General features: G+C 45.2%; 56 protein-coding genes and 1 pseudogene (1 of these 57 running past the window's edge). 4 read left to right on the top strand and 53 right to left on the bottom strand.

The genetic code is table 11. The features are described from left to right. The 11 genes from acsV to B5G00_RS05610 all read right to left on the bottom strand — a co-directional run. On the bottom strand, positions 1 to 1700 hold the 5' portion of the coding sequence (gene acsV / locus B5G00_RS05660) for a corrinoid activation/regeneration protein AcsV (protein WP_087269860.1). 235 nt of this gene lie to the left of the window's left edge; 1700 of the gene's 1935 nt are visible here — the first part of the coding sequence; it begins with the start codon at positions 1698 to 1700; its stop codon lies off the left edge, out of view. A gap of 90 nt (positions 1701 to 1790) precedes the next feature. After that, positions 1791 to 2576, bottom strand: coding sequence for a carbon monoxide dehydrogenase/acetyl-CoA synthase methytransferase subunit (gene acsE / locus B5G00_RS05655; protein WP_087269857.1), 786 nt, complete (start codon positions 2574 to 2576; stop codon positions 1791 to 1793). Positions 2577 to 2629: 53 nt separating this feature from the next. Beyond that, complete coding sequence (gene acsC / locus B5G00_RS05650) at positions 2630 to 3976, bottom strand: acetyl-CoA decarbonylase/synthase complex subunit gamma (RefSeq protein WP_087269855.1); 1347 nt, start codon at positions 3974 to 3976, stop codon at positions 2630 to 2632. Positions 3977 to 4000: 24 nt separating this feature from the next. Further along, positions 4001 to 4942 carry an acetyl-CoA decarbonylase/synthase complex subunit delta gene (gene acsD, locus B5G00_RS05645; protein ID WP_087269852.1) on the bottom strand — a complete coding sequence of 314 codons (942 nt, stop codon included), beginning with the start codon at positions 4940 to 4942 and terminating at the stop codon, positions 4001 to 4003. Positions 4943 to 5238: 296 nt separating this feature from the next. Next, complete coding sequence (gene acsB / locus B5G00_RS05640) at positions 5239 to 7365, bottom strand: acetyl-CoA decarbonylase/synthase complex subunit alpha/beta (protein WP_087269849.1); 2127 nt, start codon at positions 7363 to 7365, stop codon at positions 5239 to 5241. Positions 7366 to 7385: 20 nt separating this feature from the next. Then, the gene (locus B5G00_RS05635; RefSeq protein WP_087269846.1) at positions 7386 to 8153 is read right to left on the bottom strand and encodes an ATP-binding protein; all 768 of its coding nucleotides are present in this window, start codon (positions 8151 to 8153) and stop codon (positions 7386 to 7388) included. Between the two features lie 34 nt (positions 8154 to 8187). Then, a complete protein-coding gene (cooS, locus tag B5G00_RS05630) occupies positions 8188 to 10080 on the bottom strand; it encodes an anaerobic carbon-monoxide dehydrogenase catalytic subunit (RefSeq protein ID WP_087269843.1) in 1893 nt (630 codons plus the stop codon). A 28-nt stretch (positions 10081 to 10108) separates the two neighbouring features. Beyond that, complete coding sequence (locus tag B5G00_RS05625) at positions 10109 to 10879, bottom strand: ATP-binding protein (RefSeq protein WP_087269839.1); 771 nt, start codon at positions 10877 to 10879, stop codon at positions 10109 to 10111. Positions 10880 to 10906: 27 nt separating this feature from the next. Continuing rightward, a complete protein-coding gene (locus B5G00_RS05620; RefSeq protein ID WP_087269836.1) occupies positions 10907 to 11839 on the bottom strand; it encodes a methylenetetrahydrofolate reductase in 933 nt (310 codons plus the stop codon). A 58-nt stretch (positions 11840 to 11897) separates the two neighbouring features. Then, positions 11898 to 12080, bottom strand: coding sequence for a CooT family nickel-binding protein (locus tag B5G00_RS05615; protein WP_087269833.1), 183 nt, complete (start codon positions 12078 to 12080; stop codon positions 11898 to 11900). 3 nt (positions 12081 to 12083) lie between these two features. Then, positions 12084 to 12398, bottom strand: coding sequence for a cobalt transporter (locus B5G00_RS05610; RefSeq protein WP_087269830.1), 315 nt, complete (start codon positions 12396 to 12398; stop codon positions 12084 to 12086). Positions 12399 to 12711: 313 nt separating this feature from the next. Between B5G00_RS05610 and B5G00_RS05605 the strand changes: the two genes are divergently transcribed. After that, positions 12712 to 13548 (top strand): aldo/keto reductase, encoded by an 837-nt coding sequence (locus B5G00_RS05605; RefSeq protein ID WP_087269827.1) that lies wholly within the window; start codon positions 12712 to 12714, stop codon positions 13546 to 13548. A 154-nt stretch (positions 13549 to 13702) separates the two neighbouring features. Here the strand turns inward: B5G00_RS05605 and B5G00_RS05600 are convergent, their stop codons facing one another. Genes B5G00_RS05600 through B5G00_RS05585 form a run of 4 tightly spaced genes read right to left on the bottom strand, consistent with a single transcriptional unit; the run spans position 13703 to position 18043 of the window. Next, positions 13703 to 14719: an NAD(P)H-dependent glycerol-3-phosphate dehydrogenase gene (locus B5G00_RS05600; RefSeq protein WP_087269824.1), complete on the bottom strand. Its 1017-nt coding sequence runs from the start codon at positions 14717 to 14719 to the stop codon at positions 13703 to 13705. A gap of 5 nt (positions 14720 to 14724) precedes the next feature. Next, positions 14725 to 15369 (bottom strand): glycerol-3-phosphate 1-O-acyltransferase PlsY, encoded by a 645-nt coding sequence (gene plsY / locus B5G00_RS05595; protein WP_087269821.1) that lies wholly within the window; start codon positions 15367 to 15369, stop codon positions 14725 to 14727. 3 nt (positions 15370 to 15372) lie between these two features. Then, positions 15373 to 16698, bottom strand: coding sequence for a ribosome biogenesis GTPase Der (gene der, locus B5G00_RS05590; RefSeq protein ID WP_087269818.1), 1326 nt, complete (start codon positions 16696 to 16698; stop codon positions 15373 to 15375). Further along, the gene (locus B5G00_RS05585; RefSeq protein WP_087269815.1) at positions 16637 to 18043 is read right to left on the bottom strand and encodes a DUF512 domain-containing protein; all 1407 of its coding nucleotides are present in this window, start codon (positions 18041 to 18043) and stop codon (positions 16637 to 16639) included. Before B5G00_RS05585 ends, der begins: the two co-directional genes overlap by 62 nt. 203 nt (positions 18044 to 18246) lie before the next feature. Here B5G00_RS05585 and B5G00_RS05580 point away from each other — a divergent pair, with 203 nt between their 5' ends. After that, a complete protein-coding gene (locus tag B5G00_RS05580) occupies positions 18247 to 19410 on the top strand; it encodes a ribose-phosphate pyrophosphokinase (protein ID WP_087269812.1) in 1164 nt (387 codons plus the stop codon). A 63-nt stretch (positions 19411 to 19473) separates the two neighbouring features. On the opposite strand, the gene B5G00_RS05575 is transcribed toward B5G00_RS05580, so the two are convergent. From B5G00_RS05575 to larC, 16 genes and pseudogenes are all read right to left on the bottom strand, one after another. Beyond that, complete coding sequence (locus tag B5G00_RS05575; protein WP_087269809.1) at positions 19474 to 20676, bottom strand: PcsB-like coiled-coil domain-containing protein; 1203 nt, start codon at positions 20674 to 20676, stop codon at positions 19474 to 19476. 124 nt (positions 20677 to 20800) lie between these two features. Further along, positions 20801 to 21664: a peptidoglycan editing factor PgeF gene (gene pgeF / locus B5G00_RS05570; protein ID WP_087269806.1), complete on the bottom strand. Its 864-nt coding sequence runs from the start codon at positions 21662 to 21664 to the stop codon at positions 20801 to 20803. 3 nt (positions 21665 to 21667) lie between these two features. Further along, positions 21668 to 22045: a YraN family protein gene (locus tag B5G00_RS05565; protein WP_087269803.1), complete on the bottom strand. Its 378-nt coding sequence runs from the start codon at positions 22043 to 22045 to the stop codon at positions 21668 to 21670. Continuing rightward, positions 22042 to 22809, bottom strand: a complete 768-nt coding sequence (locus B5G00_RS05560) for a ribonuclease HII (RefSeq protein WP_087269800.1) — start codon at positions 22807 to 22809, stop codon at positions 22042 to 22044. The genes B5G00_RS05565 and B5G00_RS05560 overlap by 4 nt, the downstream gene beginning before the upstream one ends. A 3-nt stretch (positions 22810 to 22812) precedes the next feature. After that, positions 22813 to 23667: a ribosome biogenesis GTPase YlqF gene (ylqF, locus tag B5G00_RS05555; RefSeq protein WP_087269797.1), complete on the bottom strand. Its 855-nt coding sequence runs from the start codon at positions 23665 to 23667 to the stop codon at positions 22813 to 22815. Positions 23668 to 23683: 16 nt separating this feature from the next. Next, complete coding sequence (gene lepB / locus B5G00_RS05550; protein WP_087269794.1) at positions 23684 to 24289, bottom strand: signal peptidase I; 606 nt, start codon at positions 24287 to 24289, stop codon at positions 23684 to 23686. 122 nt (positions 24290 to 24411) lie between these two features. Next, complete coding sequence (rplS, locus tag B5G00_RS05545; RefSeq protein ID WP_087269791.1) at positions 24412 to 24759, bottom strand: 50S ribosomal protein L19; 348 nt, start codon at positions 24757 to 24759, stop codon at positions 24412 to 24414. A gap of 143 nt (positions 24760 to 24902) precedes the next feature. After that, positions 24903 to 25142, bottom strand: coding sequence for a 4Fe-4S binding protein (locus tag B5G00_RS19925; RefSeq protein WP_442856319.1), 240 nt, complete (start codon positions 25140 to 25142; stop codon positions 24903 to 24905). A 522-nt stretch (positions 25143 to 25664) separates the two neighbouring features. Continuing rightward, positions 25665 to 26351, bottom strand: a pseudogene (gene trmD / locus B5G00_RS19920) (tRNA (guanosine(37)-N1)-methyltransferase TrmD); the annotation flags it as partial. A 10-nt stretch (positions 26352 to 26361) separates the two neighbouring features. Next, a complete protein-coding gene (rimM, locus tag B5G00_RS05535) occupies positions 26362 to 26865 on the bottom strand; it encodes a ribosome maturation factor RimM (RefSeq protein WP_087269784.1) in 504 nt (167 codons plus the stop codon). Between the two features lie 83 nt (positions 26866 to 26948). Continuing rightward, positions 26949 to 27179, bottom strand: a complete 231-nt coding sequence (locus B5G00_RS05530; RefSeq protein ID WP_087269781.1) for a KH domain-containing protein — start codon at positions 27177 to 27179, stop codon at positions 26949 to 26951. A gap of 17 nt (positions 27180 to 27196) precedes the next feature. Beyond that, entirely contained in the window at positions 27197 to 27442 is a 246-nt protein-coding gene (gene rpsP / locus B5G00_RS05525) for a 30S ribosomal protein S16 (protein ID WP_087269778.1), read from the bottom strand. Between the two features lie 38 nt (positions 27443 to 27480). Further along, the gene (ffh, locus tag B5G00_RS05520) at positions 27481 to 28827 is read right to left on the bottom strand and encodes a signal recognition particle protein (protein ID WP_087269775.1); all 1347 of its coding nucleotides are present in this window, start codon (positions 28825 to 28827) and stop codon (positions 27481 to 27483) included. 3 nt (positions 28828 to 28830) lie between these two features. Next, positions 28831 to 29175 (bottom strand): YlxM family DNA-binding protein, encoded by a 345-nt coding sequence (gene ylxM / locus B5G00_RS05515; protein WP_087269772.1) that lies wholly within the window; start codon positions 29173 to 29175, stop codon positions 28831 to 28833. Between the two features lie 130 nt (positions 29176 to 29305). Beyond that, complete coding sequence (gene larE / locus B5G00_RS05510; protein ID WP_087269768.1) at positions 29306 to 30118, bottom strand: ATP-dependent sacrificial sulfur transferase LarE; 813 nt, start codon at positions 30116 to 30118, stop codon at positions 29306 to 29308. Continuing rightward, positions 30108 to 31265: a nickel insertion protein gene (larC, locus tag B5G00_RS05505; protein ID WP_242971289.1), complete on the bottom strand. Its 1158-nt coding sequence runs from the start codon at positions 31263 to 31265 to the stop codon at positions 30108 to 30110. Before larC ends, larE begins: the two co-directional genes overlap by 11 nt. A 177-nt stretch (positions 31266 to 31442) precedes the next feature. Here larC and B5G00_RS05500 point away from each other — a divergent pair, with 177 nt between their 5' ends. Further along, entirely contained in the window at positions 31443 to 32567 is a 1125-nt protein-coding gene (locus B5G00_RS05500; RefSeq protein WP_087269765.1) for a DUF362 domain-containing protein, read from the top strand. Between the two features lie 119 nt (positions 32568 to 32686). On the opposite strand, the gene ilvA is transcribed toward B5G00_RS05500, so the two are convergent. The 10 genes from ilvA to B5G00_RS05450 all read right to left on the bottom strand — a co-directional run bounded on the left by ilvA (position 32687) and on the right by B5G00_RS05450 (position 43444). Next, the gene (gene ilvA / locus B5G00_RS05495) at positions 32687 to 33898 is read right to left on the bottom strand and encodes a threonine ammonia-lyase (protein ID WP_087269762.1); all 1212 of its coding nucleotides are present in this window, start codon (positions 33896 to 33898) and stop codon (positions 32687 to 32689) included. Positions 33899 to 33917: 19 nt separating this feature from the next. Next, positions 33918 to 34862, bottom strand: coding sequence for a signal recognition particle-docking protein FtsY (gene ftsY / locus B5G00_RS05490; protein WP_087269760.1), 945 nt, complete (start codon positions 34860 to 34862; stop codon positions 33918 to 33920). Between the two features lie 9 nt (positions 34863 to 34871). Then, complete coding sequence (gene smc / locus B5G00_RS05485; RefSeq protein ID WP_087269757.1) at positions 34872 to 38432, bottom strand: chromosome segregation protein SMC; 3561 nt, start codon at positions 38430 to 38432, stop codon at positions 34872 to 34874. Beyond that, positions 38423 to 39133 carry a ribonuclease III gene (rnc, locus tag B5G00_RS05480; RefSeq protein WP_087269753.1) on the bottom strand — a complete coding sequence of 237 codons (711 nt, stop codon included), beginning with the start codon at positions 39131 to 39133 and terminating at the stop codon, positions 38423 to 38425. The genes smc and rnc overlap by 10 nt, the downstream gene beginning before the upstream one ends. 77 nt (positions 39134 to 39210) lie before the next feature. After that, positions 39211 to 39441, bottom strand: coding sequence for an acyl carrier protein (gene acpP / locus B5G00_RS05475; RefSeq protein ID WP_087269750.1), 231 nt, complete (start codon positions 39439 to 39441; stop codon positions 39211 to 39213). A gap of 12 nt (positions 39442 to 39453) precedes the next feature. Then, a complete protein-coding gene (gene plsX / locus B5G00_RS05470) occupies positions 39454 to 40482 on the bottom strand; it encodes a phosphate acyltransferase PlsX (RefSeq protein WP_087269747.1) in 1029 nt (342 codons plus the stop codon). A 110-nt stretch (positions 40483 to 40592) separates the two neighbouring features. Next, the gene (locus B5G00_RS05465) at positions 40593 to 41183 is read right to left on the bottom strand and encodes a hypothetical protein (protein ID WP_087269744.1); all 591 of its coding nucleotides are present in this window, start codon (positions 41181 to 41183) and stop codon (positions 40593 to 40595) included. Between the two features lie 283 nt (positions 41184 to 41466). Continuing rightward, the gene (rpmF, locus tag B5G00_RS05460) at positions 41467 to 41652 is read right to left on the bottom strand and encodes a 50S ribosomal protein L32 (protein WP_087269741.1); all 186 of its coding nucleotides are present in this window, start codon (positions 41650 to 41652) and stop codon (positions 41467 to 41469) included. A gap of 3 nt (positions 41653 to 41655) precedes the next feature. Then, positions 41656 to 42183: a YceD family protein gene (locus B5G00_RS05455; protein ID WP_087269738.1), complete on the bottom strand. Its 528-nt coding sequence runs from the start codon at positions 42181 to 42183 to the stop codon at positions 41656 to 41658. Between the two features lie 58 nt (positions 42184 to 42241). After that, positions 42242 to 43444: an acetate/propionate family kinase gene (locus B5G00_RS05450; RefSeq protein WP_087269735.1), complete on the bottom strand. Its 1203-nt coding sequence runs from the start codon at positions 43442 to 43444 to the stop codon at positions 42242 to 42244. A gap of 403 nt (positions 43445 to 43847) precedes the next feature. Between B5G00_RS05450 and B5G00_RS05445 the strand changes: the two genes are divergently transcribed. Then, positions 43848 to 45119, top strand: a complete 1272-nt coding sequence (locus tag B5G00_RS05445) for a tRNA(Met) cytidine acetate ligase (RefSeq protein ID WP_087269732.1) — start codon at positions 43848 to 43850, stop codon at positions 45117 to 45119. 83 nt (positions 45120 to 45202) lie between these two features. On the opposite strand, the gene B5G00_RS05440 is transcribed toward B5G00_RS05445, so the two are convergent. The 12 genes from B5G00_RS05440 to B5G00_RS05385 all read right to left on the bottom strand — a co-directional run bounded on the left by B5G00_RS05440 (position 45203) and on the right by B5G00_RS05385 (position 57553). Beyond that, positions 45203 to 45430, bottom strand: a complete 228-nt coding sequence (locus B5G00_RS05440) for a type II toxin-antitoxin system MqsA family antitoxin (RefSeq protein ID WP_087269727.1) — start codon at positions 45428 to 45430, stop codon at positions 45203 to 45205. 2 nt (positions 45431 to 45432) lie between these two features. After that, complete coding sequence (locus B5G00_RS05435; RefSeq protein WP_087269724.1) at positions 45433 to 45747, bottom strand: DUF4258 domain-containing protein; 315 nt, start codon at positions 45745 to 45747, stop codon at positions 45433 to 45435. 200 nt (positions 45748 to 45947) lie between these two features. After that, positions 45948 to 47258: an FtsW/RodA/SpoVE family cell cycle protein gene (locus tag B5G00_RS05430; RefSeq protein ID WP_087269721.1), complete on the bottom strand. Its 1311-nt coding sequence runs from the start codon at positions 47256 to 47258 to the stop codon at positions 45948 to 45950. A gap of 3 nt (positions 47259 to 47261) precedes the next feature. Then, positions 47262 to 47591 carry a PadR family transcriptional regulator gene (locus B5G00_RS05425; RefSeq protein WP_087269717.1) on the bottom strand — a complete coding sequence of 110 codons (330 nt, stop codon included), beginning with the start codon at positions 47589 to 47591 and terminating at the stop codon, positions 47262 to 47264. Between the two features lie 295 nt (positions 47592 to 47886). Beyond that, entirely contained in the window at positions 47887 to 48213 is a 327-nt protein-coding gene (locus B5G00_RS05420) for a hypothetical protein (protein ID WP_087269714.1), read from the bottom strand. A gap of 24 nt (positions 48214 to 48237) precedes the next feature. Beyond that, positions 48238 to 49602, bottom strand: coding sequence for a PFL family protein (locus B5G00_RS05415; RefSeq protein WP_087269711.1), 1365 nt, complete (start codon positions 49600 to 49602; stop codon positions 48238 to 48240). Between the two features lie 33 nt (positions 49603 to 49635). Next, positions 49636 to 49908, bottom strand: a complete 273-nt coding sequence (locus B5G00_RS05410; protein ID WP_087269708.1) for an ACT domain-containing protein — start codon at positions 49906 to 49908, stop codon at positions 49636 to 49638. 15 nt (positions 49909 to 49923) lie between these two features. Continuing rightward, positions 49924 to 50721: an MBL fold metallo-hydrolase gene (locus B5G00_RS05405; RefSeq protein ID WP_087269705.1), complete on the bottom strand. Its 798-nt coding sequence runs from the start codon at positions 50719 to 50721 to the stop codon at positions 49924 to 49926. Beyond that, on the bottom strand, positions 50708 to 51310 hold the full coding sequence (gene coaE / locus B5G00_RS05400) for a dephospho-CoA kinase (protein ID WP_087269703.1): 603 nt from the start codon (positions 51308 to 51310) through the stop codon (positions 50708 to 50710). Before coaE ends, B5G00_RS05405 begins: the two co-directional genes overlap by 14 nt. A 26-nt stretch (positions 51311 to 51336) precedes the next feature. After that, positions 51337 to 53982, bottom strand: coding sequence for a DNA polymerase I (gene polA, locus B5G00_RS05395; protein WP_087269700.1), 2646 nt, complete (start codon positions 53980 to 53982; stop codon positions 51337 to 51339). A 113-nt stretch (positions 53983 to 54095) separates the two neighbouring features. Then, the gene (gene galT / locus B5G00_RS05390; RefSeq protein ID WP_087270151.1) at positions 54096 to 55586 is read right to left on the bottom strand and encodes a UDP-glucose--hexose-1-phosphate uridylyltransferase; all 1491 of its coding nucleotides are present in this window, start codon (positions 55584 to 55586) and stop codon (positions 54096 to 54098) included. A 536-nt stretch (positions 55587 to 56122) separates the two neighbouring features. Further along, positions 56123 to 57553 (bottom strand): IS110 family transposase, encoded by a 1431-nt coding sequence (locus tag B5G00_RS05385; RefSeq protein WP_087269697.1) that lies wholly within the window; start codon positions 57551 to 57553, stop codon positions 56123 to 56125. Between the last annotated feature and the right edge of the window lie 118 nt (positions 57554 to 57671).

Here is a 57671-nt window from a genome sequence, read left to right as displayed (position 1 = left end):
ATCCGCACAGCATTTCTCATATTAATCCCACTTCCAATTCCTCCTGCCACATAGACATCATCAATCATTTCCACGTCGAAATCAAGAGAAGCCAGCATAGTACGGATAGCAGAGAAAATTGCTCCCTTTGCCCGGATAAAATTATCAATATCCACTTCATTGATTTCCACATCTTTTACAGAACCTGCCTCTTCCTCAAAGGCCAGGACATAGCTGCCCATGCCGTACTGGTCATGGCGCACACGTTTTCCCTCCCGGATAAATTTACCCTTAGGGTTGATGATGCCCGTACGGAACAATTCTGCGATCACATCAATGATCCCGGAGCCGCAAAGACCAATAGGCTTCTGACCTTCCTCACCGATGACATGATAAGAAGGCTCCATTGTCTCTTTGTCAATGGTACAGGCCTCGATAGCTCCATCTGTAGCCCGCATGCCGCAGCTGATATCTCCGCCTTCGAAGGCAGGTCCTGCAGAGCATGCACAGCTCATCATAAAATCAGAGTTTCCAAAGACTAATTCACCATTTGTGCCTAAGTCGATGAATAAAGAAAATTCCGGACGATTCCAAAGCATACTTACCAAAGTACCGGCTGTGATATCCCCGCCTACATAACTTCCGATATTGGGGGCCACAATAATATGTGCGTCTCTGTTAATCCGGATACCAATATCAGATGCAAACAGGGAATTGGTTTTGAAAAATGTAGGAATGTAAGGCTCCATGCGGATGGGATCTCCTTCCATTCCAGTCAGCAGATGATTCATAGTAGTATTTCCTGCCACGCACATGCGGTAAATATGGTCAGGATTAAAACCACTGGCTCTGCACATCTGTTCAATCATTGGATTGATAGTTTCTTTGATCACCGCATCCTGAAGCTTCTTGCTTCCTCCCGGTTTCATGGATTCAATGATACGGTTGATCACGTCTGCGCCGTAACGGATCTGTCCATTCCCGGCAGAGGCCTTTCCGATAATCTCTCCGGTTTCCATATTGATCAGAAGGGCGGAAACTGTGGTGGTTCCAATATCCACTGCCAGACCGCCGATAACTACCTCTGCACCTTTTGGATATACGTCATAGACAAAAATATCTTCTTTATCCACAGAGGTACGGATCACACAGCACACCTGAAAATCAGATTCCCGGAAAACCCGGGCGATTTTATTTAACACCTGGAACGGAAGGCGTACTCTTGCAGCTCCTGTTTTTTTCTTAATAGCCCGCATAAGCCGCTCATTATCCGGCATTGTGTCGTCTAAAGTTGGCACATCCATTTCCACATCCAGGACACCCATGCTGTTTGTCAAGGCAATTCCTGCTGCTTCTATATCATTTTTTGCATTCTCGAAAATTTCAATTTCTTTATTCGAGCTTAAATCCGCAACTTTCATTCTACTGCGGTAAGCAGATGCAATATCAGGTACCTGTACCGCAACATCACCTGTCACCTTACTTACACATGCCAGTCTCCATCCTTCGCTGTATTCCTCATCGGAAATATGCCGGGTCTTTGGGGAATCTATATTACCCTCCAGAATTTTTACTTTGCATTTTCCACAGGAAGCATTACCGCCGCAAGGGGCATCGATAGCTACGTTTACCTTTCGGGCTGCTTCCAGCAGATTCTCATTTTCCTGGGCAAAGGTCGTGACATCCTCGCCGCTTCCGAACTTAAAAGTCACTTTAAACATAGGAATTTCTGCCTTTCTTTGTTTTATACAGGAACTGCCGCACGAAAATGTGCAGCAGCTCCTCTCTCATGTTCATCTTTATCTGTAATATTAAAGCTCCAGATAAGAATCTGCATATAATGTATTGTTCTTCAGAACGTCACAGGATTTAATTGTCTCCATAAGTCTCTTGTCGTTAGGATTAACGATAGCAGATGTCAGTCCCTGCATCATAGCCATAGCAACCATAGCAGAGTCCATGATCGGACGGATATGTTTTGGCATACCGTTGGAGTTATTGGAAAGACCACCTGTAGAATTCAGTCCCATATCGCTGAACATCTTGATAGCTTCCAGGATTTCCATCTGTTTTTCCTGCATACCTTTAACAACCAGGAATAAAGGGTCGAACCAGATATCAGCAGCATCCATACCGTGCTCCATACCTCTTTCAAGAAGTGTCTGGCAGTACATCATACGCTCGTCATTATCTTTTGCAAGGCCTTCGCCGTTGCAAAGAGCGATACAGATTGCATCGTTTGCTGCTGCCAGGTCAAGATATTCAATTCTGCCAGCTGCATCTGCGGAGTTTACAATAGGTTTTCCTTTTGCTCTGTTATATACAGAGATACCAGCCTCGATAGCTTTTTTGTTGGAAGTATCCAGTGCCAGAGGAACGTTGTCGAAGTTTGACTGAAGGAGTTCTACTACCCATTTCATTAAATCTTCGCCGTCGTTCTCAGCAGGTCCGATGTTTACATCCAGGTAAACAGCGCCTGCATCCAGCTGCTGTTTTGCTCTTGCCAGAATCGGTTCAGGATCTCTCTCTGTAAAAGCTTTGTTTACTGCAGGTGCAGTTGTGGAAAGTCTCTCACCAATTGTAATAAATTTTGCCATAATGTTTCTCCTTTTATAAAAAATTTTCTTTTAACAAGCTCTTTTTGCAAACATTAAGCAGTTAAATCTTTCAGGAATTTTACTAACTGTACAGCCTCCAGAGGAGCTACAATGATTTCCCATCCAGGAAGTTTGGACTCGATATCGCCCTTCAGTACGGCAACTTTTCCAGGAATAACCAGTTTTCTGCATTTTACTTTGTCTTCTACATTCTCTTTAATGTAAGTTGCAACAGAAGTGGAAGACAGCTTTCCTGCTGCCCATGCTGTCAATACAGAAAGTCCGCCTGCATCGGAAATGATCAGGTTGCATGGAACACCGGAACGCTCCAGCTCGCCGGAAACAACGAAATATGTAAGAGCAAAGTCTACAGTTGTCAGGCACAGAGAATTCTCATCAGCACCATTTAATGCGTAAATGCCTGGCTCAACCTTCATTGGTTTCTGAGGATCTGTAAATACGTTCTGTCTCAGACCAAACAGTGGAAGTGCTTCTGCATAATCCAGAGTTTCCATAACAACGATAGAACCATATTTAACAGTAAACAGAGAAGCCAGAGCCTGCTGCAGGTTTCTGTCGCCACGGGCAATGGCTGCTGTATTTACGATGGTAGGATAGCCGAAAGTTCTGTCCTGATCTTTCAGAGCAGCACGACGGATCTGTACAGCGTTTGCGTATGCTTCTTTTACAGAAGCGCCTGTAGCATCGATTACCAGGTTCTTGTTGCCGGCTTTCTCTAAAGCAGCTACTGTATCATAAATCTCATTTAAGTCAGCGCCGGATACGCCCAAAACAACACCTGCTTCTTTTGCAAGGTCATTCATTGCAGCATAGTTTGCTGCTGTAGCTCCGTTTAATACAGGTTTTCCGTCTTTGCATACTTCCAGAGCAGCTTTTGCTACTTCTGCATCCTTGCAGCCAAGGATCAGAGTCTTTCCTGTTGCTGCTGCTTTCTTAACCATTTCTACATAGCGGTCTTTGTCTGCACCGTCCTGATAGTTCACGTAAACCATTTCTACGTGCATTCTCTCACCGATACGCTCATAATCAACCTTCTGAAGTTCAGCAATCTTCGCATCAACTGCAGCGTCATCCATGTCTGTGCAGATAGCAACTGCATATCTTGTCTTGCTGACAAAAGTTTTTTCATGTCTGAATAAAACAGTTTCTCCGCCTAAGGTGTATTCTCCTTCGCCTGTTCCGACCTTGATAGTTTTCATTGGGGGAGCAGTAGCCTCAGACAGCTCTGCCAGAGCTTCCTCAGACATATGCGGACATTTGGATATTTCCAGAGCGCCCTGAGCAACTTTCATAGCGAAAGCCATACATGTAGGACAGCCGCATTCCTTACAGTTTTTCTTTGGTGTCATTTTAAAGATTTGAATACCTGTTAATGCCATTTTTAATATCCTCCTGTTTTACGATTACATTAATTCTTTAATCATTTTTGAAATAGTTGCAACGGACTGAGGATGTTTCAGGATAACGGCGTCAGAACCGGATGCTAATACAGCAGCTGCTGTCTGAACTTCCATGCTGATTCCTCTTTCTTCCAGAGGACCCCACTCAGGCATATCCTCTTCAGTAGCCATAGCCTCTTTTACACTCCATGCTTCATCAGCAACAGCTGTGATGATAGGCATCTGCAGCATGTTATCATTCTGAGATAAAGCAGCACCTTTAATACGGTCCATAGTAGAAACAACATATTCAAAACCATAACCAACTGCAGCAGAACCAACGTTCATTACGATATCCTGAGCTTTAACTCCCAGCTGAGTCATAACAACGTTTAACTGTTTTGCAAGGTTAATATCAACAGCAGATTCAGCGCCTACTTTCTGGTTGTAAGCAAGACCTGCAGCTGCACCTACAGCTTTATAGTTTTCTTCTCTTGCAGACATTACCAGAGCGTTCTTGCCCTGCAGAACTTCAGCTACCTTTGGAAGCAGTTCTGTGTCTTTTTCAACATTTTTGCATCCTTCTACTACCAGAGGACAGGTAACAGCGTCTGCAACTTCTTTTACAACTTCGATCAGTTCATCAATGGATTTGTCTTCTCCGTTAGGATCTCCGCCCTCTAAGCGCAGGCAGACAAAATCAGCGCCTTCCATTGTTTCGGCTTTTTTTGCAATTTCTCCGATAGTAGAAGCGCCTTCGTAAAACTTCTGGATACCAGGAATATTGGAAGCAATACCCAGATCGGAAACTTCTACACCGATCTTCGGTGCATTTTCCATAGGAGCATCAAATGTATAGAAAGGAAAAGTACATTCTCCTCCTAATTTGATCGCTTTGTCTCCGCATCCAATCTCAACTGTATTAATGCTTGCATTGAACTTCTGTGGTTTCTGATTAAACGGCATTTCTATGAGCCTCCTTCATATTATTCTTTACAACAGGCGGTCCGCCAGAGGTACCCTCCCATTGTATATAAACGGCAAAGAGGAAAATGGCAGCCCTCTATTTTGCCGCCTACATTATACTACATTACACGCAATATTGACAAGTTTCCCCTGTAATATTATACAAAAAACTTTATAAAACTACGGTCTGTTCTGTAACTTATTTGGAGTTTTTTTGTCAATTTACTTTTACACAGGAAACGGGAGGCCTCCTGCGAGGCATCTCCCATTTCCCGATACTGCTTAATTTTAAATTATTACATCATTGGTTCCATGCCCAATGCAGGATGGTTTTTCTCTGTCAGGAAAGCAACCAGTGTTTCCGGATCTGTTGCAATAGTCTCATCTCCGACCATATCTGTAAAGTTGTCGATTCCGTACAGCTCTTTGGCTGTTTTGTTCAGTCTCTCTGCAACGGTATCTTTCAGTTCCTTAGGCATCCATACGATACGCTCGATACCGCCTTCTGCCTTCATGAACTTCTTGGAAGAAATAAAGTGTTTTCCATGTCCCATGAATCCAGGTGTCTGAACGCCGCCGCCTGTCATAGAAGCCAGCTCTGGGAATGTCATACCAAGAGGTGTCATTCCTGCATACTCACGGTTTGTGATAACAACACCGTTAGAGAATGGCTCAATACCGCAGATACACTCAAAGCATCCGCAGGAGGTCATTGGTTTCTCCATGATGGAGTACAGAGATACATCCTGAAGAGCACCCTGAGAGAATTTCTGAACAGCTTCATTTACGTCTTCGTATTCACCGATACGTTCATCGATAGGTCTTTCTTTTGTGATCACCTGGCAAGGTCCATTTGGATCCAGCTGGTTTGTAGCTTTTGCATCCAGCCATGAAACGGCGCCGCAAAGTCCCAGACGTTCCGGAGTTACCACGCATACGTGAGATGGTGAGAATGCCTGGCACAGGATACAGCTGTAGTAAACATCAACAGATTCATCTGTAAGAGTATCCAGACGCTCGTCACGTTTGTCAAAGGTTGGAATAGCAACTTCATGACGTACTCTTGTACATTCAGCAGGATCTGTATAGATAGTTACCTCGCATTTATCAACAACTGCGTCAAATTCGTTTTTAACAGAAACATAAAGTACTTCACCGATATGTTTCAGACGGAAGCCTGCGTTAAAAGCTTCTTTTCCGATACGGATACGGAGCATATCACGCTGTCCTGTATGATATACGCCCTCAATACAGTTGATGTAGTTATGGAACTTACGCTCGATAACCGGCTCAAAGTCAGACTGCATGTTCTTTCCAGCGACTTTTACAACATAGGCGATGGTATTCTTACTTCCCAGTTCCATTTCGTCTACGTCAGGACCTACAATGGTGATCTTGTGATCTTCAATCTCTGTAGCGTCTACAGCCTGTACCAGCTCAGCACAGTCTACACGAGAACCATCAAATTCAACCTGCATATCGCCGCGGCGGATGATCTCACCTTCAAATGCAGAAGCGAAAGCAACAGGAATATCGATATTTGTAATTTTGATCTTAATGTCACGGGCTTCCAGAGATGTTGCGTTGAATTTGCTTACATCTGGCTGGCAGATCAGGCTCTTTGGTACTTCAGCTACGCCTTCCTGGTTTGTGATTACAGGGAATCCTAAAGCAATAGCGCCGGCACCGCATGCTACGATCACATCGTTTAAAGGAGCAAAAGCATTTACAAATGCAGGAACACGTTCCATTGTGTACTTCATCAGATTTCCTGCATCTCCCGGTGTGATGTTACCGAAGATCAGGGCTGCTCTAAGAGCAACAGATACAACATGGATAACAGCTGTTACGTCTTTTCCTAAAGGAATAACACGAAGGTTTGCACCAGTCTTCATACCGGCCTCTGATAACTGATCGATGATATCGCCAACCAGTGTTACCAGAATACCCTGTGCCTGATAGCTCTTAACCAGGGCTACAGCTTCTTCTGTAGTAGGAGCTTTGCCTAAGATAACGGCTACACCTGGGATATCTCCAGTTACAAGGGGTACACCCAGCTCACGGATCACAGCATCTGCCAGATGTCCGTAGCATGGCTCTTCATATGGAGTTGCTCCGTCAATATATTTTAATACTTCGATAAACTCAGCGCAAAGAGCAGTTGCAACACCGGACATGAAAATGTCATGGGTTCTGTTTTCTCTTGTCATAAGAGTTTTTACTACGCCCAGAGCATTTTTTAATTCTCCTAAAGTGCCAACCTTTACACCTGTTACAGCATAGTAGCATGGCAGGCTGTATGCTGTGTTTGGAAAGCTGACAGCTTTGTCAGCACCGTGCTGTTCAATAGCAGCATTAATTGCATTTTCTGTCAATCCATAGACAGCGTCATTTCCGCTGAATACTGTTTCAAATAAAGTCAATGTTTTTTCCTCCTAACATCTCATAATCCCTGATCGATTATGTTTTTAATTTGTGTGATTTCTTCTTTTACTGTATTGCTGAAATCGTAAGGGGATTTTCCCTGACGATCTGCATCCATAACTTCTGTGTTGTAGTGAATGAAGCCCAGGAGATCCTCTGCCGGTATACGGCTTCTGACAAATTCTTCATCCTCTGCATTTCTTACTTTATTGGCAACTACACGTACCTGTTTGACCCCTAGATCATCTGCAAGGCGCTTTACATTTTTATAAGTCTGTACGCTTCTGGCTCCCGGTTCGATCACAACGATAAACTGATCCATGGATTCTGTAGTTCCACGGCCCAGATGCTCCAGACCGGCCTCCATATCCATGATCACAACATCGTCTCTGTGCAGGACCAGGTTATTGATGATCCTTCTGAGCATAACATGCTCCGGACATACACAGCCGCCTCCTCCTGTCTCCACTGTTCCCAGAACAAGAAGCTTTACACCGTTTACCTCTTTCGAGTATGTATCCGGAATATCGCTGACCTTAGGATTCAGTGTATAGAACTGATTATCCTCTCCGGCCCCTGTTCTTTCTTCAATGAGTTTTCTCATTTTAGTAATGGGGACTATAGAATCCAGGGTTTCTTCGTCAAACCCCAGAGCCAATCCAAGATTGGCATCCGGGTCTACATCTGCTGCGAGAACGTTTTTTCCTTCGTCAGCATAAAGCCGGGCAAGAGTTGCGGCAAAAGTGGTCTTTCCAACGCCGCCTTTTCCTGTAACCGCTATTTTCATGTCATTCACCTTTCCTAGTTATGTTTCAGAATTATTAGATGCCCAGGGCAGCTCTCTTTTCTTCGATTCTTGCCATCATGGCATCACCTAATTTATCAATATCTTTTTCTACAGTAAACGCTGCTTCACACCACTGTCTGGTGCCGTTTGTCAGGATTTCAACCATTTCGCTGGAGCCTGATGCATATGGATCTACGCCCAGGAATGTATCAATACCGGAACCGATAACATAGTTTCCGATAGATACTGCCTTCTCAGACATCCATTCTGGAGCACAGCCTACAACCGGCAGCTGTGAAATATGAAGACCTGCATCTTTAGCAAGAGTTGCTGCCAGAACCAGCATACGGGAAATATCTACACAAGATCCCATATGAAGTACCGGAGGAATATCTGCCAGTTCGCATACTCTCTTCAGGCCATCGCCACACACATCTTTTGCTGCCTTATCCATAAGACCTGCCTTAGCAGCAGCCTGTGCAGAACAGCCAGAAGCAATGACGATGATGTCGTTTGCCAGCAGCTTCTTCATCAATTCGATATGAGCCAGGTCAGGACGAACCTTTGGGTTATTACATCCAACCATAGCTACAGCTCCTCTTAATACACCGGAGGTAATACACTGAAGCAGCGGTTTTGTGGTTCCAAGTTCGTCAACCTGTGTATTGGCAACGCCGTCCAGAGCTTTTACGATAGCTTCTGTAGAATATCCAACAGTTGCTTTCTGTTTCATCTGAGGAATGTAAACAAGTTCCGGTTTTCTGTTCTTAAAGTTCTCAATTGCCAGCTTCACGATCTGAGTAGCCTTTTCCAGTGCGGAATGAGCATCAAAGCGAATAAACTCGGAATCCGGCATCTGTGCGATTGGAGATGTTGTAATGAACTTGGTATGGAAACATTTGCTCAGAGGTCCTAATGCAGGGAAGATACACTGCACATCTACAACGATAGCTTCGCAGGCTCCGGTGAGCACTACGTTTTCCTGCTGAAGGAAGTTACCTGCCATTGGGATTCCACGACGCATGGCAACCTCGTTAGAGGTACAGCATACACCGGAAATAGTAATTCCTTTTGCACCCATTTCTTTTGCATATGCAACCATTTCAGGACTGTCAGCCACTTCGCAGATCATTTCGGAAAGACTTGGGTCATGTCCATGAACAACGATATTCACGTTTTCTTCTACCATAACACCCAGGTTCGCTTCTGTCTCAATAGGCTTTGGTGTACCGAAGAGTACGTCAGAAAACTCTGTTCCCATCATGGAACCGCCCCATCCATCAGAAAGTCCTGCACGGATAGACTGTTTTACCAGGGCTTCTGGTTTGGAAGAACATCCCATGTGAGCCATATGTAAGGAGCATGATACTTCACGGTCAATAGCCCGTGGTGCCAGTTCATTTTCTTCCCACAGTTTCTGCTGGGATTCCGGAGCTCTCTTTAAGAATCTCTGAGTTCCGAAAGGTTTTCCGTATTCCATAAGGCCTTCATAAGCCACTTCATGAGCCAGGTCGTAAATGTCTTTTCCTTCTGTCTCAATTCCCCACTCTTTTGCAATGCGGATCAGCTTATCAGGATCTTTTACTTTATAGCATCCATCTGCTGCTGTAGCATAAAGAGTGTGGCAGATCTCACGTCCGTGATCGGAATGGGTAGCAGCTCCGCCTGCTGTAAACTTCAGATAATTACGTCCTACGATACCGTGCACATCACATCCACAGATTCCTCTTGGGGCTTTCTTCGTGATACGGCATGGTCCCATTGTACAGATACGGCAGCAAACGCCTTCTTCACCAAATTTACAATGGGGTGTCTGGTTCTTTACACGAGCCTGCCAGGAATCAGCGCCTACTTTAGCACCTGTCTCTAACAGTCTCGCAGTAGCAGCTTCAAATTCTTCTACTGTAGTTAATCTGAATTCACTCATGTTATCCTCCTTTATGTCGCCTCTTCTCTTAAAATTCTAATTTGTCCACAATTTCCCGAATGGCTTTTTTCACAGGCGAGTCTTCGGGAAGGTCAACGGTTGGCGTCCCGTCACAGTCATACTCATAGACTGTATCATTTTGTGGTACTACTCCCAGTAGATGAAGACCTTGTTTTTCGATCTCTTCTCTGGTTCCTTCATTAAGTTTTCCATCAGGGGCTCTGTTTACAATCAGTCCTACCTGTCTGGGGTGCATATTGCACTCTTTAATCAGCTGGGCGATCCTGCCGGCAGCCTGAACGCCTCTTCTGGAACAGTCGCTGACCAGAATCGCTGTTTCCATGTTCGGAAGCACACCTCTGCTGATATGCTCCATACCAGCTTCATTATCCACAATAATATAGGGGTAATTCTTTTCAAGTCGCTGAATCTGTGCCTGAAGAAGTCCGTTTACAAAGCAGTAACAGCCTTTCCCCTGAGTGCGTCCCATAACCAGCAGATCAAAGTCGTCAGACTCTGCAAGAGCATCGTCAAACTTATACTCCATATAATCTGCCTTTGACACGCCTGAAGGAATCGGGTTTTTAGAAGCCATCTCTGCTCCTGCCACCTCTTCTCTGATTTCTCCCAGAGTAGTCTCTACCTCCACTCCCAACACTTCATTAAGATTGGAGTTTGCATCCGCATCCACTGCAAGGATGGGACCTTTTCCCTTTTCGCCCAGATACTGTATGATCAGTCCCGTTAATGTTGTCTTACCTACGCCGCCTTTTCCTGCGACTGCAATTACATGTGCCATAAATCAGGCGCCTCCTGAATTTAAATTTTAAACAAGTGTACGAAGTCCGGATCTTTCAATAATTTCAGATACGTCTTTCCACTTATTCAACGCATACAGATGGATACCATTAACACCAAGTGCCCGGTACTCATCAATCTGTCTGATGGTATACTCGATACCCTCTTCTTTAAATTCTTTCACCTTTTTATCATAGAACATATCAAAGGGCTTACCCTCTGCGTCCTTAGGATTGAAAGGATTCGGGAACAGCCAGTGTCTGGAGATGAGTCTGGACAATTCACGGTCCATTACACAGCCATTACGGGACAGAGCCATATTAATAGTGGCGGCCTGATCCAGAATCGGCATAATCCCCACATCCACCGGCATGGTCACGCCTGCTTTACGAATAGCGTCCAGCCAGCGTTTGAACTGTTCCATGTCCCAGCAAAGCTGAGTCATGATGTAATCAGCTCCGTTATCCTGCTTCTGCCTCAAAACGGAAATATCCGCTTCCAGGCTGCGGCATGCGATATGTCCTTCCGGAGAGCCTGCTACTGCGATTTCGAATTTGTCGCCATATTGATCTTTTACAAATTTCACAAGATCTGTGGCATAATCAAAATCCCCGCAGGTAGTGGTTTCCCCCAGAGGAAGATCGCCCCGAAGAGCCAGCATATGATCTACGCCTTCCGCCAGATATTGATCCAGCTGCTCTTTGATGCCCTCCTTTGTGTTACGGATAACCGTGAAGTGAGTCACAGGAATAGGGCCAGCTTTTTTGATCATCTGGCAGACTTCCCTGTTTGCTCCTACGTTTCCCCCTCCTGCGCCGTAGGTACAGGAAATATATTCCGGTTTATACTTGCACAGATGCTCAATCGTGCCCGGAAGATTTTCCATGCCTTTCTCGGTCTTCGGGGGGAAAAGCTCAAAGGAAAGGAGCATTTTCTCCTTCATAGCCTCTGCTAGTTTCATTGGTCTTTACCTCCGCATATTGTGTTTTATTTTAAGGGTTTCCCCATAAAACCTTTTGTTATTCACAGTCTAGCTTCACAATGCTGTTGGCCAGATCTACCATTAAAATCCTTCCAACGATGGTTTTCGTTTCTCCCATAATATCTCGGAGAATCACTTTATCCCCATCCACATCGATACGGCTGACCATTTTCAAAATTACGGTATTGTCACTTTCTTTCTGAACAGTTGCAAGACACATGATCTACGCCTCCTTTAAGTGTTCTTTTACCAGTGTCAAAGCCAGTCCAAGGCGCATATTTCCTTTCTGAAAATCTGCCACTCCTTCTTTAATCGTCTTAGCTGCATCTTCCATTCCAAGTTTCTGAAGATTCTCAGCCATCTGATCCAACTCCTGGGCATGATGTTCATTGTGTGACAGCATATAATTCAATAAAGCTACCACTTCCTGAGAACAATTCTCCTGGCAGTTATCGCTGCAGCTTCCGCAATGTTCATGCTGATGAGCCTCCCCTCCATGAGGGATCACATTACCATTTTCATCTTTGATTAAATGCATTTTTCCATCCTTTCCAGGCCCTTTATCATATTTGGGCGCACTGAATGACAATAATTTATCAATTAGCTTCATTATACATGGTTTACTATGTTTTATCAAGCTATTTTATGTATTTTTCTTAGTGCTTTCCCTCCCCTTTTTACCGTCTTCTTCCGAAATTATAATTTATGTAAAAACCTCTTATTTTAAAGCCCGTGACCTTTGTGAATTTTGATTTGTGTTTGAATAAATTGTGAATTTTAATAAATATGACTAACATTCTTCATATTTTCATGGTATACTATCAACGATTGTAAAAAGGAGGTTTGGTGTTATGTCTTTTGGCGAACATGTAATTCATCTAAATGACGGAAGAGAAATGCCGCTGTTAGGCCTTGGCGTTTACAAAGCCACTGACGACGGAGAGCTGAAACAGGCAATATCAGATGCCGTGTCTTCTGGCTACCGCTTGATCGATACAGCTTCTTTCTACAAAAACGAAGAAGGAGTCGGTAAAGGAATACAGGCTCTTGACACACCAAGAGAAGATTTATTTATCACGACGAAGATATGGAATACTGCTCAGAGAATCGGAGATATAGAAGACAGTTTTAACCGGAGCCTGGAGCGTCTGGGGCTGGACTATGTGGACCTCTATCTTATCCACTGGCCTGTGCCTGGATGTTTTGGAAATACCTGGAAAGTAATGGAAAAACTTCGGACAGATGGAAAAGTAAAGTCTATTGGGGTATCGAATTTCAGTATTGCAGACTTGGAACTGCTGAAGACTGTTTCAGATGTAGTTCCCGCAGTAAACCAGGTAGAGTTTCACCCCCTGTTTAACCATCCTGAATTGAAAACTTACTGTGAAGAAAAGGGAATTGTCCTTCAGGCTTACGCTCCTCTGGCAAGAGGTGCCTATATGAACAGTCCTCTGATGATTGAAATAGGAAAGAATCATCAGAAAACCCCCGCCCAGGTAGGATTGCGCTGGCTTGTTCAGCAAGGCATCGGCGTAATTCCCAAATCTGTGCATAAAGAGCGGCTGGAGGAAAACAGTCAGATCTTTGATTTTGTTCTTTCCGAAGAAGAGATGGCTGCTATTACAGCAATGGATGTACAGCAGCGGGTAGCCGGAGTTCCCGAAGACATGGCTCCTTATATATTATAAGTTTTCTTCCATGCCATGGCATTTTGTTGGAAGAACCCAACCGTACATATCCCATACAAAAGAGGCCTTTTCTCACAGAGGGACCGGAATATCTATTTTCCCTCTGTGAGAAAAGGCCTCTTTCTATTTCTCTTTATCTCATCTATCCAGCTGATCACTCTGGTTTCCAGGAAACATCCCAAGACTCTATTTTCCGGTCTCTCAGCATCAAATCCTGAACTGCAAGGTCCGGAGACTTCTTCTCAAAAAGGACCTGGTATACCTGCTGGATAATAGGCATTTCAACCTGGTATTTCTGAGAAAGTTCCCATCCGGCTTTTGCGGAATACACACCTTCTACTACCATTTTTACTTCTTTCATAGCTTCTTCTGCAGTTTTTCCCTGTCCCAGGAGGATTCCCGCTCTCCGATTCCGGCTGTGTCTGCTGGCACAGGTAACGATCAAATCTCCGATACCGGAAAGGCCATAGAAAGTTTCTGCTTTGGCGCCCATGGCAATTCCCAGTCTGGTAATCTCTGAAATCCCCCTGGTAATAAGAGCTGCCTTAGTATTGTCTCCATATCCCAGACCATCTGCTGCTCCTGCTGCCAGAGCAATGACATTTTTCAAAGCTCCCCCCAGCTCAATACCCAGCACATCTGGACTGATGTAAGCCCTGAACACAGGACTCATAAAAATATTCTGTATATATTCTGCAGTCTTCCGCTCTTTTGCACCTGCCACACAGGTGGTAGGAAGCCCTCGGCTCACCTCTTCTGCATGGCTGGGGCCTGAAAGAACACAGGCCACCGACTCAGGTATCTCTTCTTCTATAATGTCAGTAAGGGTCATCAGTGTTCCCTCTTCTATTCCCTTAGACACATTGACGATCAGCTGCCCGTATCGTATATAGGGTTTAATTCTTCTGGCAGTCTGCCGCACAGCTACAGAGGGGACTGCCATGATCAGGATATCTTTTCCCACCAGGGTCTTTTCCAGATCATTGGTAATCTCCAGAGATTCCGGAAGCTGAACACCAGGAAGTTTTTCCCTGTGTTCTCTTGTCCTGGCAAGCTCTTCTGCCTGTTCCAGTCTGTGAGACCAGAGCGTAGTGTTATGTCCGTTATTTACCAGAAGTATTCCCAAAGCCGTTCCCCAGCTGCCAGCGCCAATGATTCCAATATTTGCCATATCCCTTACCTCTTTTTACTGAGAAAAATCTTGTTTTCATTTCCATGGAGCAGACGTCCAATGTTCTGTCTGTGTCTCCAGTATGCCAAAACCATGAGCAGAAACGCTATCACATACATTTCATAAAGCACCGGCTGGCTGCAGGGGTACATACCTGTTTGTCCAAAAGCAAAAAGGAGCACCACAAAGCACAGATATCCTGCCAGAGAGCAAAGGGATACGTAATGGGTGGCAAAAAACAGTGCAAAAAAAACTACTGCGCAGATGAGAAAAATTCTCCAGTCAAAGGCAAGGAGAAGTCCTACTGACGCTGCAATTCCCTTTCCTCCTTTAAATTTCAGATAAAAAGGAAAATTATGTCCCAGGATGCAGCCTGCTCCGGCATAGAGTTCCAGAAGACGGATATTGTCTCCGAAACTATTGCCGAACAAAAGTCTTGCAGCAGCCATGGCAAGTACGCACTTCAGAATATCGCCCAACAGGGTCAGAGCTCCTGCCTTTTTTCCCATAGTCCGGAAGGCATTAGTCGTACCAGCATTCCCGCTGCCGTGCTCCCGGATATCAATTCCCTGTTTTCTTCCGTAAATATAGGATGTCTGGAAAAGCCCTAAAGCATATCCGATAACCAGACATACGATACGTTCCAGCATTTTCTATTCCCCCTCTTTTCTTTCTCTGATAATAAACTTCAGAGAAGTTCCTTTAAAGCCAAAAGCCTCCCGAACTTTATTTTCCAGATATCTTGTGTAGGAAAAATGCATCAGTTCTTTGCTGTTTACAAAGATAACAAAGGTAGGCGGCTTCACAGAAACCTGAGTAGCATAGAAAATCTTCAGCCTTTTTCCTTTATCAGAAGGAGGCTGCTGCATAGCTACCGCTTCCGTAATAATCTCATTCAGAACTCCCGTCTGGATACGCAGGGTCTGGTTTTCCAGCACCATGTCAATGGTCTCAAAGAGCTTCGGAATTCTCTGTCCTGTCTTTGCAGAAATAAACATAATTTCCGCATAGGGCATAAAGGAAAGGATTTCTCTTACCTTATTTGTAAATTTATATATGGTTTTATCATCTTTTTCAATAGCATCCCATTTATTTACAGCAATGACGATTCCCTTTCCTCTGTCGTGGGCAATCCCTGCGATCTTAGCATCCTGTTCCGTAACCCCTTCCTCTGCATCGATCATCATAACTACTACATCTGCCCTCTCTACAGCCGTCACTGTACGGATAATGCTGTAGCGTTCCAGCTCCTCTTTGATCTTGTTTTTCCTTCTCAGACCTGCAGTATCTATAAAAATATATTCTTTATCCTGATAGACCACTCTGGTATCAATAGCATCTCTGGTCGTGCCGGCGATATCGGAAACGATAACTCTATCCTCTCCTACAATCTTATTGATCAGAGAAGATTTACCTACGTTGGGCTTGCCCACCACAGCAATCCTGGGGATTTCATCCTCTTCCTCATCCTGGGGAATATCCTGAAAGTGCTCTGTTACCTTTTCCAGCATATCTCCCAGCCCCAGCATAGAGGCTGCAGAAATCGGCACTGGTTCTCCGATTCCAAGATTATAAAATTCATAAGTGTCCATCATATACTTCTGGAAACTGTCTACCTTATTTACCACCAGTACTACAGGTTTCTGGCTTCTGCGAAGCATATCTGCAACTTTACTGTCTGCATCTACCAGTCCCTGACGGACATCTGTAATAAAAACGATCACATCCGCCGTATCAATGGCAATCTGTGCCTGCTCCCTCATCTGAGAAAGAATGATATCTTTACTCTCTGGCTCAATACCTCCGGTATCGATCAGCGTAAAGGTTTTGTCCAGCCAGGTAACATCGGCATAAATCCTGTCACGGGTAACTCCCGGGGTATCCTTTACTATAGATATCTTTTCTCCCGCCAGAGCATTAAAAAGTGTGGATTTTCCCACATTGGGCCGTCCCACTATAGCTACAATTGGTTTGCTCATACATTTGTCTCCTTTTATGTTCTCTGCCTGCTTCTCTGTTCAGAACAGCCTCTATAAGATCAGCTCCTTCTTCTCCTACAATCTTCACAGACACCTTTAATTCTCTCTCCACATCTTCCACAGTCACATCATCCAGGAAAACGTTTTCTCCGCTTCTCAGCATATTGCAAGGGAGAAGAAGGTATTCACCCAATTCTTTTCCTTTCAGCTGCTGGATCAGATCCTGTCCGGTAAGAAGGCCGGACACAGTTATCTGCTCTCCAAAAAAGCGGTTTTTTACATTATACCCCCGAACCTGTACATTTGGAAATTTTTTCTGGATTTTTTCCATATAACGACTGATAAAGGGGTAAGCAAGGTTTCCCGTAGCAAAGGCCAGGGTCCCTCTTCTGTCATCTCCCTCCTGGCCTTCTAACGCCTCAGTCACCTGCTCTTCTAAAAGCCGCAGCATTCCCACACCGTTTTCCAGCTGCAGATATCCGTCATACCGCTCTTCTTCCGGCAATTTTCTCTCTGCCAGAAGATACCACTCATCACTGGCATGGATAAAATGCAGACCATACTGTTCATACAGCCTTTTCTGCCATATCTCAATCTGATCGATGACTCTGCAGGCATCCTCCTTATCAAAAGGTTCCAGAGGATATAGACCTTCCCTAAACCTGCTCAGGCCTACAGGTACCACAGAAACACTTTTTAGATGAGGAAGATATTGGGAAAGGTCTTTTATACTCCTCTCAAGTTCTTTAGCATCGTTGATCCCTTTGCACAGAACAATCTGTCCATTCATCTCAATCCCCGCCTGGTACAGCCTGTCCACCTTTGGAAAGATATCTCCTGCAAATCGATTGTGGAGCATCCTTCGCCGAAGCTCCGGATTTGTCGTATGGAAGGAAATATTTATAGGGGCCAGATGATACTCTATGATCCGGTCAATATCGTGATCGCTCATGTTTGTAAGGGTCACATAATTCCCCTGAAGAAAAGACAGCCGGGAATCATCATCTTTAAAATAAAGAGTTTCCCGCATTCCCGGAGGCATCTGATCGATAAAACAGAAAATACAGTGGTTGCTGCAGGAACGGTATTCGTCCATTAAGCTGTTCTCAAAGACGATTCCCAGATCTTCCTCATATTCTTTCTCCACTTCCAGTTCCCATTCTTCTCCGTTTGCCTTTTTGACTAACAGCAGTATTTCTTCATCATTCACCAGGTAGTGATAATCGAAAACATCCTCAATGGCATTTCCATTTATAGAAAGAAGCTCATCTCCAGGTTCCAGCTCCAGTTCCCAGGCAATGCTTCCCTCTTCCACTTCTCTGATTATGTGTCTGGATTTTGTCATATATACCTCTCTCTTTTCCGCAAAAATAAGCGTTTCTGTTCATCCGGCAGCAGCTGGAAATACCAGCTGCTCTGCGGCTAGTATACCAACAAAGCAATAAAAAAGCAATATTTTTCCTTGACTGGATATTATGTCGAATGTTATAACTTAATGTGTATGATGTAAAAAGAAAGTAAAATACAAGAAATTACATGGAGGTCTTTATGATCAATATCAGTTTGCTGGAAAAATCTATTCCAGTGGCCCCTATCAAAATAGCAGCTCTGGAAAGCTGCGCTCAGCTGGCATCTCAGGTAGATGCCCATCTGGTTCAATTTCGAAAAGAATTAAATTCCCACAATCAGTCCGGACTTAATTTCCGAGGCTATGCAGAGGATAGCTTCCTTATTGATTGTGAATGCCCACGTTTTGGTTCCGGTGAAGCCAAAGGCGTGATCAGCGAGTCCATCCGTGGAACCGACATGTTTGTTATGGTAGATGTATGCAATCACAGTATGACTTATAAAATCTGCGGTCATACCAACCACATGTCTCCGGACGATCACTATCAGGATCTGAAGAGGATCATCGCTACAGCAGCAGGAAAAGCCCACAGGATCAATGTGATCATGCCATTCCTTTACGAAAGCCGCCAGCACAAGAGAAGCAAGAGAGAATCTCTGGACTGTGCTCTTGCCCTTCAGGAACTGGTGCAGATGGGTGTTTCCAATATCATCACTTTTGACGCCCATGATCCCCGAATGCAGAATGCCATTCCTTTGTCCGGTTTTGACAATTTCATGCCTACCTACCAGTTTTTAAAGACAATGGTCGCCTCTATTGATAACTTTAAAATCGATAATGAGCATCTGATGATCATCAGCCCTGACGAAGGCGCTATGCAGAGAGCTGTGTATTTTTCCAATATTCTCGGTGTAGATATGGGAATGTTCTATAAGCGCAGGGATTACTCTACAATTGTAAATGGAAAGAATCCAATTGTAGCTCACGAATTCCTTGGCGATTCTGTAGAGGGAAAAGATGTGGTAGTCATTGATGATATGATTTCCTCTGGAGAAAGCATGCTGGATGTCGCCAAAAAACTGAAAGACCGAAAAGCCAGACGGGTAATTGTCTGCACGACTTTTGGCCTGTTCACCGATGGTCTGGAAAAATTCGATGAATACTACGAAAAAGAGTATATCTATCGTGTTATCACTACAAACCTGAGTTACCGTAATCCGGAGCTTCTGAAAAGACCTTACTACCTGGAAGCAGATATGAGTAAATATCTGGCTAGTATTATGGATATCCTGAATCACGACCTGTCTGTGGAAAAGGTAAGGAGCACAACCCAAAAGATCAATCAGCTTCTCAAGAGAAGCTGACAAAAGTATCAAAAAAAACAGAAGGATGAAAATTCCTTCTGTTTTTTGTTATGTATAAATTATTTAATTAACCTGGTACACATCTGCATAGCCGCTTCCGAACTGAAGAGCCTCTCCATGGGTATTAAAGAAAATATCCACATGTCCATAAGAAGTTCCCCTGTCTTCCACTGTATAGATCGTTCCATTGATCATCAGTTTTGTTCCTAGAGGAACACCGCCCATGGCAACCGTTCTTCCCGCTGTAGCCTGAGTTCCGCTGGCGGTGATTCCGTCAGACTTACCACAGCACTGAGCGCAGGGACAATACCCTGTAAGCCGGAATCTTCCCAGATATGTATTGCCGCTGCCAGAATCAGAGGACTGACTTTCCTGGCTTCCTGAGGATGACTCTGAAGATGATGAGGAAGATGACGTTGTTGTCTGGGTATTCTCCTGACTGCTCTGAGAAGATTCTGATGCAGCCTGCTGCTGCTCTGCCGCAGCCTCTGCCTGGCGCTGTGCCTGAATCTGTGCAGCCTCTTCATCTTTCTGCTGTTTGATCAGAGAATTGATCGTATCCTTCTGGCTTTCAATCTGAGCCATTAACTTTTCTGCATTTCCCTCTTCCTGGGAAATCTGTCCTTCATAATCCTGAATCTGCAGATTGGTTGTTTTCACAACCTCATAGATTTCGTCCTGCTTGTCCAGGCTCTGCTGTTTCAATTCTTCCAGTTCCTGCTGTTCTTCCTGGATACTGGCTTCTTTTTCCTGTATCTCTTCTGTTGTCTTTTTATACTCTTCCAGCATGTCCCTGTCGTAATTTGTAATCTGAGACATATTCTCTGCCTGACTCAGAAAATCAGAAATAGAGTTAGACTCCAAAAGCATAACCACATATGAGCCTTCTGCATTTTCGTACATATACTGGATGCGGAGCTTCATATCGTTATACTGCTGCGCTTCTTTTTCTTTGGCAGCCTCCAGCTCCTTTTCAAGTTTCTCCAAAGTCTTCTGTGTCTCATCTGATTTTGTCTGAATTTCCTGCAAATTTTCTTCCAAGTCGCCCAGCTGTTGATTTAACTCCTGCAAGTACCCTTCCAGATCGTCTTTCTTTGATTCCAGACTGTTGATCCGGCTTTGAGCGTCGTCCAATTTCTGCTGGTTTTCCTGCTGCGCATTCTGAGTATCTGTAATCTTCTGCTGGGTGGAAGCGTAACAGGGGGATGCAGCCAGACTCACTGCCAACAGCCCCATAAGCAGGCTTGTAGTTGTTTTGTTCTTCATACCAAAGCTCCTTTTCACTAACGCTTAAGATTATATCATAGAATCTGTGAAATGAACAGTGGTTTTTCATTTTTTTGTAACATTTATGTAATATTGCCTAAGATACTTTGTAAACTTTATGCAACTATTCCATTGACGGCCTGATTTCCAGAAAAGCTGACAGATTTCCCCTTTTTCCTTTACTGGCCCTGTGGGAAAAGAGCAGCTCCGGGTTGCAGCAGGTACAGATTCCGGGAAAACTAATATGCTCCTTGGGAATCCCTTCCTCAAGAAAGATTATTTCGTTGGCTCTCCAAAGGTTCAGCTGATATTTTCCATTATCTTTTCTGTAAATAAAGTGTTTTTCCTTCTGGCTTTGGGGAAACTCTCTAAAAAAAATCTCTGCCACATCCTGGCTCACCTCATAACATTTCTGGCAGATAGAGGGGCCAATAGCCGCATATATCTCTGATGACTTTGAACCGAAGGCTTCTTTCATCGCTCCCAGCATATGGCGTCCCATTCTGGCCGCTGTTCCTTTCCAGCCGGAATGAGCCAGACCTATAGCATTATGAACTGGATCCATAAAAAACAGAGGAACACAGTCTGCAAAAGAAGTTACGAGAGTCATGCCTGGTATATCTGTGATCAATCCGTCAATGTCCTGATAGTCCAAGGGCTTCAGAATCCCCTTGCCTCCATCCTCTTTTTTTACCTGACGGATATTGACTGTGTGAGTCTGCTGAGAGCACACTGCCCCCTCCAGGTCAAAGCCTATGGCCCTGGCAATACGCCGGTAATTTTCAGACACATTTTCTTCCAGGTCCCCCCTCTGAAAGCTTAAATTCATAGTGCTGTAAATTCCCTGGCTCACGCCTCCCAGCCTGGTAGAAAAGCCATGACAGAACTGGGGAAATTTTTCAAATGCCGGATAGGTAAGATAAACGACCCCTTCCTTTTCCTGTACTGCCATATGTTCTTCTGTGTCTTTGTCCCATTTAATTTTCATCATTCACCTCTTAAAAGAAAACGCATTCTTTATCAATGTGGTCTTCTCTGGCAAAATTCCCACTACATCAAACCTGCAGGGTGTGGTATCACTCAGCCCATTTTTCATCATATAATAAAGGGCTGCTCTTGATATCCTCCGCTGCTTTCTTCCGTTCACAGCTTCCTGGGGAGTCCCCCGGTCCTTTTCGCTTCTGAACTTTACTTCCAGAAAGCAGAGATATTCTCCCTCTCTGGCAATAATATCAATTTCTCCTGCAGGGCAGCGGAAATTCCGCTCCAGAATTTTATAGCCCCGGTCCTGGAGAAAATCTGCAGCAGCCTGCTCATAGCGGCTTCCAATCTTCTTAGAAGAGTCCGGGCCTTTTCTCCCGCCGGTCATGTCCTGTCCTCAAAAACATTTCTTATAAAAGTTTTTCTATGTATAGGAGAGGGGCCATATTTTCTCAATGCCTCAATATGTTCCCTGGAGCCATATCCCTTATGGGACGCAAATCCATACTCCGGCATGATCTTATCATACTCCCGCATCAGCCGGTCTCTGGTAACTTTTGCCACAATACTGGCTGCAGCAATGGAAAGGCTTTTACTGTCTCCTTTTATAATGGGCACCTGGGGGATCTCTATTCCCGGTATAGTAACTGCATCATTCAAAAGAATCTGCGGTCTCACAGGGAGTTTTCCTACTGCTTCTCTCATAGCTTCATAGGTGGCCTGCAGGATATTAATCTCATCAATTCTGGCCGGACTGGCAAAGCCTGTTTCTGCAGCCACTGCTTTTTCTATGATCTCCTCATAGAGTTCTTCTCTTCTTTTTTCGGAAATCTGTTTAGAGTCATTCAGGCCCAGGATTTCACAGTCTTTTGGCAGGATTACCGCCCCTGCCACCACAGGTCCTGCAAAAGGACCTCTTCCTGCCTCGTCAATACCGCAGACATAACCCAGATGTTCATATTCATGCTCATAGGCTCTCATTTTCTCCAGACGTACTCTCTCTGCCTCCAGCTTTTCCAGCCGTTTCCCAGCCTGTTCCAGAAGATTCATGACCCCTTTGCGCTGGTCTTCCCTGTAATTCTCCATAAGAGCCGGAAGTTCTTTCAGCGCAGCTCTTTTAAACTCTTCCTTTATTTCCTGTATGCTCTTCATTCTTTACTGCTCCTGTATCAGAGGTTTCTCCAAAGTAATCCGCCCAATCTTTCCATTTCGGAATTCCTCCAGAAGAATCCCTGCGGCTTTTCCATAATCAAGCTCTCCGCCTTTCTGGATGCACTTCCGGTTTGATGCGATCTGCTCCAGCATAGTCAGAGGCTCCGGAGATTCTTCTATTTCGTATCTGGCCTTTAACAACCCAGGATAGTCTCTGTGGAGATATTTCAGAAGCTCCAGAGATAATTCCTCAAGATTTAATATTTCGTCTTTTATAGAGCCGACCATAGCCAATCTGGCACCTACCTGCTGGTCCTCGAATTTTGGCCAGAGAATACCGGGCGTATCCAGAAGTTCCAGGCTCTTATTGATCCGGATCCACTGTTTTCCTTTGGTCACTCCCGGTTTATTTCCTGTTTTGGTACAGGCTTTTCCTGCAAAAGCATTGATAAAAGTAGATTTTCCTACATTGGGGATTCCCACTACCATAGCCCGAACAGGCCGATTTTTTATACCTCTTCTTTTGTCTCTTTCGATTTTTTCTTTACAGGCTTCCATGACCAACGGCAGCACACCTTTCACTCCGCTTCCGCTTCTGGAATTCAGTTTTAGCACATGAAATCCCTTTTCCTGAAAAAAACGGCTCCAGGCTTCATTCTGATCCGGGTCTGCCAGATCTGATTTATTCAACAGGAGAAGTCTTGCCTTATTTTTTCCCAGCTGGTCAATGTCAGGGTTTCTGCTGGATATGGGGATTCTTGCATCTACCACCTCTATGATCAGATCAATGAGCTTGATGTTTTCCTCCATCATCCGCTTCGCCTTTGTCATGTGTCCGGGATACCATTGATAATTCATATTTTTCCTCGCTTTTCTAATGTTTTACAAACCCTATCTTGTCTGCGGGATAACAGCAGAACCAGAGCTTTCCTTCAATATACTTTTCATTTATATTCTGTACTTCCGCAAACCGGCTGTCTTCACTGTTATTCCTGTTATCTCCCAGTACAAAATATTCATCTCCGTCTAATGTCACTCCATTTTCTGCCAGACCAGGATTGCTGATCTGGGGAAGGTCTCCTTCCTCTTCATATTCCTCTCCGTCAATATAGATAACGCCATCACGGATTTCTATAGTCTCTCCCGGCAGGCCGATCACCCGCTTAATATGGACAGGTGCATCATCGCTGCCATCTTTAGTGAAAGCGATGATATCTCCCCGGCCAGGGTTAGTAAATTTATAGGCCAGTTTATTGATAAAGAATCTCTCCCCGGTCTCTATAGTTGGTTCCATACTGCTTTCCTGCATTGCAATACTCTGGAAAAAAAAGATGGCCACCACTGCCGCCAGGGCCAGGGTTACTGCGATCTGGAATACCCAGGCAAAAACAGGACGTCCCTTTTCGCTTTTAATAAACTCCAGAGCCATTTCTCTCTGAAACTCTATCTTCTGTATTTTTTTCTTTTTTCTCTTTTTCATGCTGACCCCCGAATCCTGTATATAGTGGATGAGCAAAATTCGCTCGGTACTTTTTTATATGTTTAAGAAACAGGGGGCCGCTGAATGTCTCTCCACACAGCGGCCCCCTGTTTATCACCATATTATCTTACTAACTCTTTTACTTTTGCAGCTTTACCAACACGCTGTCTCAAGTAGTTCAGTTTTGCACGTCTTACTTTACCGCGTCTGATAACCTCTACCTTTTCTACATTTGGGGAATGAAGAGGCCATGTCTTTTCTACACCGATACCGTTAGAATTCTTTCTTACAGTAAATGTCTCACGGCTGCTTCCGCCCTGTTTCTTTAAAACAACACCTTCGAATACCTGGATTCTCTCACGGTTTCCCTCTTTGATCTTTCCGTGTACTCTTACTGTGTCACCTACGTTAAACTGAGGTACTTCTGCTTTCAGCTGAGCAGCTTCAATGTTTTTGATGATTTCGTTCATAATTATTCTCCTTTATCTCTGGATGTTCTTAATGCACTACGCAGCAGAGGACCATCTCTTTTTTAAGTGAGGGCGCACTGCTCCCACCATTCACAACGGATATCATTATACTATGGGGATACTATCCTGTCAAGTAAAAAGGTTTAAAAAACCTCTGTTTTTCTGGGACTGCTGTAATTACTCTCCAGATACTGCCTTACCTGGGAACAGTCAAATCCTCTGGCACCGGCCTTGCAGACTTTTGTACAGGACATACAGTTCAGACATCTGTCCTCACAGATTTCCAGGGTCTCCTGAGAAATAGCGTTTACAGGACATTTCTGAACGCAGGCCTGGCAGTTAGTGCACAGTCCTCTGTCAAAATGTTTTTCTACCGGCTTCATCTGTTTCGGTTCTGGCCGAGGATTTCCCGGGAGACAAATAGAAAGGAAACCTTCTTCCTGGCCTTTTTCCAGTCTTTTCTTAATCTCCACTGCCAATCTCCGGAGTATCTGCTGATCCTTTTCATCTGGCCTTCCCTTTCCCAGAACAGGGGAATAGATATGAGGAATTATGGGGGCGGCTGCTCCGATGCAGATAAATCCCTGGCTCTCCAGACGTTCCTTCATCTGAGCCAGTGTGTCGTCATAATGCCGGTTTCCATAGGCTGCTATAATAACACAGGGAGTTCCTTCTCCCTGAAGGTTGGCAAAAAGAGGCTCTTCCATAACCGGAAGCTGTCCTCCGTAGACAGGTGCTGCTGCGATCAGAAGTTCTCTGGAAGAAAATTTTATTTTTTCTTTTCTCAGCTTTCTTCTGGTCAAATCTATATATCTGGGATTCTGGGTGAGATATTCTGTAAAGATCTCTGCCGCTCTTCTGGTACCTCCTGTAGGGCTGAAAACAGCAGCAGTCACTTGCCGGTTCTTCTCCAGAAGGTCCGGTCTTCTCTGTCTGGTCCTCTCCAAAGACTGTTCCATACGCCAGGACTGGATTTTTTTGTGGTCTCCTTTCAGGAGCACTTCCGGTACCTTTCTGTCCTGCCATACTTCTGGTCTGGTATAGTGAGGGTATTCCAGAAGATTATCCTGGATGGATTCAAACTGGAAAGACTCCTCATTGCTCAGCACCCCCGGCACAAATCTGGATACCGCATCGATAAGCACACAGGCTGCCAGCTCTCCTCCTGTCAGGACATAATCACCAATGGACACATAGTCTGTGACCACTTCCTCCAAAACCCGTTCATCTATTCCTTCATAATGGCCGCAGAGAAGTATCAGCTCTTCTTCCATAGCCAGTTCTTCTACCAGTGTCTGGTTCAGAACCCTGCCCTGAGGGGTCAGATAGATACATCTGGGCTTTTTTCCCTCTTTACTGCATGGTTCTGCCACCGATGTCCAGGCACGGTATACAGGCTCTGGCTGCATCACCATGCCGGCGCCGCCTCCATAAGGGTAATCATCTACCCGCATATGCTTATTATCCGAAAAATCCCGGATATTTACCGTATCCAGGGATATGGTCCCTTTCTTTACCGCCCGTCCAGTAATGCTGGTGTGGACTGCATTTTCGATCATTTCCGGAAATAAAGTCAGTACATGAAATTTCATACCCTTCCTCCTAGACCAATCCTTTTAAAAGATGGATGACCATCTTGTTTTCCTTCACATCTACCTGGCGGATACAGTCCTTGATCGCCGGGATCAGCACTTCTTTTTCCTGGGTCTGGACAATATATACGTCATTGGCCCCTGTCTCCATAACGTCTTTTATGTTTCCAAAAAGGCTTCCGTCTTCCAGAAAAACATCCATACCTATAAGATCTGCGATATAATATTCGTTTTCTCCTAAAGGCACTGCCATGTCTCTGGTCACATAGAGACTTTTTCCTTTATAGGGTTCGATCTCATTAATATCATCTACATCCTGGAATTTCAGGATCACAAACTGTTTGAAATATTTCACTCTCTGGATTTCCAGTTCACACAATTCTTTCCCTGTATCCAGGAGCACGCTGGGGAGTTTCTCAAACCTCCGGGGATCATCTGTAGTGGGAAATACCTTTACCTCTCCCCGAATGCCATGGGTGGTGGTAATGACTCCAACCTGAAGCAAATCTTCCATTTTTTCTCTCCTATATAAAAGAAGAGCTGCCGCAATAATCTTTTATTGCAACAGCCCTTTCTATGCTGTCATAAGCGAAACGCTTACTGCAAAATATCAACGACTACCTTTTTGTCGCTCTTTGAAGATGCGGCCTTTACCACTATGCGGATAGCTTTTGCGATCCGTCCCTGGCGTCCGATCACTTTACCCATGTCGGAAGGCGCTACTTTAAGCTCTACAAGGACTGCGTCATTTTCTTCTGTCTCGGTAACAACGACTTCATCGGGACAATCTACCAGAGATTTTGCAATTACTTCTACTAATTCTTTCATTACAAAGTACCTCCCGATTATTTTTCGATACCAGCCAGCTTAAAGATCTTAGCAACTACGTCTGTAGGCTGAGCACCGTTAGCCAGCCATCTCTTTGCTGCTTCTTCATCTACTTTGTATACGCTTGGATCCTGGTTTGGATCATAGGTTCCAATCTCCTCGATGAACTTTCCATCTCTTGGGGATCTGGAATCTGCAACGATGATTCTATAGAAAGGAGCTTTTTTCTGTCCCATTCTTCTTAATCTGATTTTTACTGCCATGTTCTTTTCACCTCCTGATCTTTACTCATTCTTATATGTTAAAAGGGGAGTTTGAATTTTCCTCTTTTACCACCTTTGCCGCCCATCAGTCCGGGCATCTGCTTCATCATCTTCTTGGCCTGCTCGAACTGTTTTACCATGCGGTTAACTTCTGCCACGTCCACCCCTGCTCCTTTTGCAATCCTCGCTTTTCTGGAAGGATTCAGGATGTCAGGATTAGAACGCTCCTTTGGCGTCATAGAAAGGATCATAGCCTCTTTCCGGGCCAGTTCTTTCTCATCTACCATGCTGTCAATATCCTTTACCTGGGAACCGATGCCGGGAAGCATGCTCAGAACGCTGGACAGACCGCCCATGTTTTTCATCTGATTCATACTCTCCAGGTAATCGTCAAAGCCAAAAGTATTCTTCCGGAACTTCTGTTCCATCTCTTTTGCCTTTTCTTCATCCAGATTGGCCTGAGCCTTTTCAATGAGACTCATTACATCTCCCATTCCCAGAATACGGGAGGCCATACGCTCCGGATAAAACTGCTCCAGATCGGAAAGTTTTTCTCCCATACCTACGTAGAGGATAGGCTTTCCGCTGATAGCCTTAATGGAAAGGGCCGCACCGCCTCTGGTGTCACCATCCATCTTTGTCAGGATCACACCGTCGATGCCCACCTTGTTCTGGAAGGTCTCTGCCACATTTACCGCATCCTGTCCGGTCATGGCATCTACTACCAGAACTGTCTGATCCACAGTGAGAGCCGCTTTTATGTTCTCCAGCTCCTGCATCATATCCTCATCTATGTGAAGACGTCCTGCGGTATCTAATATCAAAACATTGTATTTTTCATTTTTTGCGTGTTCATAAGCTCCCTTGGCAATGTCCACCGGACTGTTCTTGTCACCCATAGTAAACACTTCTACGCCCTGCTTCTCTCCATTGACCTGGAGCTGCTTGATGGCTGCCGGACGGTAAACATCACAGGCTGCCAGAAGGGGCTTTCTTCCCTTGGATTTCAGCTTACCTGCCAGCTTTGCGGCAGTGGTGGTCTTACCTGCACCCTGAAGACCTGCCATCATAATGACTGTCACTTCATTTCCCGGTCTCAGGGCAAGCTCTGTGGTCTCGCTGCCCATAAGCTTTACCAGTTCTTCGTTTACGATTTTGATCACCATCTGGCCGGGATTCAGACCAGACATAACATCCTGTCCTACTGCCCGTTCCTGAACGGCTTTCATAAACTGCTTTACCACCTTGAAGCTGACGTCCGCTTCTAAGAGGGCCATTTTTACTTCCTTCAGCGCCGCTTTTACGTCCGCTTCCGTCAGACGGCCTTTTTTCCTTAAATTTTTGAACACATTCTGCAGTTTATCAGTTAAACTCTCAAATGCCATCTGCTATAACTCCTCTAAAATCTCCTGGGAAATACTTTCGATCCGGGACACCAGCTCTTCTTTGTCCAGGCTCTCACATTCCTGGCTCAGCTTATGGATACGCCGGATCTTCTCCCGGATGGAAACAAACTTTTCCACCAGATGAAGCTTTTCTTCATAGTCCTCAAGGATCCTGCTGCATCTTTTCAGATTGTCATGGACGCCCTGACGGCTGATTCCCAGTTCCTGGGCCACTTCACTGAGGGAATAGTCATTTAACACTACATCTTCATAAATTCTTCTCTGATGTTCTGTGAGAAGCTCGCCGTAAAAGTCATACAGCAGCGTCTGCTCTACTATTTTTTCCACTGACAATCACCTTGGCTATCATACATCAGGTTTTCCGTAGTGTCAAGTGTTTTTTCTTGACACCTCAAAAATTTTTTTGACAGCTCTTCAGTGTTTCAATTCTGGCCATTAGGTAAAACACCCAGAATTGCTACTGGAGATTTTCATCCATACTTCCGCTGCGGAATCCCTGGATATCCAGAGTAATGTAGGGAAATCCCATGTTTTTCAGATTTTCAGCGACAGTTTCTTTTTTGTCCAGAAATCTTCCAAAATCTTCTTTTGGGATCTCAATCCTGGCAATATCCCCGTGAAGCCGCAGCCGGACTACCGGAAATCCGATTTTTCTGAGAAATTCCTCTCCTCTGGCAATCCTTTCCAGGGTCTCCGGCTCTATCTCAGCTCCATAGGGCAGCCTTGTAGCCAGACAGGGGGTAGAAGGCCTGCTGGCTACAGATACTCCCAGCTCTCCCGCCAATCTTCTTACCTCCTCCTTGGTAAAGCCTGTCTCTGCCAGAGGACTTAGGATTCCCAGCTCCCGGATAGCCTGCAGGCCGGGTCTGTATACATGAAGATCGTCCTCATTGGTGCCTTCCAGAATCAGAGACACACCCTTTTGGGCCGCAAAATCCTTCAATCTCTGAAAGAGAGCTTTTTTGCACAGGTAACAGCGGTTTACCGGATTAAAACGGATTTCCTCTTGTTCCAGCTCATTAAGGTAAAGAATCTCATGGTTCACTCCTGCTTCCCCGGCAACCCGCCTGGCGGTTTCCAGGTCACAGGATGGGTGGAGCATGGTATCAAAGGTCACTGCATAAATCTTATGTTCCTTCTCCATAGTCCTTTTTGCTGCCATAAGGAGAAGGCTGCTGTCTACTCCGCCGGAAAAAGCGATACAGAGATCCTGTCGGGTATACTCTTTCATTTTCTCATAAAATTGTTCTTTTTTCTCTTCATATGTCATTGCTGTAACCTCCTGCCAGAGCTGCCGCCTCATCATAAACACTCCGGTAAGGCCGTCCTGTTTCTTCACAGACTTGCCTCACTGTATCATATTCCGGATAGAAAAATTTCTCTCCGTGATGACAGCAGATCTTAATTTTTACTTTATGTCCGTCCCGTAAGGTTATTTCTTCAAAGGACCTGTGAAGGATCCGACGGTTTTCTTCATATCTGCGAAGTCCGATACTGGTAGTCTCCCGGAAAATAATATTCTCCAGCTCCTCCTGCTTCTCTTTTTTGCAGATTACCTGAAGCATATAGGCCGGACGGCCTTTCTTCATAAAAATCGGAAAGCAGCTGGCGTCCAGAGCTCCAGCCTTCATCAGACGGTCAATGGCGTAACCCAGCTGTTCCCCGGAGCAGTCATCTACATTGGTCTCCAGAACCTGCACCCTGTCCTTTTCTCTTTCGTCTGCCGGAATGTCCTGTTTTTCTTCTAATATTACCCCCCGGATGATTCCGGAATTTTCTTTCTCCCAGGAGACGCCGCAGGCCCAATCCCTGATCTCCTTCCTTCCTGTCTCTCCGGCAGGTTTTCCGTATGCGGCAAGAAAAGCTGCACTTCCAGGGGTAAGGTTCTCTTCCTTTTGGCAAGAAAAATTTACCGGCAGGGAACTTTTTTCCAGGATTCTCATAATTTCATTTGAGGGCACCAATCCTCCTTCTCCTGCTCCAAGTCCTTCTTCCAGTTCCCAGACCCTGCACTGGGAAAATCCCAGCAGCTCCATGGCTTCTGCCAAGGCCGAGAGAGAGACCAGAGAGGTCCCCTCCCCTGCCAGCTTCAGAAAAGGAGTCCCTGCAGGCATATTTGAAGCTTGCCAGAGCATCACCGCCATTTCAGAGACTTTGCTGTCTATTCCCTTCTTTCCTCTCTGTCCGGCAAAATATTTTTCTGCCCTGTCCAGTCCTATCTTTTCCCTGGCTTCCGTGATGATCCGGGCGCTATATTCTTTTCCTGATACTTTTGTTACTTCTATTTTGACAGGAAAGGAGAAACGTATTTCCAGATTTTCCTGAATCTTCTCTGGCTCCGCTCCAAGTCCCAGAAGCATTCCCAGGATTCCTTCACAGTCCATCTTTCCTTTTCCCTGTATATACAGCTCTCTCATAAATCCCTTCCTTTCCAATCTTTTGCATGCATACTGCTCATTAGTATACCACAAAATTACGAATCAGGAGAACAGTTAAATTCACTCTTTCTTCATTTAGGCTAAAATTCTTATTGAATAATTCTCCCCCATTGTCTAAAATAGTAGAAAAGCTCAAAAACAGGAGGAAACAGAATTATGAGTTCTTCAAAAGTATATTTCACGGATCTTCGGGCAAAAAACGGAGACAATCTGCTCCAGAAGCTTCAGCGTCTGATCAAAACAGCAGGCATTGGAAATATCGATTTTGAAAATAAGTATGTGGCCATCAAAATCCATTTCGGAGAGCCTGGAAACCTGGCATTTCTCCGTCCCAACTATGCAAAAGCAGTAGCCGATGTAGTAAAAGAACTGGGAGGAAAACCATTCCTTACAGACTGCAATACTCTGTATGTAGGGGGAAGGAAAAACGCTCTGGACCATCTGGACAGTGCTAACCTCAACGGCTTTAACCCTGTTACTACCGGATGCCAGATCCTGATCGCAGACGGATTAAAAGGCACAGATGAAGCCCTTGTTCCCGTAGAAGGGGGAACCTATGTAAAGGAAGCCAAAATTGGCCGGGCTGTTATGGATGCCGATATCGTCATCTCCCTGAACCATTTCAAAGGCCATGAGGCAGCCGGATTCGGAGGCGCTTTAAAAAATCTGGGTATGGGATGTGGTTCCAGAGCCGGAAAAATGGAAATGCACTCTGCCGGAAAACCCCATGTGGATCAGGACCTGTGCATTGGCTGTAAGATGTGCGCCAAAATCTGCGCCCATGACGCTCCTCAGTTTGAAAATAAAAAAGCTTATATTGACCATGAAAAATGTGTAGGCTGCGGAAGATGTATCGGTGTCTGTCCAAAAGATGCTGTGCTGGCCGCTTCCGATGAATCCAACGACATCCTGAACTGCAAGATTGCAGAATATACCAAAGCCGTAATTCAGGGGCGTCCCAGCTTCCACATCAATCTGGTCATTGACGTATCTCCTTACTGCGACTGCCACGGAGAAAATGATGCTGCCATTGTGCCAAATGTCGGAATGTTCGCCTCTTTTGATCCGGTAGCCCTGGACGTAGCCTGCGCTGATGCAGTAAATGCTCAGCCGGTGATTCAGAACAGCAAACTGGGCGACTGCGATGAGGAAGAACGGGCTGCTCATCACCATGATCACTTCCACAGCATCTTCCCGGATACCAACTGGGAATCTGCCATAGACCACGGCGTTGCCATTGGTATTGGAAATAAGGAGTATGAGCTGATTACTGTAAAATAAATCTTTCCACATAAAAAGGATGGGCCGCCGGGCAAAACGCCTGGGATTCCCATCCTTTTTCTTTTCTATAGATTTCCCCTGTCAGCAGTCCGCCTCCTGGCAATCCGTCCAACACTATTTTACAGACTTGCTGTTACCAGTTTTGGCCGGAAACCTGCTTCCTCAAGAGCATCCAATATCTCTTTCTTATGATCTGTGCCGAAAGCTTCCATGGTAATCCTCAGTTCTACAGCAGCATTTCGATTGGTGCTGACAAACTGATTATGCTCCAGCTTGATTACATTTCCCTGTTTTGCGGCAATAATACCAGCTACCCGCACCAGTTCTCCTGGCCTGTCCGGCAGAAGAGTTGAAACTGTAAAAATCCTGTCTCTGGCGATCAGTCCGTGCTGAACCACCGAAGCCATGGTGATCACATCCATATTGCCGCCGCTTAAAATAGATACCACTTTTTTATTCTGGAATTTCAGGTGTTTTAATGCAGCAACTGTAAGAAGACCGGAATTTTCTACGATCATTTTATGATTCTCCACCATATCCAGAAAAGCCACTACCAATTCATCGTCTTCCACGGTAATGATCTCGTCTACATTCTTCTGAATATATGGGAAAATATGATCTCCCGGACGCTTTACTGCGGTTCCGTCGGCTATGGTATTTACGGCAGGAAGAGTCACCACTTCGCCTTCCTCCAGGGAAGCCTGCATACAGTTGGCGCCGGCAGGTTCCACGCCAATCACTTTGATGTTGGGATTCAGCAATTTTACAAGAGTGGAGACTCCTGTGGCCAGACCGCCTCCCCCGATAGGAACCAGGATATAATCTACCAGTGGAAGTTCTTTGATAATCTCCATAGCAATGGTTCCCTGACCGGTAGCAACTGCCGGATCATCAAAAGGATGGATAAAGGTATAGCCGTTCTTTTCGGCCAGCTCGTAAGCATGGTCACAAGCCTCGTCATACACATCTCCATAAAGGACTACTTCCGCCCCATAGCTCTTAGTCCTTTCCACTTTTATCAGAGGTGTGGTAGTAGGCATAACAATTACTGCTTTTACTCCAAATGCTTTTGCAGCATAGGCAACCCCCTGGGCGTGATTTCCTGCTGAAGCTGTGATCAAACCTTTTTCTCTCTCCTCCTGGGAAAGAGTGCTGATCTTGTAGTAAGCTCCCCGAATCTTGTAAGCTCCCGTAACCTGCATATTCTCTGGCTTTAAATATACTTTATTTCCTGTCTGGCTGCTGAAGTAATCACTGTATACCAGCTTTGTTTCCTGAGTAACTTTCTTTACAACCTCTGCTGCCTCTTCAAATTTATCTAATGTCAACATTCCTCGCCCTTCTTTCTATCTATTCCTGGTCCTGAGCTCCTGTATTAAACAGAGCATTTACAAATTCATCCGGATCAAATTTCTGAAGATCATCAATGGTCTCTCCCACTCCGATATATTTTACCGGGATCTCCAGTTCGGACTGAATTGCCACAGCGATTCCGCCTTTGGCTGTTCCGTCCAGTTTCGTCAGAATGATACCTGTAACATTGGCTACCTCGTTAAACTGTCTTGCCTGAGCCAGAGCATTCTGTCCCGTAGTTCCGTCCAGAACTACAAGAGTTTCCAGATAAGCCTCCGGGTATTCCCTGGCAATGATTTTATAAATTTTTCTCAGTTCTTCCATAAGATTTTTCTTATTGTGGAGTCTTCCAGCTGTATCACAGAGAAGCACATCTGCATCCCTGGCCTTAGCTGCCGCTATGGCATCATAGACTACAGAAGCCGGATCTGCCCCCTCCTGGCCACCGATAAGCTCTACTCCAGCCCGATTGGCCCACTGAGTAAGCTGTTCTCCTGCAGCCGCCCGAAAGGTATCTGCTGCTGCCAGTATAACTTTCTTTCCCTGACTTTTCAATTTTCCAGCCAGTTTTCCTACAGAAGTGGTCTTTCCTACTCCATTGACTCCTATGACCAGGACCACAGATTTCCGTTTTTCGAATTCATAGGCCGTCTCCCCTACCGCCATCTGCTCCTTAATGCTGTCCATAAGAAGCTGCTTGCACTGAGAAGGATCTTTAATGTGCTGCTGGGCCACCTGTTCCTTCAACCTTTCAATAATAGCCGTAGTGGTATTGATCCCTATATCTCCCATGACCAGAATTTCTTCAATCTCTTCATAAAAATCATCATCTATGCTGGAATAGCCGCTGAAGATAGAATCAATTCCAGAAACAATATTTTCTCTGGTTTTGGAAAGCCCCTCTACCAAACGTTTAAAAAAACCTTTTTTCTCTTCTGCCATAATATCCTCCTATTTATCCAGATCGCGCTCGATCAAGTCTACAGAAACCAGGGTGGATACTCCTTTTTCCTGCATGGTGATACCATAGAGACGGTCTGCCGCCGTCATGGTACCGCGTCTATGTGTTATAATAATAAACTGTGTGTTTTTTGTCAACTTATGCAGGTACTGAGCATACCTGGTAACATTAGAATCGTCCAGAGCCGCCTCGATCTCGTCCAGAAGGCAGAAGGGAGAAGGCTTCAGATTCTGGATAGCAAAAAGCAGGGCAATGGCGGTAAGGGCCTTCTCTCCTCCTGAAAGCTGCATCATATTCTGAAGCTTCTTTCCCGGAGGCTGGGAAATAATGCGGATTCCCGCTTCCAGAATATCTTCCTCCTCATCCAGCTCGATGGTTCCCTTTCCTCCTCCGAAAAGCTCTTTGAAAGCCTTGTCAAACTCAGTTCGGATCTGTGCAAACTTCTCTTCGAACTGACGTCTCATACCTGTATCCAATTCCTGAATGATTCCCAGAAGTGTTTCTTCCGATTTCACCAGATCTTCATGCTGGGTCTTCATAAAATCATGGCGCTGGGAGATTTCTTTGTATTCTTCAATAGCATTTACATTTACATTTCCCAGCTGCCGGATCTCTGTCTTGATCTGCTGAATCTCCTTCTTGATCTCGTTTCTCTCTTTTGTCTCTTCCAGAGCCTGTTCTTTTGCCTGGCCGTATGTAAGCTCATACTCTTCCCACATATAATTTGTCTGGGATTCCTGCTCTTCTTCCAGTTTTTCCTTCTGCCCCTGAAGGCGGTAACTCTCCTTATCAAGAAGATTCATTCTGGATGACAGTTCATCCCTTCTGGCAAAGAACCCTTTGTGTTCTCTGGTCATCTCCTCTTTCCTGCCCAGGGCTTCTTTCATCTTTTCCTGGTCTCTCCTGGTTTCCTCTTCTCCGGCCTTTATGGTCTCCTTGAGCTGGGAGATTTCTTTTTCTTTTTGAAGGATATCTTCTTTGCCCTGCTCCATGCTGGCTCTCAGACTATCCTTCTGTCTCTCAAAATTCATAATTTCTTCCCGGATACGGTTCAGGTTTTCCAGGACAAATCCCTGTCTGGAGGTAAAGCCTGCAGATTCCAGATGGATTTTTTCCAGACTTGCGGAAATCTCGGCCTCTTTTTTCTTCTTTTCTTCCAAAAGGGTCTGATTTTTATTGATTTCCTCTTCCAGATATTTTTCCTGACTGTCGCTGGTCTCCAGTTCTAACTGGATAGACGATGTATTTTCCCGGATTTCTCTGATCTGTTTCTCCAGGTCTTCCTTCTCCAGTTTCAGGCTTTCATATTCCTTACGGATTTCTTCTTTCTTTCCACCCATAGAATCCAGATTAACCTGAACGGTATTCTCCCGGATATACTGCTCCTGGAGCTGCTCCTGAATGGAGGCTGACTGGTCTCTGCACTGGTTTCTCTTATTCCGGTACTCCTCCAGTTTTTTCTGCATATCCTCCATATCTTTTTTCAGTTTTTCCACAGCATCCTGAAGTTCTTCAATCTCTCTGCGTCTTCCCAGAAGATTGCTGTTGTTTTTAAAGGAACCTCCGGTAAGGGAACCTCCCGGATTTAAGGATTCTCCCTCCAGAGTCACCATACGGATGCTGTAGTGATATTTTCTGGCTATAGCGATTCCATGGTCAATATGGTCCACTACCAGAGTCCTTCCCAGAAGATACACGGCAAGGCCCTGATATTCCTGGGCGACTTTGACCAGGTCACTGGCAATCCCTATTACCCCAGGCTCCCCCAAAGCCTGAGGATTATTCAGGGGCTTCTTATTATTCATACTGGTAAGGGGCAGGAATGTGGCTCTTCCGTATTTATTTTTCTTCAGGAAACTGATCAGCTCTTTTGCTGTTTCCTCATTATCTGTAACAATATTCTGGATACTGCCCCCCAAGGCTGTCTCAATAGCTGTTTCATACTCCTTTTCCACTTTGAGGATATCTGCTACTACTCCGCGGATTCCCGGCACCCTCTTTTTCTGTTCCATGACTCTTCGGATGCTGTTTCCATATCCATCATAGCGTTCTGTAATATTCCGCAGGGATTCCAGCCTGGAAGCCTCTCTGTGGTAAGCAGTCTGCCCTACTTCCAGCTGCTGGTTTCCCCTGGATATCTCCGCCTGATACTTTTTGATCTGATCTTCACACCGGTTTCCCTGGCGTATCAGCTTTTCAATAGTCTCTTCGATTTCCTTCTTCTCTTCCAGATACTTTTCCCCGGAATCCTGGAGCTTTGCCGCCTCACTCTTTAACGTAAGATATTTCTGGTTCAACTCTGTTCTGCGCAGAGAATTCTGTTCCATCATCGTATCGTAACGCTGAAGCTTTCCTTTGGTGGAAGCCCGCAGGTTCAGGATTTCTATGATCTCATTTTTATCTCTCTCCACCTTTTCTTCCAGGCTGTGGATTTCCATTGCAGTGTCTTTAAAAGTTCCCTGGGTTTCTTCCAGAGACTTCTGGAAGGCTTTGATTTTTTCCGCCAGTTCTGCCTTTTCTGCCTGGCATTTTTCCGCTTCTTCTCTCCGTTTTTCCAGATCTTCTTCCAGATTTTTCATACGGTCTTCATACTGGATATCCCTCTGGCGGCCAGAGTTTATCTGTTCCTGCAGGATATGTATCTGGTTTTCCAGCTGCTGTTTCTTTAAAGTCTTCTCTGTAGATTCCTCTCTTGCTGCCTGGATTTCTTCCTCCAGTTTTTCCAGCTCTTTTTCCAGCCTGTCATATTCTGTCCTGGTGGTCTCAAAATCCTTTGCTGTCTCTTCCAGATCCGACTGAACAATCTGATATTTTCCTTCCGTCTCCTTCATTTGGCTGCGGATACGTTCCATCTCTGCCAAGAACATCTGGATATCCAGCTGTTTCAGAGTCTCCTTTTTCTTCAGATAGACCCTGGCCGTCTCAGACTGCTTCTCCAGGGGTACAAGCTGTCTGGACAGCTCTCCCAGGATATCCCGGACTCTTGTGAGATTCTGCTGCTCTTCTTCCAGCTTTTTCAGTGCAGTATTCTTTCTTCTTTTAAACTTTACGATTCCTGCCGCTTCGTCAAAAAGTTCCCGACGCTCTTCAGGCTTTCCGCTTAAAATCTTATCAATCTGTCCCTGTCCGATGATAGAGTATCCTTCTTTGCCAATACCTGTATCGTAAAACAGTTCATTTACATCTTTCAGCCGGCAGGCAGTACCATTAAGCAGGTATTCACTTTCCCCTGAACGGTAAAGCCTTCTGGCTATGGTCACTTCCTGATAATCAATGGGCAGTTTGTGGTCACTGTTATCCAAGGTAATGGCCACATAGGCAAAGCCCAGAGGTTTTCTGGTCTCTGTGCCGGAAAAAATAACGTCCTGCATATTTCCTCCACGGAGCTGCTTGGCACTCTGCTCTCCCAGAACCCAGCGCACTGCATCTGCTACGTTGCTTTTTCCACTTCCATTGGGGCCTACTATCGCTGTGATGCCATTATGAAATTCAAAGGTAATTTTATTGGCAAAGGACTTAAACCCCTGCACGTCAATACTTTTTAGATACATAAGTCACCCTTTTTGCTCTTCAGTTTTTTAATGGCACAGTATGCTGCCTGCTGCTCTGCTCCTTTCTTGGTATGGCCGCATCCCTCTCCCAGAACCCGGTTTCCCAGCACGGCTTCCACATAGAAGGACTTGTTGTGATCCGGTCCTTCCTCTTTTACAAGTACATAGTGGACGTCTTCCTCATACTGTCCCTGGACAATCTCCTGAAGTGTAGTCTTGCTATCATAAAAGAGCTCCTTATTCTCAATATCATTTAAAATAAACCTGTGAATAAACTCTTTTGCATTAGCAAAACCACCATCCAGATAAATGGCGCCTATCAGTGCTTCCATAGCATCTGATACGATAGAGTCCCGTTTTCTTCCTCCCGTAGCCTCTTCCCCTTTTCCCAGAAGAAGATAATCTCCCAGTGGAATCTCCCTGGCGCACAGGGCCAACGTAGGCTCACAGACCATGCTGGCTCTTTTCTTTGTCAGTTCGCCTTCCGGCATATCCTGAAATTTATGGAACAGAAATTCACTGGATGTAACCTCCAGTACCGCATCTCCCAGAAATTCCAGTCTCTCATTATTCCCGCTGTAAGGAATATGGTGTTCGTTGGCATAAGAACTGTGGGTCATGGCGTTAATGAGAAGCTGAAAGTTCTCAAACTCATATCCAATCTTCTTTTCCAACTCCAAAAATTTTCTTGTATCTTTCATACGCTCTCCTTCGCAAGGAAATGGGATGCCTTCTGCTGTATTCAAGATTCCCCCAGCTCCGAAGACATCCCTGATCCTTAGCCTACTAATTTCTTGATCTTTTCTACTGCATCTCCCACAGAAACAATCTGTTCTACCTCCTCTGTGGGAATTTCAATGTCAAATTCTTCTTCAATGCCCATCATAATTTGGAAAACATCCAGAGAATCCGCTCCCAAGTCATCTACAAAAGTGGTGTCCAAAGCCACCTCCGCAGTATCAACATTTAAAACTTCAGCAATTATCTTCTGTAATTTTTCCAATTCCATGACATGCCCTCCTTATCCTTCTTTTTTCTCTTCTTTAGAAACCGAAAGGTTTTCTCCAATTCTCTCATTGATCTGCTGTTCTTTAAAAGAGATACACTGGATGATGGAATTTTTAAATTCGGTCTCTTTGGAATTTCCATGGCATTTCACCACCAGGCCCCGAAGCCCCAGAAGAGGCGCTCCGCCATAGTGACTCGCATCAAAGCTTTTCAGAGTGCTCTTTAAAGCCGGTTTGATCAGAAGCGCTCCGATCTTACTGCGAAGGGAAGACATCAGCCCTTCTTTTACCTTGGAAAGAAGGGTGGCCCCCAGCCCTTCATACAGTTTCAGGATCACATTTCCCACAAAGGCCTCTGTAACAATAACATCAGCTGCTCCTGAAGGGATTTCTCTTGCTTCAATGCTGCCGATAAAATTAATATCTTTACATTCTCTCAGCAAAGGATAGGTTTCCTTTACCAGGGCGTTTCCTTTCTCCTCTTCCACTCCGATGTTTACGATACCTACCCGGGGATTTTTTACTCCTACCACATGCTCCATATAAATTGAGCCCATTTTAGCAAACTGAACCAGATGAGAAGCTCTGGCATCTACGTTGGCGCCACAGTCAATGAGAAGGGATACTCCATTCTTTGTAGGGATAAGAGGGGCAAGAGGGGCTCTTTCTACTCCCCGGATCCTTCCCACGATGGTTGTACCTCCTACCAAAATAGCTCCGGAGCTTCCTGCAGATACAAAAGCATCCGCTTCTCCTTTCTTTACCATCTTCATAGCCACTACAATGGAAGAGTCTTTTTTCCCTCTGATAGCTGCCACCGGCGGCTCTCCTGTTTCGATCACCTGACTGGCGTTGATCACCCGAATCCTTTCTTTGGGGTAAGAACAGGCTGACAGTTCTTTTTCTATCACTTCCTGTTTTCCTACCAGCAGCACTTCCACATTTTCTTTTTCCTTTACGGCAGCTACTGCACCTTTTACAGCCTCTGTGGGAGCATAATCTCCTCCCATAGCATCTACTGCCACTCTGATCAAATTCTCCATGTCAATCCTCCTGTCATACTAACAATGATTGTACTAGACATCTGTAAAAAATGCAAGAGGCCGCCGTCTGTTTCACTTTAGACGCCAGCCTCTGAAAACTATCTATAAAATCAGCCCTGATTCTCCTGATCGCTGTTTTCCGTACTTCCTGCTTCCTGTGTTTCTCCCTCTGAGGTTTCTGTCTGCTCCTGTCCTTCCTGGCTGTCATCAGCCGTAACAATCACTTCTGCAGTAGCACTGGTAACTCCATTGCTGGAATTTCCTATAGTGCTGGTAGCCACAACATAATAATAGGTGGTTCCTGCCTCCTCTGTGGAAGGAACATAACTGTTTTCTGTGGCTCCTTCAATAAGGGTACCCCCGCCATTTTTATTTGTGGAGGACTGATACCACTGATATGTGATGGTGCCTTCATCTGATGTAGTCGCTTCTACTGTCAGTGCTTTTGCAGTGTCACCTGTTTTATAGGTAACGGATCCGCTCAAGTCAGTTGTCAGTTCCGGTTTTGCAACTTCTACTTCCGGCTCTGTTACTGTTTCTTCTTCCTGAGTTTCTTCTTCCTCAGTACTATCTCCACTATTTGTCACCTGATTTACAATTTCCTGGGCCTGTTCCTGTATCTGACTGCATCCTGTCATTGCAAAAGCAAGACATCCTGCACTAAAAAGAACCAGACCTTTTTTTACCCATTTATTTTTCACTATAACATTCCTCCTTATAGCAATACTCCCTTTAGCAATGTAATACTATAGGTTTCCAGGCATTCCGCCTATACAGTCCTGACAACATATTAACTTATTTTTCAACTGTCTGCAAGGTTTTTCCTGAAAATATTACAATTTTATTAAATAATTATTTCTATATCCATGTTACGGTAGATATTTCCGCCTGAAGGGCATATATTCTATAGGCAGTCCGAAAGTCTTTTTTATAAAACAAATAAGGTCCTGAGGCATACGCCCCAGGACCTGCAAGCTGCATGTTTTATGCTTCTTCCATTTTGATAATCTCTCTCTTGTTGTAGCTTCCGCATGCACGGCAAACTCTGTGTGGCATCATTAATGCGCCGCACTTGCTGCATTTTACCAAATTGGGAGCGCTCATTTTCCAGTTTGCTCTTCTTTTATCTCTTCTAGCTTTAGAAGATTTATTCTTTGGACAGATGGACATAGGTTACACCTCCTTAAATTTGCTAAATATATCACGGATTGCCGCCATTCGTGGATCAGGACTTGACTGATCACAGTTACAAGAACCTTCGTTCAAATCTTTGCCGCATACCGGACAGAGACCACGGCAGTCCTCTCTACATAGAACCCTTAAAGGCCAATGGATTAAAATCTCATTATGCACTAACTGCTCTACGTCCAGGCTGCAACCTGTGACATAATTAATTTCATCTAAGTCTTTTATCCTGTCTTCTCCAGAAGCCTTCATATCTACTTCCTGCTCCATGTCTATGGGAAATTCTGTAGGAATCTCCTTCAGGCACTTATCGCAGGGAATCTTTACTGTAATATGACCTTGGACTTCTATCTTGAGAACCTTATTTCCTGTGTTTGTAATAGTCACAGTCAAAGGCTCCTTCTCGGCTACTGGGAATTCTCCCAGTCTGCTTTGAAAGGAATCCATGGAAACAGGCGCTTCCACAACCTGTGTCTTTCCTTCCAGGGATAAAATTTCTGATAAATCAATTAGCATAATAGTCTCCTAATCACACCTTGTCAATTATACATAGGTATCCCAGGTTTGTCAACCATTATTTCTGATTTTTTACCAGTTCTGCTGTCTCCTGGCAGATAGCCAGTTCTTCGTTAGTAGGAATAACAGCAACTGTTACTTTTGAGTCAGGAGTAGAGATTACTTTGTCCTCTCCTCTTGCCTTATTTGCTTCCTCATCCAGAGTGATTCCCAGATAAGACAGATTGTCAACAACAGTTTTGCGGACAAGAGCTGCATTTTCACCGATACCGCCGGTAAAAGCAATAGCGTCTACACCGTTCATAGCTGCCACATAGGAACCGATATATTTGATGATTCTGTAGCACAGGCAGTCAATAGCACGTTTTGCATCAGGATTTCCGTTTTCCATAGCTTCGCTCAGGTCACGGAAGTCGCTGGAAAGTCCCTGAGAAAGTCCCAGTAAGCCAGACTCTTTGTTCAGGATCCTTACCATCTCAGATATGCTGATATTTTCTTTGTTGCAGATGTATTCCAGAACAGCAGGATCCAGGTCGCCGGAACGTGTACCCATTACCAGACCTTCCAGAGGTGTAAGGCCCATGGAAGTATCTACACATTTGCCGTTTACTACTGCACTGATAGAAGAACCGTTTCCTAAGTGAGCAACGATCACTTTAGAGTTTTCCGGATCCAGGCCCAGGAATTTGATAGTCTCTTTAGAAACGAATCTGTGAGAAGTTCCGTGGAAACCGTATTTACGAACTTTGTATTTGTCATAGTATTTATATGGGATAGCATACATATATGCTTTCTCAGGCATAGTCTGATGGAAAGCTGTGTCGAATACAGCTACGTTTGGTTTTCCCGGCATCAGCTCCATACATGCCCGGATACCCATAAGGTTTGCAGGATTGTGAAGTGGTCCCAGGTCGCAGCACTCTTCAATAACAGAAATTACTTCATCATTGATAATACAGGAGTCAGAGATCTTTGCTCCGCCGTGAAGAACACGATGACCGATAGCCTCTACCTCGTCCAGGCTCTTTAATACGCCTGTCTTAGGATTTACCAGAGCGTCCAGTACCATCTTAATAGCCTCTGTGTGAGTAGGCATAGCTGCCTCTGTAACTTCTTTTTCTCCGCCTGTAGGCTGGTATACCAGTCTCCCGTCAAGTCCGATACGCTCGCATAAGCCTTTAGCTGCAACGGCTTCTGTCTCAGAATTGATCAACTGGAATTTCAGTGATGAACTTCCGCAGTTTACTACTAATACGTTCATTTTTTCTTCCTCCGCTATCATTAGATAATCTCAGGTGAGGACTTCTCGAAAAAACCGCCCAATTTACCTGTATCGAGAATATTTATACATTTTATTGCTCAGTCCGCACAACTTTGAGCCTATGGTCTCAAAGCTGTGCTCGACAAATTCGCATAAAATGTATAAATATTCCTGACATAGGGGTTCTTGGGGCAGCTCCTTTAAAAAAGACCCCACATTTAGTGATATTATACAACGTTTTAAAAGGCCATACAAGAGCGTGTTGGGGATTTTCCCGGGAAAATTGTATTCTTTTCCAAACAAGCCGTTGCCAAATTCCCGGCTGTTCCTGTATACTGGGTGGTATCACAATGCAAATCACTTTCTGTGAAAATGTATGAAATGTTAAGGAAGGAAGTTTCTTATGGAAGCTATTACAGGAATCATTGCAGAATACAACCCCTTTCACAAAGGCCACGGCTATCAGATAAAGCAAGCCCGGAAACTCACCGGTGACCGGTATGTCCTTGTGATCATGAGCGGAGACTTTGTCCAGAGAGGAGCTCCTGCTGTCTTTGATAAATATGCCAGAACCCGAATGGCTCTTCTGGGAGGGGCTGACGCAGTGCTGGAGCTGCCCTCCTGTTGGGCCTGCGGAAGTGCCGAATATTTCTCCAAGGGGGCCGTAGGAATCCTGGACGCTTTGGATTGCGTGGATCACCTGTGCTTTGGCAGCGAATCCGGAGACGTTGTTTCCTGTCAGAAGCTGGGACAAGTCCTAGACAAGGAGCCTGAAGAATTTCAAAACTTCCTGCGGGATTCATTAAAAGAAGGACTTCCCTTTCCTGCTGCAAGAAAATCAGCATTAAAAAAATATCTGGAAGCCCGTCACGACCAAAGTTTCTCCGGAGATGCCCTTTTTTCCGGAATCGAAAATTTATTGGACAGTCCTAACAATCTTCTGGGAATTGAATACTGCAAAGCCCTTTCCCGGCTGAACAGCCGGATATCTCCTGTTACTGTAAAAAGAGAAGGGGCCGGATATCACGACGAAAGCCTCTCTCAGCCCCTTTCCAGCGCCACCGCTGTCCGTCGGCTCCTTACTGGTCCAAAATACGAGGATATGCCTTTAGAAAAACTTCTGGCCTATACCCAGCCGGATTCTGTGGCTGCTTTTACAAAAGATTTACTGTCCTGGGACCTTCCTGTAACGGAAGATGATTTTTCTCTTCTTCTGAAATACCGGCTTTTGCTCCATACTCCGGAAGAGCTTGCTGGTTTTGCCGATGTGTCTTTAGACCTGGCCAGAAGGATCATCAGGGAACGAAATCATTTTGCTTCCTTTTCTCAGTTTATTTCTCTTTTAAAAACCAGAGAAATGACTTATACCCGGATCAGCCGTGCTCTCCTCCATATCCTTCTGTCCATCACCAAGGAGGATATGTCAGAAACTCCCGGCTATGTACGGCTCCTGGGCTTCCGAAAGGAAAGTTCCTCTCTTCTGCGCATGCTTCAGGACAGCAGCCGGATCCCTGTGATCACCAAAGCTGCCGATTATCGGAAAATGCTTCCGGAAGATTGCAGAAAAGCTTTTGAAAAAGATCTGTTCTGTGCAGACCTGTATGAGTCCGTAAAAGCAGAAAAATCACAGAAGACTTTTGTCAGTGATCTGCAAAAATCTCCTGTGATTCTCTGATTTTCTTAATTCCGCCAGCAGCTAGTCAAGCAAGTATGTCATCATACATGTTGGGCGGTTGCTGGGGAATTGCTGTCTCTTATTTATGCTGCCTGCTGATAATCAATGACTGCAATCTCCTGCATCAGCTTTTTAGCCATATTTACAATTACTTCCAGTTTTTCAGCCACTTCATCTGTATAATATTTCTCGCCGCACTGATCACATTCAAGACAGGGAACATTTTTAATTACAATAATACAGTTTTTATAGTTTACCACATGAGTTGTAGTGCTTTGAACAGTTGTCGCATTCTTGCAAAACATACACATAATTATTTCCCCTTTCTTCTGGTTTTCAGATCATCTTCAAATTTTCTGCTGTCTGGATAGTATGCTGTTATGATATATACATTTATACTATCACATCCAGCTACAATATGCAAAATCCTGCCGTTAACAGTATACCCAAAAATCAAACAGCTTGGGTGAGGATAATCGTCCGGATATTCTTCAATGATTTCTCCACTTGCAATTCCATTTTTAACATCTGCTCGACTGATATCACGTTCCTGCATTCGTTCTAAGCCATGTTGTGTCCAAATAATTTTAGATTCTGCACATAGTGTCTGGAATATTTTTAAATCCATTTAACCACTCCTTAGCTTATATCATGAACAATGAATGTATTTTTCACCATCACTTCCATTCATGTCATCTGCTTTAATAATATTGTAGTCCTTTAAAGTATCTGCGTCAATTAGCAGATCTGTAAAACCATAAAAGCAGAAAAATCACAGAAGACCTTTGTCAGCGATCTGCAAAAATCTCCTGTAATTCTCTGATTTTCTTATTTTACCGCCGGCTTTGCCTTCCGGCATGCCTTTTCTGAAAGGATGTTTTTATACCGGTATACACTTAACATCAGCCCAAGCAGAATATAGGATACCAACAGGTAGGAATTTCCCTTAGACAGAAAAGGCAGAAAGGTGTTCATCCCAGGGATCAGCCCAAGATTCACCAGGACATTGATTCCTGCCGGCAGAAGCAGAGACAGTCCGCTGGCAAAGCCAATCATTTTCCCAAAACGGTTTTTCCCTTTCCCTGCAATTTTTATTGCTGCGAAAATCAGTCCGAGAACTAAAACCGCAATAAAAACAGCCGCCAGGATTCCATAACAGGAGCATAAATAGCTCAGTATATAGTCACTGTTATACTCAACTGCTTTTACAACATCCATTTCTGCACCTTTTCCAAACCAGCGGCTGCCTGCCAGCATGCTGACTGCCCTGTTTTCTCCCCTTAAATACACAGTCAGGCGTTCCATTTGATAAGCTTCAAATCCATGAAAAAACACTCCCCACAAAAGGTAAAAAGCCGGCAGAAGAATAGACGCTCCCCATATAACAGCCAGAGTCCTTCCCTTCTTGATCCGGAACCATCCCTGAATAATCCCAAGAGACAAAAGGATCATACTTACAAAAAAAATAACGAAAGCCAGGCCTATATCAGGGAAAGTCCAGGCATACCATAGAGGAAATAAGGTACACAGAAAGCACTTGGCAACTCCTTTATATCCCTGCCCATAATATCTATAAAGAAGAGCTCCATATAAAGGAGGCCATAAATATAGCAAAGCTCCCAGTGAAATACTGACATTCCCGATGGATAGCCATATATAAGTTCCGTTAATCGGCATGGACAATATTCTAAAGAAAAGCAGCATCAGGATGAAACCCAAAGTCACCCACAGAGCGTTTCTTCCAAGAAAACTGTAATCCATCCGATAAACTATGAGCATAAGGGCAAAACCAAAAATTACATACAGGCTGTGGTCCAGTCCTCCAGCTATTCCTCCAGCAGGATTCTGGCTGAGTCCTGCTGCCATCTGAAGGACAATACTCAGAAGACTGACTGCTCCTACAAGAATCACCAGTCTCCAGGATATCTGGGGCCGGTGGATTCCATCCAGAGAGATTCCCGTCTGGACCGGATCTCCCATATCCAGGACAGCGGCTTTTTCCGCTTCTTCCGGTTCCATACCTGACATCCGGTTTTCTTCTATCTGTTCTTCCAGATGGCCTCTCAGCTCTTCCTCTATGAGACTTCTGGCTTTTTTACACCGGATCTGCTCCAACAGTGTCTTTAAATATTCTTCCATGTCCTAGCCCTCCCATTTCAGTACAGCAGTTACGGCAGAAGAATATTCCTCCCATTCCTCTTCCTTACATTTCAGAAGTTTCTCCCCGTTTTTCGTAATCCGGTAATACTTCCTTGTCTTCCCCAGAAATTCTTCCTCATAAGAAGTCAGAAGTTCCTCTTCCTCCATGGTGTGAAGGAGAGGGTAAAGAGTCCCTGCTTTCAATTCAAACACGTTCTGGGAACGCTTTCGCAGTGTAGTAATCATCTCATAGCCGTACATATCTTTTTCTGACAACAGCTTTAATAACAGCATTTTTACGCTGCCTGATATCCAGGCCTTATTTGCCGCCATGTACATCACTCCTTATATTGGTTATCTATATATAGATTAACTATATAGTATATTGGAAACCGATATATGTCAAGGGTTTTTCTTATTTTGGGCCACAACAGTAACCTGGTTATTCCTGTCGCCCAGTTCCTGGTCTCCTTATTCTGGGCCGTAATAGCTTGACAATCCCCTTCTTAAAAGAGAAAAGAGACCATCCCACAAAATCTGAGGCTTTACAAAAGCCTGGATTTTACGGGATGGTCTCTTTTTCGTCAAAAGGCCTGAAGCAGCATTGGCTGAAAGTCCATTCTTCGTTTTACTTTCTATATTTTATATTATTTCTCACTCTCTTCACATATCCCAGCACCAGCAGCACGCAAACTGCAAGTACCAGAATATAAGATATCGTCTTTAAAAGAAAGAAGCAGGCAGAAGCAAGAAGCAGGACTCCCGCCCAATAAAGGCATACCCTGCCTTCTCCGGAAGCCCATTTCTCCCAGTCTTCTTTGCTCATGTCTCCCATTCCTCTCAAAGGCAGTCTTCTGCCTGACAGCAGAAGCAGGCCCTTTATCAGATAATAAATTCCAAAAAGAAAGGCAAATCGGAGAATCACAGCCACTGCTGCAAGCAGCCCCTGTATCATAGAAAATCTCTCCTTTTTACAGCATCAGTTCTTGAAACTGTGTATAGGTGCCGGAATCCTTCCTCCACGGTTTACGAAATTATCACAGGAGTAGGGATTTACAGGCATGATAGGCGCATAGCCTAACAGGCCGCCGAACTCTACGGTCTCTCCCACTCCTTTTCCGATTACCGGGATCAGACGGACAGCGGTAGTCTTCTGGTTTACCATACCGATGGCACATTCATCTGCAATGATTCCTGCAATGGTAGTGGCCTTGGTATCTCCCGGAATAGCGATCATATCCAGTCCCACAGAGCAGACACAGGTCATAGCCTCCAGCTTCTCTATGGTCAGGGCATTGGCACGGACAGCATCGATCATACCCTGGTCTTCACTGACAGGAATAAAGGCTCCGCTTAATCCTCCTACATAGGAAGAGGCCATAACTCCGCCCTTCTTTACCTGGTCGTTAAGGAGGGCCAGAGCCGCTGTAGTTCCCGGGGCTCCTGCGTATTCCACTCCGATCTCGTGGAGAATATCCGCCACACTGTCGCCAATGGCCGGTGTAGGAGCCAGAGACAAGTCTACGATGCCGAAAGGAATTCCCAGACGTTTGGAGGCTTCCTGAGCCACCAGCTGTCCCACTCTGGTTACTTTAAAAGCGGTTTTCTTAATAGTCTCGCACAGTACCTCAAAATCTTTTCCCCGGACTCTTTCCAGAGCAGTCTTTACAACACCTGGACCGGAAACACCTACGTTAATAACTGCATCTGCTTCTGTGACCCCGTGGAAAGCTCCTGCCATAAATGGATTGTCGTCCGGAGCGTTACAGAATACTACCAGCTTGGCACAGCCCAGAGAGTCCTGGTCTGCAGTAGCCTTGGCGGTTTCCAGGACAATATCTCCCATAAGGCGCACAGCGTCCATGTTAATACCGGTTTTTGTAGAGCCCAGATTTACAGAACTGCATACCCGCTCTGTACAGGCCAGGGCTTCAGGAATAGAACGGATCAGCAGCTCGTCTGCCTTTGTCATTCCCTTTGCCACGGTAGCGCTGTAGCCGCCGATGAAATTTACACCTACTTCTTTTGCTGCTTTGTCCAGGGTCTGAGCCAGGGTTACAAAGTCTTCAGAGGATTTGCAGGCTGCTCCCCCTACAAGAGCAATGGGTGTAACAGAGATTCTTTTGTTTACTACAGGAACTCCGAATTCCCTGGAGATCTCATCTCCCGTTTCCACCAGATGTCCGGCAAGGGTGGTGATCTTCTCATAAACTTTCCGGTTTACCTGCTGCAGGTCCGAATCAATACAGTCCAGAAGGCTGATACCCAAAGTAATGGTACGCACATCCAGATTTTCCTGCTCGATCATTTTATTGGTCTCATTGACCTCATACATATTTATCATAATCTGTCTTACCTGTCCTTTCTCCCTGGTGTCTCAGATGCGGTGCATCTTGGTAAAGATATCCTCATGCTGCACATGGACCGCCACGCCGATTTCTTTCCCCACTTCTTCCAGTTCCTTGGAAAGTACATCCAGCTTTTTCGGGGACAGGCTGGTATCTGTGATCATCATCATATTGAAATATCCATCTACAATGGTCTGGGAAATATCCAGGATATTCACCCTGTTCTCTGCCAGATAAGTACATACCTTTGCGATAATGCCTACAGTATCTTTTCCCACTACAGTAATAATTGTCTTTTTCATGATTCTGCTCCTTTTCTAAATGGTGACCAGGTCGGATATTCTGTCCCTGTGGGCCACGGTAATCTTAAAATCTGAGGAAGTCCAGGGATTTTCTCCCATAGTCACCTCTGAGCACACGGTCTCATAGGCCAGTGCCTCGTAATTGTTTTCCTGGCTCAGATGTCCCAGAAAAACCGCTTGAAGGCGGTCATGGAGAAGCCTGCAAAGCAGTCTTCCCGCCGTCTCATTGGACAAGTGCCCCTTATTTCCCAGGATACGCTGCTTCAGATAATAGGGATACCTTCCCACCTGAAGCATGTTCACGTCATGATTGGCCTCCAGGAGAAGCACATCCAGTCCTGAAAGATTCTGGACTATGTACTCATCATAATACCCCAGGTCTGTGGCAATCCCCACAGACTTTTCTCCCTGGTTGATCCGGTACCCTACCGGTTCCGCCGCATCATGGGAGATGGCGAAAGGGTTTACCTGAAGGTCTCCGATCTGAAAAGGGCGGTCAGCCTCGATGACGTGAAAAAGATCAGGAGGCAGTTTCCCCAGACTGTTCATCCTCTGGATCGCCTCCATGGTCCCTTTTGTACAATAAACCGGTATCTCATGCTTTCTGGAAATCACTCCCAGACCTTTAATGTGATCGGAGTGTTCATGGGTGATCAGGATTCCGTCACACTCCTGACAGCTCCGGTCAATGCTGCGCAGTCCTTCCTCAATGCGCTTTTTACTGATCCCAACGTCTACCAGCAGGCTGGTGTGCTCACTTCCCACGTAAATACAGTTGCCGCTGCTTCCGCTGGCTATACTACACAGATTCATAATATGTTCTCATCCTTCGCTCGATCTGAAGATAGGTGTGGGCCACATCTTCATCGTTATATAATTGGAAGTCACAGTGAGCCTCATACTCCTCATCGGGAAGCTGATTTTCCATTACCTGGCGGATCCGTTCATCTGAATATCCCCGGTCCCGGCGAAGGCGCTCCATCCGGACTTCTTTTTCGCAATAAATATACCATATCTCGTCACAGATTTCATCATATTTTTCTTCCAGAAGAAGGGCGGCTTCCAAAAAGAAGAATTCTGTCTCTTCTTTTCTGGATCTTTCTATCTCATTCACAATGTATTTTTTCACTTCAGGGTGGATAATCCCATTGAGCTTTTTCAGCATTTCGGAATCCTTAAATACGATCTGGGCAATGGCCTGACGGTCCAGAGAGCCGTCCTCCTTTACGACCCAGTCTCCAAAAAGCTTCACCACCGGCTCATAGCATTTTCCCCAGGGCATCATCAGCATATGTCCTACTTCGTCTGCCTTTACGATCCTGGCGTCAAAATGGGCCTCAATATAATTTAAAACCGCGCTTTTCCCTGAGCCTACGCCCCCTGTCACACCGATTACTCTCATACTTTTCCCTCCTTCGTAAAAATCCGCTATTTAGCTTCATACCAGTTTTCTCCGGTATGCATATCCACTTCCAAAGCCACAGACAGCTCTGCTGCTCCTTTCATCTCTTCCTCCAGGATAGCGGCCACCCTGGGCTCTTCCTCTCTGGCTGTCTCAATGAGCAGCTCATCATGAACCTGAAGGATCAGCTTTGACTTCAGATTTTCTTCTCTGAGTCTTCTGCTTACCCGGTTCATGGCAATTTTTATGATGTCAGCAGCGGTTCCCTGAATGGGAGAATTCATAGCTACCCTTTCTCCGAAAGAACGCTGCATAAAGTTGCTGGATTTCAGTTCCGGCACCGGACGTCTTCTTCCAAACATAGTAGACACATATCCTTGTTCCTTTGCCTGTTTCACCAGTCCGTCCAGAAATCCTTTGATCTTTGGATAGGTCTTGAAATAATCCTCAATATACTGAGCAGCCTCTTTTCTGGTAATACTCAGATCCTGGCTCAATCCAAAGGAGCTGATGCCATAGACAATCCCAAAGTTTACTGCCTTGGCATTTCTTCTCTGAAGAGGTGTCACCTGTTCAAAGGGAACATGGAAGACCTGGGAAGCTGTGATCCTGTGGATATCCTGGGCCTCCCGGTATGCCTGGATCAGCTTCTCATCTCCGGACATATGGGCCAGCACGCGAAGCTCGATCTGGGAATAATCTGCATCCAGAAATACATAACCCTCTTTAGGGATAAAGACCTTCCTGAGCATTCTTCCCAGCTCTGTCCGGACAGGGATGTTCTGAAGGTTTGGCTCTGTACTGCTGATCCTTCCAGTGGCAGTAATGGTCTGATTAAAGGTGGAATGGATCCTTCCTCCTTCATCTATATAGTTGGCCAGTCCGTCTGCGTAAGTAGACTTCAGCTTTGCAAGCTGCCGGTATTCCAGGATATCCGCTACAATCTGATGATCCGGCGCCAGCTTCTCCAGCACATCTGCTGCTGTAGAATATCCGGTCTTGGTCTTTTTCCCCCCCGGCAGCCCCATCTTTTCAAAAAGAATCACTCCCAGCTGCTTGGGCGAATTGATATTAAATTCCTCTCCTGCCTCTTCCCAGATGGTTTTCTCCAGCTCTTCGATACGGACCTGGAGTTTTTCTCCATACTCCTTCAACTCTTCACCATTGACCCGGATGCCTTCCTTTTCCATATCGGAAAGAGTAAAAAGCAGAGGCATTTCAATGTCTGTAAATAAAGCTTTCATTCCTGTGCTTTCCAGAGCTTCCAGAAGGGGCTTTTGAGACTTCAGCGCCACATAAGCCATGTAGCAGATACTTTTGGCAACTTCCTCTTCTTTTTCATCAGAAGCCTTCACATAGGAAAGCTTTCCTATAAGGTCTTCTTTAGCAGGAAGGATTTCTCCCAGGTATTCCTTGGCAATATCATCATAAGTATACTGGGACTTCAGGGGATTCAGAAGATAGGCGGCGATCCCTGCGTCAAACATAGCTGTATGCTCCTGGATATCCATGTGACGGAGCATAGTCTTAATATCCAGAGAAGCAACCAGTCTGCCATGTCCGCAGAGACGGTCAGCCTTCTCCATGAGATAATCCCTTGTCAAAAATCCCTGAGGCAGAAAACAGTACACCTGAAATTTCTCTTCTTCCTCATAGGACAGCCCCAGGCCAAGGAAACTATCTCCCTCTTCCAAAAGTTCCAGGCCGATGCCTTCTTTTTCTTCTGCTTTTTTGAAGATTTCTTCTGCAAGGGCAAGATCCGTCACTGTCTGGAAATACTCTTCTGCCTTTATCTGTTCTCCCTTATCCTGGAATCTGGAAAGGAAGTTTTTAAACTCCAGCTCCTTGAAAAATTCGTAGGCCTCCTGGGTGTAGAAGTTATGGATCCTTGCCTTCTCCCGGTCCAGTTCCACAGGACTGTCGGTATTGATGGTCGCCAGCTTTCGGCTCAGCACTGCCAGATCATAATGCTCCAGAAAGGCGTTCTGGGCTTTCTTGGGCTTGATTTCCTCCACATGGGCATAAGCATTTTCTGCAGTTCCGTATTCCAGAAGAAGCTTTGTGGCAGTTTTCTCACCTACTCCCGGAAGTCCAGGAATATTGTCGGCAGAATCTCCCATCAGGGCTTTCAGCTCTATGATCTGAGGCGGCGTAAGCTGGTAGGCCTCTTTTACATCTTTTGCATAATAGTCCTCAATAGTAGTCTTTCCTCCCTTTGTCTTGGGAATCCGGATACAGATATTTTCTGTGGCCAGCTGAAGGAGATCCCTGTCACCGGAAAGAATGGTCACATCCATTCCCTGAGTTTCGCTTTTCTTTGCCAGAGTTCCCAGGACGTCATCTGCCTCATACCCTTCTTTGGATACAATATTTACTCCCATGGCTTCCAGCACGTCTTTCATCACCGGCACCTGTTCCCGCAGCTCTCCCGGCATAGGCTTTCTGGTCCCTTTATAGGCATCATACATTTTATGGCGGAAGGTAGGAGCAGGAAGGTCAAAGGCTACTGTAAGGTAATCGGGATTCTCCTCCTCCAGCATTTTAAATAGAATATTGAGAAACCCGTATATGGCGTTGGTATGAAGGCCTTCGGAATTTGTCAGATCCGGAAGCCCGTAATAAGTTCTGTTCAAAATACTGTGCCCGTCTATCAGCAGGATTTTTTCCTTCATGTCTGTTCTCCTTGTTGTTGGATAATTTCTATCTTATTCTTGTAGTATAGCATAAAGGAAACAAAAAAGACAGGCAGGAGCGCCTATCTTTTTTGTTTCCTCTGTATTTGTTCTTATAAAGCCTTTATAAAGCGGCGGAAGGCTTCCCTTCCCTCAGGTGTACATTTATAAACTCCTGCGTCCTCCAGTACATGAACGAATACCTGCCCCACTTCTTCCTGAAGGATGTCCATTACATTCTCCTTTGTGATCTCAGGATATTTTGGAAGGAATTCCTTTACCCAGACACTGTGTTTTTCCAGCATTTCATTTTCTGCAGGATCTTTTCCTTCCAATATGTATTCTGCCAGAAGTTCCAGTTCTTCCTTCAGTCTTGCAGGAAGGACAGCCAGACCCATAACCTCAATAAGACCAATATTTTCTTTCTTGATATGGTGGTACTCTGCATGGGGATGGTACACTCCTAAAGGATTTTCCTCCGTAGTGATATTATTTCTAAGGGTCAGATCCAGCTCGAACATGTCCCCTTTCTTTCTGGCGATAGGAGTAATGGTATTGTGAGGCTCTCCATCTGTTTCCGCAAAGACAAAGGCTACTTCGTCTGTATATCCTCTCCATACTTCCAGTACATGACTTGCCAGGTCAATAAGCCTTTTCTCATCCTTGCTCCGGATTCTCAGCACGGAAAGAGGCCATTTTACAATGCCTGCTTCTACATCTTCATAACCTGGAATAACAACCTCTTCTTCCATAGGAGCCTTGGCCATGGCAAAAGTATAATGTCCTCCCTGGAAGTGATCGTGGCTTAAAATAGAGCCTCCTACAATGGGCAGGTCTGCATTAGACCCCAGGAAATAATGAGGAAACAGCTTGATAAAATCAAAAAGTTTTACAAAGGTATTTCTCTCAATCTTCATAGGAATGTGCTGTCCATTGAAGACAATACAATGTTCGTTATAGTAAACATATGGAGAATACTGGAATCCCCACTGACTGTCATTAATAGTGATGGGAATGATCCGGTGGTTTTCTCTTGCAGGGTGATTCAGTCTTCCTGCATATCCCTCATTTTCCATGCAGAGCTGGCATTTTGGATAACTGCTCTGTTTTGCATTCTTTGCAGCGGCAATAGCCTTTGGATCTTTTTCCGGCTTGGAAAGGTTAATGGTGATATCTATGGTTCCATAGGGGCTTTCCACAGTCCAGCGCCTGTCTTTCTTTATGCGGTAACGGCGGATATAATCCGTATCCTGACTGAATTTATAGAAAAATTCTGTAGCCGCTTCAGAGCTTTTCTCGTACTCTTTCCAGAATTTTTCCTGAACCTGGGCCGGACGGGGAACCAGGCAGTTCATGATTTTGGTGTCAAACAGATCCCGGTAGCCAATACTATCTTCAATAATCCCTCTTTTTACTGCCTCATTTAGAAGTTCTCCCAGAATGGTCTCCAGGTCTTTGCATACTTCCTGGTCCTCCGGCTCTGTGTATTCGTCTTCATGAAATACATCCAGCAGAAGATTCGTAGCATAAACCCTCTCACACTCAGGCACCAGCCCTGTATCAATCCCATACTGTACCAGATCTCTGATATTCTTGTTCAACATATCTTTCACCCTTCTCCTTCCTATAATGTCAAGCCTAAAATCGTTGATTTTTCAGGCTTTTTCTAACTTGTTACCTCATATAAACAGAGCCAAAAGTGATGAACAGTCATAGTATCTTGTACTGAATAGCTATAGATGGGTGCACTTCATAAAGCATCCTTTGATCGATGATTATAAAGGCTATTTCCCCTCTGTTCCGCTATGATGGTGAACCTTCCGTGTCTAATGGTATCACGTACCAACTTCCTTCGTCCCACCTGTTCATACACCGAGTGCCAGCTAAGCTTTCTAACAGGGTCTATGCCCTATGGAGTAAACTCCTGCCGGCTACAGCTCTTGTTTATCTTTGATTACTTACTGACCTGACTGGTTCCGCACAGCACTATTCAGTGGACGCTACGCTGTGCCTCTCCTTGGTTGGTCTTCTGCTGACAGGGATTTTCCCCCTGTCTCCTTCGGGTTCCTTTCCAGAACCCTGCACAACTCCAGATGTTTCTGGAACTCAGCAGGATCCTGGACTCTCTCTTTCCGGCTGTTTATGCTGCCGCACTCTGCACGCTCTCCGGATACCGGATATCTTTCAGCAGTTTCTCCGGGTCATACTTTTTCCCTGTCTTCAGCATCGTATAGATCACCCGTAAGAGCTTGCACGCAATCACGACCAGCGACTGCTTCTTCTGGAGGGGATTCCCTGCTCTTGTTGTATAATGAGCATGGATCCATTTGTATTCTTCTCCATGCGCCACCGCTGACCGCGCCGCCTGAAACAGCCAGTATCTCAGCCTTTTACGCCCTCTGTGGCTGATCCGGGTCTCCCCTTTATGTTTCCCGGAACTGCAGGACACCAGCCCGAGTCCGCTTAATTTCTGGATCTCTTTCACATCGTCAAACCGGGTGATATCGCCCATTTCCGCAAGGATCCCGGCAAGGATCTTCCCGCCAATCCCGGGAATCTCCAATACGTTTTCCGCATGGGGGATCTCCCCGCATTTCCCCTCCAGCTTATTTTCTATTTCTGCAAGCTCTTCGTCCAGCTCCGTGATCTTCTCCGCAAACCACCGCACTGCTTCCTTTCCGGCTGCTGTGCCTTCTTCCAGTCCTATGCTTGTTTCTGCGTACTTTACAATCTCCTCAGCCCTGCTGTAGCCGCGTCCTCTCAGCTTTGCTTTATGCCAGATATCCCGCAGCCCTTCTGCTCCCAGCCGGAGGATATCCTCCGGGAACGGCGCTTCTTTCAGGACCGCAATACAGAATGCACTGTCTATCTTCCCGAATGCGTCCTTATATTCTGGGAAGTAGATCTTCATCTCCCTGTGCAGCCGGTTCATGTGCCGGTTCCGGTCTTCCATAAGCTGTTCCCGGAACATCGAGAGCCTGCGCAATTCTGCGTATACTTTTTCCGGCAGATACGGCATTCCGTAATTCCCGTCTTTCACAAGGTTTGCGATCAGCTTCGGGTCTTTCCGGTCATCCTTCTGCTGGCTGTTATCCTCCAGTTCCTTCGTCTGTTTCACGGCGTAGGGGTTTACCTGGACTACGCTGATCCCGTTTGAGATCATCCATGCCGCAAGGCAGAACCAGTAATGGCCGGTGGGTTCAAGCCCTAAGACGATCTGTTTCTTATCATTTGCAGCCGCAAGCTGTACCGCCCAGTCACGGGCCTTTTGGAATCCCTCAGCATCATTTTCGAATGCGAGCGCCTTCTTGCTCAGTTCCCTGCCCCTTGTATCGATTGCCCTGACATAATGTGTCTCACTGCCGATGTCACATCCAACGATCAGCATGTCATCGCTGATGAAGGAGAGTTTCTCATTCTTGCTGAATTTCCCCTGAGTTTCGAGATCTCTCCAGGTAAAGGATCTCATTTCACTGAGTATACGGTTCGCTTTTTCTACCATCTCCCTCTGTTCCTGTATATTCATCACAGAATTAACTTGATTGTTTGCTCTTTTTGTTTTACTATTCATTTCAGATACCTCTTGTGTTTTTAGATTTTACCAACTCGCCAGGTCAGTAATAATCTAAATTTACTTGAGGTATTTTCTTTGGTCAACTCCTTGATTTATAGTATACAGGAAGCTTTCT

Source organism: Blautia sp. An46 (assembly GCF_002161645.1).
Classification (GTDB): Bacteria; Bacillota; Clostridia; order Lachnospirales; family Lachnospiraceae; genus Blautia; species Blautia ornithocaccae.
This window is presented reverse-complemented; position numbering and strand designations above follow the sequence as displayed.

Excerpts from the sequence above, each read along its gene's own strand:
- acsE (WP_087269857.1), bottom strand. The coding sequence starts at position 2,576 with ATGGCAAAATTTATTACAATTGGTGAGAGACTTTCCACAACTGCACCT.
- acsC (WP_087269855.1), bottom strand. The coding sequence starts at position 3,976 with ATGGCATTAACAGGTATTCAAATCTTTAAAATGACACCAAAGAAAAAC.
- acsD (WP_087269852.1), bottom strand. The coding sequence starts at position 4,942 with ATGCCGTTTAATCAGAAACCACAGAAGTTCAATGCAAGCATTAATACA.
- B5G00_RS05635 (WP_087269846.1), bottom strand. The coding sequence starts at position 8,153 with ATGAAAATAGCGGTTACAGGAAAAGGCGGCGTTGGAAAGACCACTTTT.
- cooS (WP_087269843.1), bottom strand. The coding sequence starts at position 10,080 with ATGAGTGAATTCAGATTAACTACAGTAGAAGAATTTGAAGCTGCTACT.
- B5G00_RS05625 (WP_087269839.1), bottom strand. The coding sequence starts at position 10,879 with ATGGCACATGTAATTGCAGTCGCAGGAAAAGGCGGCGTAGGTAAGACA.
- B5G00_RS05620 (WP_087269836.1), bottom strand. The coding sequence starts at position 11,839 with ATGAAACTAGCAGAGGCTATGAAGGAGAAAATGCTCCTTTCCTTTGAG.
- B5G00_RS05615 (WP_087269833.1), bottom strand. The coding sequence starts at position 12,080 with ATGTGTCTTGCAACTGTTCAGAAAGAAAGTGACAATACCGTAATTTTG.
- B5G00_RS05610 (WP_087269830.1), bottom strand. The coding sequence starts at position 12,398 with ATGCATTTAATCAAAGATGAAAATGGTAATGTGATCCCTCATGGAGGG.
- B5G00_RS05605 (WP_087269827.1), top strand. The coding sequence starts at position 12,712 with ATGTCTTTTGGCGAACATGTAATTCATCTAAATGACGGAAGAGAAATG.
- B5G00_RS05600 (WP_087269824.1), bottom strand. The coding sequence starts at position 14,719 with ATGGCAAATATTGGAATCATTGGCGCTGGCAGCTGGGGAACGGCTTTG.
- plsY (WP_087269821.1), bottom strand. The coding sequence starts at position 15,369 with ATGCTGGAACGTATCGTATGTCTGGTTATCGGATATGCTTTAGGGCTT.
- der (WP_087269818.1), bottom strand. The coding sequence starts at position 16,698 with ATGAGCAAACCAATTGTAGCTATAGTGGGACGGCCCAATGTGGGAAAA.
- B5G00_RS05585 (WP_087269815.1), bottom strand. The coding sequence starts at position 18,043 with ATGACAAAATCCAGACACATAATCAGAGAAGTGGAAGAGGGAAGCATT.
- B5G00_RS05580 (WP_087269812.1), top strand. The coding sequence starts at position 18,247 with ATGATCAATATCAGTTTGCTGGAAAAATCTATTCCAGTGGCCCCTATC.
- B5G00_RS05575 (WP_087269809.1), bottom strand. The coding sequence starts at position 20,676 with ATGAAGAACAAAACAACTACAAGCCTGCTTATGGGGCTGTTGGCAGTG.
- pgeF (WP_087269806.1), bottom strand. The coding sequence starts at position 21,664 with ATGAAAATTAAATGGGACAAAGACACAGAAGAACATATGGCAGTACAG.
- B5G00_RS05565 (WP_087269803.1), bottom strand. The coding sequence starts at position 22,045 with ATGACCGGCGGGAGAAAAGGCCCGGACTCTTCTAAGAAGATTGGAAGC.
- B5G00_RS05560 (WP_087269800.1), bottom strand. The coding sequence starts at position 22,809 with ATGAAGAGCATACAGGAAATAAAGGAAGAGTTTAAAAGAGCTGCGCTG.
- ylqF (WP_087269797.1), bottom strand. The coding sequence starts at position 23,667 with ATGAATTATCAATGGTATCCCGGACACATGACAAAGGCGAAGCGGATG.
- lepB (WP_087269794.1), bottom strand. The coding sequence starts at position 24,289 with ATGAAAAAGAGAAAAAAGAAAAAAATACAGAAGATAGAGTTTCAGAGA.
- rplS (WP_087269791.1), bottom strand. The coding sequence starts at position 24,759 with ATGAACGAAATCATCAAAAACATTGAAGCTGCTCAGCTGAAAGCAGAA.
- B5G00_RS19925 (WP_442856319.1), bottom strand. The coding sequence starts at position 25,142 with ATGAAGCCGGTAGAAAAACATTTTGACAGAGGACTGTGCACTAACTGC.
- rimM (WP_087269784.1), bottom strand. The coding sequence starts at position 26,865 with ATGGAAGATTTGCTTCAGGTTGGAGTCATTACCACCACCCATGGCATT.
- B5G00_RS05530 (WP_087269781.1), bottom strand. The coding sequence starts at position 27,179 with ATGAAAGAATTAGTAGAAGTAATTGCAAAATCTCTGGTAGATTGTCCC.
- rpsP (WP_087269778.1), bottom strand. The coding sequence starts at position 27,442 with ATGGCAGTAAAAATCAGATTAAGAAGAATGGGACAGAAAAAAGCTCCT.
- ffh (WP_087269775.1), bottom strand. The coding sequence starts at position 28,827 with ATGGCATTTGAGAGTTTAACTGATAAACTGCAGAATGTGTTCAAAAAT.
- larE (WP_087269768.1), bottom strand. The coding sequence starts at position 30,118 with ATGACATATGAAGAGAAAAAAGAACAATTTTATGAGAAAATGAAAGAG.
- larC (WP_242971289.1), bottom strand. The coding sequence starts at position 31,265 with ATGAGAGAGCTGTATATACAGGGAAAAGGAAAGATGGACTGTGAAGGA.
- B5G00_RS05500 (WP_087269765.1), top strand. The coding sequence starts at position 31,443 with ATGAGTTCTTCAAAAGTATATTTCACGGATCTTCGGGCAAAAAACGGA.
- ilvA (WP_087269762.1), bottom strand. The coding sequence starts at position 33,898 with ATGTTGACATTAGATAAATTTGAAGAGGCAGCAGAGGTTGTAAAGAAA.
- ftsY (WP_087269760.1), bottom strand. The coding sequence starts at position 34,862 with ATGGCAGAAGAGAAAAAAGGTTTTTTTAAACGTTTGGTAGAGGGGCTT.
- smc (WP_087269757.1), bottom strand. The coding sequence starts at position 38,432 with ATGTATCTAAAAAGTATTGACGTGCAGGGGTTTAAGTCCTTTGCCAAT.
- rnc (WP_087269753.1), bottom strand. The coding sequence starts at position 39,133 with ATGAAAGATACAAGAAAATTTTTGGAGTTGGAAAAGAAGATTGGATAT.
- acpP (WP_087269750.1), bottom strand. The coding sequence starts at position 39,441 with ATGGAATTGGAAAAATTACAGAAGATAATTGCTGAAGTTTTAAATGTT.
- plsX (WP_087269747.1), bottom strand. The coding sequence starts at position 40,482 with ATGGAGAATTTGATCAGAGTGGCAGTAGATGCTATGGGAGGAGATTAT.
- rpmF (WP_087269741.1), bottom strand. The coding sequence starts at position 41,652 with ATGTCCATCTGTCCAAAGAATAAATCTTCTAAAGCTAGAAGAGATAAA.
- B5G00_RS05455 (WP_087269738.1), bottom strand. The coding sequence starts at position 42,183 with ATGCTAATTGATTTATCAGAAATTTTATCCCTGGAAGGAAAGACACAG.
- B5G00_RS05450 (WP_087269735.1), bottom strand. The coding sequence starts at position 43,444 with ATGAACGTATTAGTAGTAAACTGCGGAAGTTCATCACTGAAATTCCAG.
- B5G00_RS05445 (WP_087269732.1), top strand. The coding sequence starts at position 43,848 with ATGGAAGCTATTACAGGAATCATTGCAGAATACAACCCCTTTCACAAA.
- B5G00_RS05440 (WP_087269727.1), bottom strand. The coding sequence starts at position 45,430 with ATGTGTATGTTTTGCAAGAATGCGACAACTGTTCAAAGCACTACAACT.
- B5G00_RS05435 (WP_087269724.1), bottom strand. The coding sequence starts at position 45,747 with ATGGATTTAAAAATATTCCAGACACTATGTGCAGAATCTAAAATTATT.
- B5G00_RS05430 (WP_087269721.1), bottom strand. The coding sequence starts at position 47,258 with ATGGAAGAATATTTAAAGACACTGTTGGAGCAGATCCGGTGTAAAAAA.
- B5G00_RS05425 (WP_087269717.1), bottom strand. The coding sequence starts at position 47,591 with ATGGCGGCAAATAAGGCCTGGATATCAGGCAGCGTAAAAATGCTGTTA.
- B5G00_RS05420 (WP_087269714.1), bottom strand. The coding sequence starts at position 48,213 with ATGATACAGGGGCTGCTTGCAGCAGTGGCTGTGATTCTCCGATTTGCC.
- B5G00_RS05415 (WP_087269711.1), bottom strand. The coding sequence starts at position 49,602 with ATGATAAATATGTATGAGGTCAATGAGACCAATAAAATGATCGAGCAG.
- B5G00_RS05410 (WP_087269708.1), bottom strand. The coding sequence starts at position 49,908 with ATGAAAAAGACAATTATTACTGTAGTGGGAAAAGATACTGTAGGCATT.
- B5G00_RS05405 (WP_087269705.1), bottom strand. The coding sequence starts at position 50,721 with ATGAATCTGTGTAGTATAGCCAGCGGAAGCAGCGGCAACTGTATTTAC.
- coaE (WP_087269703.1), bottom strand. The coding sequence starts at position 51,310 with ATGAGAGTAATCGGTGTGACAGGGGGCGTAGGCTCAGGGAAAAGCGCG.
- polA (WP_087269700.1), bottom strand. The coding sequence starts at position 53,982 with ATGAAGGAAAAAATCCTGCTGATAGACGGGCACAGTATTTTGAACAGA.
- galT (WP_087270151.1), bottom strand. The coding sequence starts at position 55,586 with ATGTTGAACAAGAATATCAGAGATCTGGTACAGTATGGGATTGATACA.
- B5G00_RS05385 (WP_087269697.1), bottom strand. The coding sequence starts at position 57,553 with ATGAATAGTAAAACAAAAAGAGCAAACAATCAAGTTAATTCTGTGATG.